We start from the raw sequence: 55,635 nt of genomic DNA, 5'->3' as shown, positions 1-55,635 counted from the left end.
TCGGCCGCGCCTTCGAGGGCCGCCGCACGATCTAATCGCTCGCTTCGCTCGCGCATCCCACGCGCTTGGGCACCCGCTGATCGCTTCGGCTCGCAAGCTCGCTCAGCAACCGTCGGGCCCGGTTATCGAGCGAGCGGAGCGAGTCGAGATGACGGCTCGCATTCGGGGGCGGCTTCGGTGCGGTCGCTTCGGCTCGCGGGCTCGCTCCGTCATCAGAGTTTCGCGATGCCTGGCCCCTTCGAGACGCGCCCCGACGGAGCGCCAGCGACGTCCATCGAGCGCGAGCGCCGGCGCGAAGCGTCGGCCGAGCGATCGATCCACGCGCGGCCGAAATGCGATGTCGGAGGCCCGTGCGAGGATCGGCGCGTGCCATCGTCTCGCTTCACCACCCGGGGATGGGTGCTCTTCGCCATCATGGCGATCCTGTGGGGAATCCCGTATCTGTTCATCCGCGAGGCGGTCGAGTCGTTCTCGCCCGCCGCGGTCGTCGCGGTGCGCACCGGCGGGGCCGCGCTCCTGCTGCTGCCCTTCGCGCTGCGCCAGGGCGCGCTGAAGCCGGCGCTGCGCAAGTGGCCGTGGGTGCTCGCCTTCGCGGCGATCGAGATGGCCGGGCCGTTCGTGCTGCTGGCGCACGCCGAGCAGACGATCCCCTCGGGCCTCACGGGTCTGCTCGTGGCGACCGTGCCGCTGTTCGCCACGGTGATCGCGGTGATCCGCGGCGACAGGGGAGCGCTGCGGCCGCTGCGCACGATCGGCCTCGTGCTCGGCTTCGCCGGGGTCGCGATCGTCGGCCTCGGCAGCTCCGGCGGCGCCGGCGCCGACCTCCTCGCCATGGGAGAGGTGCTGCTCGTCGCCGTCCTGTACGCGATCGCGCCGTTCATCGTGGCGAGCAAACTGAACGAGGTCCCCTCTCTCGGCACGATCACGCTCGCCCTCGGCGCCGTCGGGCTCGGCTACGCGCCGATCGCGCTGCTGACAAGCCCTCAGCCGCCCGCGCCGAACAGCGTCATCTCCCTGGCGCTGCTGACCGTGCTCTGCACCGCCGTGGCGTTCATCGTGTTCTTCGCTCTGATCGGCGAGGTCGGCCCGGTGCGGGCGCCGCTGTTCACCTACATGAACCCCGTCGTCGCCGTCGCGCTGGGCGCGCTCATCCTGAGCGAGCCGCTGACTCCCGCCCTGCTGCTCGGCTTCCCGGTCGTGATCGTCGGCTGCCTGCTGGCGGCGGGCGGCCTCCCGATCGGCGACAGGAAGCGCGCGGACGTGCCGATCCTGTCCGAACCGGATCCCGCGACCCCGCGGAACAGTCGCTGACAGCCGCGACGGCTCAGAACGAGCCGCCGCCGTCCCCGCCCGACGACCCGCCGTCGGACCCGCCGCCGACCCCACCGGTCGTCGGCACCGGTCGTCGGCACCGGGCGATCTGCACGCGTCGCAGCTCCCGGGCAGGGCACCCCGCGAAGTCGCGAGGTCGTCGGAGGAGCGGGTTGTCACATGGTGCGGAGCGGCTACGGCGCGTCTCTAAGATGTCTCAGATGGATGCCGCCCGGAGGCGTCCACTGCGAGGCGGCGCGCCCGGCGCCCTCACCCAGGAGTACCAGTGGCACTGATCGTGCAGAAGTTCGGCGGATCGTCGGTCGCCGACGCCGAGAGCATCAAGCGCGTCGCGAAGCGCATCGTCGACACCCGCCGTGCCGGCCACGACGTGGTCGTCGCCGTGAGCGCGATGGGCGACACCACCGACGAGCTGCTCGACCTCGCGGCGCAGGTCGCCCCGATCCCGGCCCCGCGCGAGCTCGACCTGCTGCTCTCGAGCGGCGAGCGCATCTCGATGGCGCTGCTCGCGATGGCGATCCACTCGATGGGCTATGAGGCGCGCTCGTTCACGGGCAGCCAGGCCGGCATGATCACGACGGCCGACCACGGCGCCGCCCGCATCGTCGACGTCACCCCCGTGCGCCTGCGCGAGGCGCTCGACGAGGGCGCGATCGTCATCGTCGCGGGCTTCCAGGGGGTCAACCCCGACAAGAACGACATCACCACCCTCGGCCGCGGCGGCTCCGACACGACGGCCGTGGCGCTCGCGGCGGCTCTCGGCGCCGACGTCTGCGAGATCTACAGCGACGTCGACGGCATCTTCACCGCCGACCCGCGGGTGATCCCGCGGGCCCGAAAGCTCGAGACGGTCACCGCCGAGGAGATGCTCGAACTCGCCGCCAACGGCGCCAAGGTCCTCTACATCCGCGCGGTCGAGTACGCGCGGCGTCACGGCGTGCTCATCCACGCCCGTTCCACGTTCACCGCGAATGAGGGAACCTATGTCCTGGGGGAGGGCATGGCCGATCCCCGTCAGAGCAGCAAGGAGTCAGCGATGGCCGATGTCATCGGCATGGAGGAGCCCGTCGTCACGGGCGTCGCGATCGATCAGAGCCAGGCGAAGATCACGGTCGTCGGCGTCCCGGATGTCCCGGGCTCGGCGGCGGCGATCTTCTCGCTCGTCAACAAGACCGGCGCGAACATCGACATGATCGTGCAGAACGTGCAGTCGGCGCAGCCCGGCCGCACCGACATCTCGTTCACGCTTCCCAAGCAGTCGGCCGTCGAGGTGCTGAAGGTCCTCACCGCCGAGCAGGAGGCGATCGGGTACGACAGCATCGTGCACGACGACCAGATCGGCAAGCTGTCGGTCGTCGGCGCCGGGATGCGCACCCACTCGGGCGTCTCGCTCACGCTGTTCGAGGCGCTGAGCGCGGCGGGCGTGAACATCGAGATGATCTCGACCAGCGAGATCCGGATCTCGGTGGTGCTGCGGGGCGACGAGCTGAACCAGGCGGCGCGCGCGGTGCACACCGCCTACGGTCTCGACAGCGAGATCGAGGCGACCGTGTACGCCGGCACCGGGCGGTGAGCGTGCTCGCCGCGCTCTCCCTTCCTGCCGAGCTCACGACGCCCGACGGCGACCTCCTCGTCCGTGGCGCCGAGCCGGCGGATCTGGATGCCCTCATCGCGCTGATCGCCGCCGACCCGGTGAGCGCCGCGCGGGGCGACACCGCCGATGACGACGACAAGGCCGTGTACGCGCAGGCGCTCGAGGCCCTGCAGGCCGACCCCTCGAACGTGCAGCTCGTCGCCGAGCGCGGCGGCGAGGTGGTCGCCACCCTGCAGCTCACGCTGATCCCGGGGCTGTCGCGCCGCGGCGCGACGCGGCTGCAGGTCGAGACGGTCCGCGTGCGCGACGACCTGCGCTCCGCCGGCATCGGCCGCACGCTGATGCGCTGGGTGGGGGAGGCAGCCCCGACGCTCGGTGCGCAGCTGATCCAGCTGACCTCCGACGCGGAGCGCGTCCACGCCCACCGCTTCTACGAGCGGCTCGGCTACGAGGCGTCGCACGTCGGCTACAAGCTCACCGTCTGATGGCGATCCGGATCCGTCCCGTCACGCCCGACGACCGTCTCGCCTGGGCCGAGCTGTTCCGCGGCTACCGGGACTTCTATGCGCTCGAGCCGGATGACGCGGTGGTCGAGACCGTGTGGGGCTGGCTGATGGACGACGACCACGAGCTCGGCGGACTGGTGGCCGAGTTCGACGGAGCACCGGTCGGCATCGCGCACTGGCGCCGGTTCGCGCGGCCCTCCCGCGGCGGCACGGCGATCTTCCTCGACGACCTGTTCACCGCTCCGCAGGCCCGCGGAGCCGGCGTGGGACGCGCGCTCATCGCCCACCTGCAGCAGCTCGCCGCGGACGAGGGGCTGCTCGAGGTGCGCTGGATCACCAGTGAGACGAACACCGACGCCCAGCGCCTCTACGACCGCGTGGCCGAGCGCGTGCCCTTCTTCACGTACATCGCGAAGCCCGCCTGACCCGTCGGACGGTCACGCACCGCGCGCTTCCTGCCACGGAGCGTCATCCCGGTCTTCGCGGGGGCGTGCCGCCGGTACAATCGACCAACCCCGCCACGCTCCATCCCGAGGATCAGCCATGACCCGCATCTCCGATTCAGGACTCTCTCTCGCCGTCGTCGGCGCCACCGGCCAGGTCGGCACCGTGATGCGCGAGATTCTCGCGGAGCGCGCGTTCCCGATCCGCGAGCTGCGCCTGTTCGCCACGGCACGCTCAGCCGGCACGACCATCCAGTTCCAGGGCGTCGACGTCGTGGTCGAGGACGTCGCCACGGCCGACCCGGCGGGCATCGACATCGCGCTGTTCTCGGCCGGTGCGACGGGCAGCCGCGCGCACGCCCCGCGCTTCGCGGAGGCCGGCGCGGTCGTGATCGACAACTCCAGCGCCTGGCGCATGGACCCCGAGGTGCCGCTTGTCGTCAGCGAGGTGAACCCGCACGCGATCGCCGAGGCCGTGAAGGGCATCATCGCCAACCCGAACTGCACGACGATGGCGGCGATGCCCGTCCTGAAGGTGCTCGACGCCGAGGCCGGCCTCGAGAGGCTCACCGTCAGCACGTACCAGGCGGTGTCCGGCTCCGGGCTCGCCGGCGCGAACGAGCTGCTGGGCCAGGTCGAGGCGGTCCTGGCGCAGGACGACGTCCTCGGTCTTGTGCACGACGGATCCGCGGTCGAGTTCCCGGCCCCCGAGAAGTACGTCGCCCCGATCGCGTTCGGCGTCATCCCGTTCGCCGGCAACCTCGTCGAGGACGGCCTGAACGAGACGGACGAGGAGAAGAAGCTCCGCAACGAGAGCCGCAAGATCCTCGAGCTGCCCGAGCTGCGCGTGTCGGGGACCTGCGTGCGCGTCCCGGTGTTCACGGGCCACTCGCTCTCGATCAACGCCGAGTTCGCGCGCGACATCACGCCCGTGCGTGCCCGCGAGCTGCTCGCCGACGCCCCGGGCGTCGCGCTGGACGAGGTGCCCACGCCCCTGAAGGCGGCCGGCAAGGACCCGAGCTTCGTCGGTCGCATCCGCCCCGACCTCGCCGCCGCGGAGGGCAAGGGGCTCGCGCTGTTCATCTCGAACGACAACCTGCGCAAGGGCGCGGCCCTCAACGCCGTGCAGATCGCCGAGCTCGTCGCCGCGGACATCCAGGCCCGCGCGACCGTCTGACCCCTCGCTCGCTTTCCCGGGCCGCAAGAACACCCGTTCTTGCGGCCCGCCGGCGTCCCGGCGGTCAGGTGGCGCTCAGGGCCGGAACTAGGATGGACGGGTGAGCGAAACCGTCGACGTCGTGCTCATCGGTGGCGGAATCATGAGCGCCACCCTGGGCACACTTCTCAAAGAACTTCAGCCCGACTGGAAGATCGTCGCCTTCGAGCGACAGGGCGAGGTGGCGCAGGAGAGCTCCAACGCCTGGAACAACGCGGGCACGGGCCACGCGGCGCTGTGCGAGCTGAACTACATGCCCGACGCCGAGGACCCGTCCAAGGCCGTGCAGATCAACGAGCAGTTCCAGCAGAGCCGCCAGCTGTGGGCGTCGCTCATCGCGAAGGGCGTGCTCGACGAGCCGTCGACCTTCATCAGCGCGACCCCGCACATGACATTCGTGCGCGGTGAGAAGGACGTGGCGTATCTGAAGCGCCGCTACGAGACGCTCAAGCAGCAGCCGCTGTTCGCGGGCATCGAGTACTCCGAGGACTCGCGCGTCATCAACCAGTGGGCGCCGCTGCTCATGCAGAAGCGCCGCAAGAGCGACGAGCCGTTCGCGGCGACCCGCACGCCGTCGGGCACCGATGTGGACTTCGGGGCCCTGACCCGCCAGCTGTTCGACCACCTCACCGGCAACGGCGCGGAGCTGCGCCTGAACCACGAGGTGAAGACGCTGAAGCGTCAGAAGGACGGCACCTGGCTCGTGAAGTACCGCGGCAAGGTCGGCCAGACGCCGGGCGAGGTCCGCGCGCGCTTTGTGTTCGTCGGCGCGGGCGGCTGGGCGATCAAGCTGCTGCAGGCATCGAAGATCAAGGAGATCCGCGGCTACGGCGTCTTCCCGATCGGCGGGCAGTTCCTCAAGACCACAAACCCCGAGCTCGTCGCCGCGCACCGCGCCAAGGTGTACTCGCAGGCCGCCGTGGGCGCGCCGCCGATGTCGGTGCCGCACCTCGACGCGCGCATGGTCGACGGCGAGGGCTCGCTGATGTTCGGCCCGTTCGCGACGTTCAGCCCGAAGTTCCTCAAGAACGGCTCGCTGCTCGACATCGTCACGCAGGTGCGCGCGCACAACCTCGGCTCGATGCTGAAGGTCGGCGCGACGAACCTCGACCTCGTGAAGTACCTGGTCAGCGAGCTGCTGAAGAGCCGCAAGAAGAAGCTCGACAGCCTGCGCGAGTTCATGCCCACCGCGAAGGACGAGGACTGGGAGCTGATCCAGGCCGGCCAGCGCGCGCAGGTCATGAAGGGCGGCAAGCTCCAGTTCGGCACCGAGGTCGTCTCCTCGGCAGACGGCTCGATCGCCGGCCTGCTCGGCGCCTCGCCGGGTGCCTCGACCGCGGCGACGATCATGCTGAACGTGCTGAAGAACTGCTTCGCCGACCGGATCGGCGAGTGGGAGCCGAAGCTGCGTGAACTGATCCCGACGTACGGCGACTTCCTGAACGACGACGCCGCCAAGGCCGAGGCATCGACCGCGGTGACCGCCGAGGCGCTGCGCATCACCGCGTGACCCTCATCACGGTCTCGGCGATCGCGTTCGTGCGCGACGACGGGCGCGTCCTGACCGTCCGCAAGCGCGGCACGTCCCGCTGGATGCTGCCGGGCGGCAAGCCGGAGCCCGGGGAGCGGGCGATCGACACGGCGGTCCGCGAGGTGCGCGAGGAGCTGGGCGTCGACATCCTGCCCGACGAGCTCGAGCTGCTCGGCGCGTTCGACTCGCACGCCGCGAACGAGGCGGATCACGCGCTGCGCGCCACCGTCTTCCTGACGCGCAGGACGGTGGATCCGGTCGTGCAGGCCGAGATCGACGACCTGCGCTGGGTGGATCCGGCGGATCCGGATGACGCCGAGGCCCCGCTCAACCGCGACATCGTCTTCCCGCTGCTGACCCGACGGGCCTGAGCCGGCCGCTGCCCGGAGGGGGCGAATCGGATCCGGATCTCCCTGCCGGGCGTCGGCGAGCGCTCGTATGCTGGCAGGACCCCCCTCCCGGAGCACTGGCGGACCGATGAGCACACCTCAGAGACATCCCTCGAGCACCGACGCGCGCCGCGCCGTGTTCGAGTTCGACCAGGCCGTCGACCGCATCGCGGAGGAAGCGGGCTTCCTCGCGCTCGGACCGCACCAGCAGGCGGCGCGATTCCTCGCGGAGGCGCACCGGATGCTCGACGACGTGCGCGTCGTGATGCACCGCATCGACGCCGGGTCGCACGACCCGATCCTGCGCCCGAGCGCCCAGCGCCGCATGCATGCCACGGCCGTCCAGCTCGCCCAGGCGGGTCTCGTCGATGCCGAGCGCGTGACGGTGACGGCCCAGCGGCTGAAGACGCAGGTCATCGCCCCGGAGGCGATCCGCGGCGGATCGATGAAGGGCGTGCTCGTGGGGCCGCTGCGCGACGGCGCGGCGAAGGTCACCGCCTGGAGCGTCGAGAAGTGGACGGGATCGCCCCTCATCCCGGGTCAGCTGCAGAGCACGGCGGCCGTCGCCGCCGCGACGACGGCGGCCGAGCGGATCGCCCAGCGCGGCCGGGTGCCCGCGCGGCGCGCAGGGAGCGCGCCGGCGCGTGCCTGGCGTCGCGCGGGCATCATCTCGGCGGTCACCGGCGGCGGCGCCCTCGCGGCGTACGGCGGCTGGACGCTTCTCGCCCAGCTGCTCGGCCTGCTCTAGGGGCGAGGCTCCGAAGCGCGCACGCACCACGGCCTAGGCTGGGGACGTGGCCAAACTGTACTTCCGCTACGGCGCGATGAACTCGGGGAAGTCGACGTCCCTGCTGCAGGCGGCCTACAACTACGAGGAGCGCGGGCAGCGGGTGCTGCTGGCGAAGCCCGCCATCGACACCAAGGGCGCCGGCCAGATCGAGTCGCGCCTCGGCGTCACGCGCGATGTCGACTTCCTGATCGGCCCCGACGACTCGGTGCGCGAGCTGTTCCGCGCCCAGCGCGAGCGCGTCCAGGCGGCGGATGACGCGCTGATCCCGGGCGACGCGACCCCGGATGTCGCGTGCCTGCTTGTCGACGAGGCGCAGTTCCTCACCGGGCCGCAGGTCGACGATCTCTTCCGGATCGCAGTCGAGGACGGCATTCCCGTGATGGCATACGGCATCCGCACCGATTTCCGCACCGAGGCGTTCCCCGGGTCGCGCCGGCTGCTCGAGATCGCGCACTCTCTCGAGGAGCTGAAGACGATCTGCCGCTGCGGCCGCAAGGCCCTGTTCAACGGCCGCGTGATCGGCGGCAGGTTCGTGTTCGACGGCGACCAGGTGGCGATCGACGCCGCCACGGCCGCGATCAAGGACGAGCACTTCGTCACCTACGAATCGCTCTGCGGCGCCTGCTATCTCGAGGAGTCCGGCGGAGTGCTCGCGCCGCGGTGAGCGCTCGTGATCATTCGGTCGAGCGAGCCAGCCGCGTCTGAAAAGATGAACGCATGAAGGTTCTTCTCGCCGGCGGTGCCGGATACATCGGCGCCCACACGGCCGTCGCCCTCCTCGATGCCGGTCACGAGGTCGTGCTGCTCGACAACCTCGGCAACACGAGCGCCGTGGTCGAGCAGCGGATCGAGCAGATCACCGGCAAGAAGACGCCGCTCGTCGTCGGCGACGCCGCGGACGACGAGATCGTGGAGGGCGCGTTCACCGCCCACGGTCCGTTCGACGCGATCATCCACTTCGCGGCGCACAAGGCGGTGGGGGAGTCGACGCAGAAGCCCCTCGACTACTACGCCAACAACCTCGACTCGACGTTCGCGCTGCTGCGCGTCGGCCTCGCGAACGGCATCCGCTCGTTCGTCTTCTCGAGCACCGGTACGGTCTACTCCGACCCGGCCGACCTGCCGTTCACGGAGGACGCGACGCGCAACCTCGTCGAGCTGTCGAACCCGTACTCGAAGACGAAGCTGATGAACGAGGTCGTCCTTCAGGACGTCCAGAGCGTCAACCCCGAGGTCAGCATCACCTCGCTGCGGTACTTCAACCCGGTCGGCGCGCACGAGTCCGGCCTTATCGGCGAGGACCCGCAGGGCATCCCGAACAACCTCATGCCCTTCGTCGCGCGGGTCGCAGTGGGCCGACTCGAGAAGATCGGCATCTTCGGCGACGACTACGACACCCCGGACGGCACCGGCCAGCGCGACTACATCCACGTTGTCGACCTCGCCGAGGGCCACGTCGCGGCGCTGGAGAAGGCGCAGCCGGGCTTCGCCGTCTACAACCTCGGCACCGGGCAGCCGGTGAGCGTGCTCGAGCTGATCGCGTCGTTCGAGAAGGCGATCGGCCGCGAGCTGCCCAAGGAGTTCCAGCCGCGCCGGCCCGGCGACCTCGCCGTCACCTACTGCGACCCCGCGAAGGCCGAGCGCGAGCTCGGCTGGAAGGCGCGCCTGACGATCGACGACATGACCCGCGACGTCTGGAACTGGCAGCAGAAGAACCCCGGCGGCTATGAGGGCTGAGCCGGCCCTTCCTCGTTCGTTGAGCGAGCGGAGCGAGTCGAAACGCCGCTGATCCTGCGTGCTCGCACTACCCGACCCGACGCGACGCGTTGCGTGGTCTGACCACAGGGGTTACTGTGGTCAGACCATAGGTCGTCCGGTCCGGGAGGTGGCGCGATGCCGCAGGGTGAGTCGTCGCCGCGCGCCTGGCGCACCGTACTCGAGCGGATCGAGGCCGATCTGCTCGAGGGACGGCTCGGCCCCGGCGACCGCCTCCCGGGCGAGCGCGAGCTCGCCGCGAACCTCGGCGTCGGACGCTCGAGCGTGCGCGAGGCGCTGCGGGTGCTGGAGTCGATGGGGCTCGTGCGCACGGCATCCGGATCCGGCCCGTCCGCCGGCGCGATGATCGTCGCCACGCCACAGGGCGGGATCGCCACCTTGCTGCGGCTGCAGCTCGCGGCGCAGGGTTTCCCCTTCTCGGATGTCGTCGCGAGCCGCGCGGTGCTCGAGGGCTCGGTCGTCGAGTCGCTCGCTGCGGCGATCCGCGACGGGCAGGATCCGGATCTCGCGGAGTCAGAGCGACTGCTGCTGGCCATGGCCGACGACGACCTCGAGCCCGAGGACTTCCTCGCGCTCGACGCGAGGTTCCATCTGTCGCTCGCCGAGGCATCCGGCAACGTCGTCATCGCGGCCGTCATGGCAGGCCTGCGCACGGCGATCGAGGCCTACGCGCGCCAGGGCGCCGCCGCGGTGGCCGACTGGCCCGCGCTCGTCGCCGACCTGCGCGACGAGCACGCGGCCGTCCTCGACGCCGTCCGCACGGGCGACCCCGAACTCGCGCGCGAGCGCGTGCGATCCCACATCACCGGCTTCTACGCGCGGACGCACCTCACCGGTTCCGCGCCCCGACAGAAAGGCTCCTGATGGTCAAGCGGCAGTTCCCGAACCCCAAGGACGTCTTCGAGTACGTCCAGCTCAAGAAGCCGTCGTTCGGCGGCAAGGAGCGCCGGCTGCAGGATGCGCTCACGATCGCCGACCTGCGGCTGATCGCGAAGCGCCGCACGCCGAAGGCCGCGTTCGACTACACGGACGGCGCCGCCGAGGGAGAGCTGTCGATCCTGCGCGCGCGCCAGGCGTTCGAGGACATCGAGTTCCACCCCGACATCCTGCGCCCGGCCGAGGACGTCGACACATCCACGCAGATCCTCGGCGGGCCGAGCGCGATGCCGTTCGGCATCGCGCCGACCGGCTTCACCCGCCTGATGCAGACCGAGGGTGAGACCGCGGGCGCGGGGGCGGCAGGCGCGGCGGGCATCCCGTTCACGCTGTCGACCCTCGGCACGACGTCGATCGAGGACGTGAAGGCCGCGAACCCGCACGGCCGCAACTGGTTCCAGCTGTACGTGCTGCGTGATCGCGAGGTGTCGTACGGCCTCGTGAAGCGCGCGGCCGAGGCCGGATTCGACACGCTTCACTTCACGGTCGACACCCCCGTCGCCGGAAACCGGATGCGCGACTACCGCAACGGGTTCTCCATCCCGCCCCAGCTGACGATCAAGACCGTCCTCGACACGCTGCCGCGGCCGTGGTGGTGGTTCGACTTCCTGACGACGCCGAAGCTCGAGTTCGCGTCGCTGAAGTCGACCGGCGGCACGGTCGGCGACCTCATCGGCCAGGCGATGGATCCGACGATCAGCTACGAGGACCTCGCCACGATCCGCGAGATGTGGCCGGGCAAGATCGTGATCAAGGGCGTGCAGAACGTGCCCGACGCGGTGAAGCTCATCGACCTGGGCGTCGACGGAATCGTGCTGTCGAACCACGGCGGGCGCCAGCTCGACCGGGCGCCGATCCCGTTCCACCTGCTGCCGAAGGTCGTGCGCGAGGTCGGCAAGGACGCCACGGTGATGATCGACACGGGCATCATGAACGGCGCGGACATCGTCGCGTCGGTGGCGCTGGGAGCGAAGTTCACCCTCATCGGCCGCGCCTACCTCTACGGCCTCATGGCCGGCGGCCGGGCGGGTGTGGACCGCACCATCGCCATCCTGCGCAGCGAGATCGAGCGCACGATGAAGCTGCTCGGGGTGAGCTCGCTCGAGGAGCTCGAGCCCCGCCACGTCACGCAGCTCACGCGCGTCGCGCCGGTCTCCGTTGCCTACGGCGAGGCGGCCGAGGCGCTCGCGCCGAAGGCGCAGCCGGTGCGCACCCCGCGCGCGGCCGCATCCAAGCCCGCCGCGACCAAGGCACCCGCGAAGCCCCGCGCGAAGAGCGCCGCGGCGAAGACTGCCGCGAAGCCCGGCACCACCCCGCTCGAGGCGGCCGAGCAGACCTCCGACACGGTCGGCGCGGCGGAGGAGGGCCTCACGCCTGGTCGCTGACCACCGGTCGTTGAGCGGAGCGCAGCCTTCGGCGAGGTGCGGACGGTTTCGACTCGCTCGTTCCTCGCTCGCTCAACCCGTTTCGACGTGCGTTCGCTGGCGCTCACTCCCGCTCAACGACCGGAACGGGGTGAATCGCCCCACCGGTCGTTGAGCGGAGCGAAGCGGAGTCGAAACGGGCTGAGCGAGCGCCAGCGAGTCGAAGCCGGGCTTGCAGCTCTCGGCATCGTCCGGGCGGTTTCGACTCGCTCGTTCCTCGCTCGCTCAACCCGTTTCGACGTGCGTTCGCTGGCGCTCACTCCCGCTCAACGACCGGGACGGGCTGAACCCCACCGATGCTCAACGACCGGGACGGGGTGAACCCCCACCGGTGCTCAACGACCGGGACGGGGTGAATCGCCCCACCGGTCGTTGAGCGGAGCGAAGCGGAGTCGAAACGGGCTGAGCGAGCGCCAGCGAGTCGAAGCCGACCGCAGCCCGCCTCAGCCCCGTTCGGGCAGTGTCTCGAGTAGCGCGTCGAGCTTCTCGGCCGTGTCTTCCCATCCCGTGACCGAGATGCATTCGATGTCGCCCATGGCGAGGACGGGGTAGTCGTTGCCGTCGGGGTCGAGCCGGTCGCCGTAGAACAGCATCGCGGCCAGCGGGACGCCGGTCTCTTCGGCGAGGCGGCGCATGCCGTAGGCCTTGTCGATGCCCTTGCGGGTGATGTCCACCGACGTCGATCCGCCCGAGCGCACCTCGAGGTCGGGCACGCGGGCGGCGACGGCGTCGCGCAGCAGGGACTTGCGCTCCCCGGTCGGGTCCCACGCCTTCTTCGCGTCCACCGGGGCGGCCTGCCCGAGGGCGGAGAAGGTGATCTGCGATCCGCGGTCTTCGAGGATGGGCCCCCAGGTCTCGGTCTCCCACAGTCCGAGGCGTCGGGCTTCTTCTTCGACGGCGGTGAGGGCGCGGTGCTTCTCGTCGTCGGTGAGGTCCTGGGCGTAGAGCATCACGAGCTCGTCCCCGGAGAAGCGGTAGTACTGGGTGCCGCAGGTGGGAAGCAGGTGCAGGTGCGACAGCGTCTCAGCGGGAGCGTGGGGGAGCCGATCGACGACCTGGGCACGGAACTGGGCGATCTGCCCGCCGGAGATGATGGCGACCTCGACCCGCTCCGCAAGCCGGATCAGCAGGTCGCCGATGCGAGGGTCGATGGGGCTCTTCGAGGGGGCGAGCGTGTCATCCAGATCGAACGACACGACCCGGGGCGCGAGGGTCATGCGTTCAAGCCTAAGCGCGGCGCCGCAGCGCCCATACGCTGGGAGGCATGACGGCGCTCCTCCCTGACCACTCGTCGGATCCCGCCCAGAAGGCGAAGCACGCCGCCTCGTTCGGCGCGGCCGCCGAGCTGTACGAGCGGGCCCGACCGGGGTACCCGGATGACGCGGTCGCGTGGCTCGTCGGGCCCGACGCCCGCGATGTGGTCGACGTGGGCGCCGGCACGGGAAAGCTCACCCGGCAGCTGATGGCACCCGGTCGGCGGGTGACGGCAGTGGACCACGACGCCGGGATGATCGCGGAGCTCTCGCGCCGGGTGCCGGAGGTCGAGGCGCGGCTCGGCCGAGCCGAGGCGCTGCCGCTTGCGGACGCGTCCGCAGACGCGCTCGTGTTCGGGCAGGCATGGCACTGGGTGGACGTGGCGGAGGCCTCGCGCGAGGCGGGCCGCGTGCTGCGACCGGGCGGTGTGCTGGGCCTCGTGTGGAACCTGCGCGACGACTCGGTGCCGTGGGTCGCGGAGTTCGGCGAGGTCATGCGCGGCTCGGACGCCGCCGGCATGTTCGCGAAGGGCGGCCCCGCCGTGGCCGCGCCGTTCGGGCCGATCGAGGAGCGCGTGTTCTCGTGGAGCACAACGCACACGCCCGAAAGCCTCGTCGAACTCGCCGCGTCGCGCAGCTACCTGCTCACGGCAGGGGACGACGAGCGCGCGGCCGTGCTCGCCGGCGTGCGCCGCCTGGGCGAGCGTGTCGCCGGACCCGACGGCACGATCGAGCTGCCGTACGTCACCCACGCGTTCCGCGCGATCCGGCCCTGATCACCCGCGGTCCGTCGCACCCCTTCCGATCAGGTAGACTTGCAGGGTTGCAAAACGGGGTGTGGCGCAGCTTGGTAGCGCGCGTCGTTCGGGACGACGAGGCCGCAGGTTCAAATCCTGTCACCCCGACCAAATGACAGAGGGACCAGCCGTATCGGCCGGTCCCTCTGTCGTTTCTCCCGCCGAAGTCAGACGGTCAGCGCCTTGCGCCATTCGGCGGCGAGGTACTCGAGGTCGTGATGCTCCACGGCGTGCCGGGTGACGCGCTCGAGCGTGTAGCCCGACTCGGCCCAGGCCCGCGCCTGCGGATCCCGCGGCACGGACTCATCCCCGGAGGCGGCGGGGATCGCGTCCCCATCCGGATCCGGGCGGTGAAGGCTGACCGCGCGCAGGGCCGTCCGCCAGCGCGACCGGGCCTGGTCTTCGGCGGCTTTGATCAGCATGGTCTCCAGGATGCCCGTGTCACGCCGGGGGACGAACACGCTGAGGTTGGCGAGCACGCTGCCGTCGGCCGGGGCCATGAGCTGTGCGGCGCCGGCTGCGCGTCCGGCGATGCGGGCGAGCAGCGGCACCCACGTCGCGGAGGACGTGTCCCGCAGGCGGGCGAGCACCTCGGCCGGATCCTGCGCGAGCGCGCTGGATCCGCTCTGCTCGCGCGTGACGGTCCCCGCGATCGTGACGTAGTCGAGGAAGTCGCGCGCATCGCGCGCATCGACGCTGTCCGGCAGCGCGACGGGCACGATCTCGACGGCGATCATCCACGCCATCCTGCCAGGCGGCATCCGGATCGCCCGGCTCACGCGCCCGCGGTGGGCGACGCCGGGCGCGAGGTCAGGTCAGCGCGGCGCGCACGAGCCCGGTCACGCGCTTCTCGACCTCGGGGGTCCACTTCAGCACCGCGAAGGCCGTCGGCCACATGTCGCCGTCGTCGAGGGCGGCCCGGTCCTCGAAGCCGATGGTGGAGTAGCGGGTCTTGAACTTGCCGGCCGGCTGCATGAACACGAAGATCTTTCCCTCGGCGTTCGCGAAGCCCGGCATCCCGTAGTACGTCTTGGGAACGAGCTCGGGCGCGACCTCCGACACCGACCGGTAGAACCCCTCCGCGAGGGCCTTGTCGTCGGCGTCGAGCTTCGCGATCGCCTCGAGCACCGCCTTCTCACCCGCGGCGCGGCTCTTGCCGGCCTTCTCCTGCTCGCGCAGCTCCTTCGCGCGCTGCTTGACCGCGTCGCGCTCTTCCTTGCTGAGCCCCTCGCTCATCCCATTCCTCCTGTCCAGACGCCCGGAGCGGGCGATGACCTCAGGCTAGGAGGCGGCAGGCGCGGGGCGCTTCTCGAATCCTGATCGATCAGGCGCGCGGGGCGAGCGTGATCAGCGACGCCTCGGGCCGGCACGCGAAGCGCACGGGCGCGTAGATCGAGTGGCCGAGGCCGGCGCTGACGTTCAAGGGCACCACGCGGCCGCGGTGGGTCCACGTCGACAGGCCGCGGGCCTGGCGCAGCGGGATGTCGCAGTTGGCCACGAGCGCGCCGTAGAACGGCACCCGCACCTGGCCGCCGTGGGTGTGCCCGGCGAACAGCACGTCGGCGCCGCGGTCGCTGAAGCCGTCGAGCACCCGCCGGTAGGGCGCGTGCGCGACCCCGAGGGTGAGCGGGGCGTCGGCCTGCTCGGCCAGCGCGGACGCCGCGGCGTCCATGTCGTCGAGGCCGTGGTGGGCGTCGCCCACGCCGAACAGGCGGATGCGCTGGCCGCGCACCGTCACCGTCGCGGCGCCGTTGTCGACGCTGTGCCACCCCAGCTCATCGGTCATGAACGCGTCGAGCGACGCCGTGTCGAGGCGCACCGCCTTCGGCGGGCGCTTCGAGGGCCCCGTGAAGTACAGGAACGGGTTACGCGGGCCGGGCCCGTACATGTCGTTCGAGCCGTGCACGAAGACCCCCGGCACGCCCGCGAGCGGCGAGAGCGCCTCGCGGACGCCGTCGAGGCCGTCGACGTGCCCGAGGTTGTCACCCGTGTTGATGACGAGGTCGGGGCGCAGGGAGACGAGCCCGGCCATCCACCGCTGCTTGCGGTGCTGCCAGGGCGCCATGTGCGCATCGGAGATGTGCAGGATGCGGATCGGCGCGGAGCCCGGTTCGAGCATCCGGATCACGTGGCGACGCACGGTGAACAGGTAGCGCTCGATCCCGACACCCCAGACGGCTGCGGCCGCGCCGGCCGCCGCAACGGCACCCAGCGCGGCCGCACCGCGAACGAGAGAACCCACTAGTCGTCGTCGCCGCACTTGCGGGCTTCGTAGTTCACGGTCACCGTGGCGCCCTGCGTGAGCACCTCGTCAGCCGCGGGGGAGGTGCCGGTGACCCGGCCCGCTCCGGCGTCCTTCGACTTCTCGCACTCGCCCTGCTGCGGCGTGAAGCCGGCGCTCGCGAGCGACGCGAAGGCGCTCTCCATCGACTGGCCCTTCACGTCCGGAACCGCGCTTCCCTTGCCGTTGCTCGGGTGGATCGTGACGGTCGTGCCGCCCGCGACGCGCCCGGCGCCCGGGTTCTGCGTCTCGATCACGCCCTCCGGCTGGGTGCCGGGCACCGGCTCGCCGACCGAGGGGATGAATCCCGCGGCCCAGAGAGTGTTCTCGGCGTCCTTGGTCGACATCCCGACCACGTTGGGAAGGTCGGACAGGATGAGCCGGCTCAGGTTCGGGTCCGGCGGCGGGAACTGGCTGCCCGCGTAGTGGGCGTTCGCGGCCCCCTGGATCGCCCGGGAGATCGGGTAGCGCAGGTCGGATACCGCACCGGCGTTCGTATACGTGCGGAACACGTCCGCCTCACCGCTGGCGTTGCCGACCCACACGAAGGTGGCGACCTTCGTCGATGCCTGCACCATCGAGGTCTGGATCTCCTCGTGCGTACCGGTCTTGCCGAGCACGGGGGTGCCGTCGTAGGCGTTCGCCTGGTTGCCGGTGCCGCCGTTCATCACGCCGGCGAGCGCGGATGCCGCCGTGGCCGCCACCTCGGGAGCGATCTTCTGCTCGCAGCTGGCCGACTCCGGCAGCGGCTGCTCCTCGCCGGCGGCGTTGGTGATCCGGTCGATCGCCTTCGGCGGGCACTGGATGCCGTTGTTCGCGATCGTCGCGTACACCGACGCCATCGTCATCGGGGCGATGTTGAACGAGCCCAGGATGTCGAACGGCACCGGGCCGCGCCCGATGTTCGGCTCCTTCTCCGTGGTGAGGTGCAGGCCGTCGCCCGTCGTCACGTCGAGGCGGTCCGCGACGCGCATGATGTCGCAGAGGTTCAGGCGCGACGCCATGGCGAAGTAGCCCGAGTTCAGCGAGTCCCTCGTGAACCGCGCCACCGAGCCGGTGTAGCCGCCCGTGTTGCGGAAATTCTCGACCTTGCTGGTCTGGGGGATGGGCGAGCCGTCGCAGTTGAAGCCCTGGAACGCCTGTCGGTTCACACCGTTGAGCGTCTCGTTGATCGAGTGGCCCTTCTCGAGCCAGTCGAGCAGCGTGAACACCTTGAAGGTCGAGCCGACCATGAAGCCCTGCGAGCTTCCGTGATCCTTGTCGGCGGCGTACACGATCGAGGTGCTGCCGGGCGGAGCCTCGGCGCTCTCGTTGAAGGTCGTGTTCTGCGCCATGGCGAGGATGCGCCCGGTGTTGGCCTCGAGCGAGACCGCCGTCGATCCGAAGTCCATGCCCGGGATGGTGGCCGGCGCGTAGTCCTTCATCGCCTGCTCGGCCGGGCCCTGGACGTTCGTGTCGAGCGTCGTGTAGATCTTCAGGCCACCGCGGCGCAGCGCGTCGGGACCGTAGTTCGGGTCTTTCTCGATGACCGTCTTGACGTACTGGCAGAAGTACGCCGATCCACCGGCCGCGGTGCAGCCCTTGGTACGCGGGTGGATGTTCGGCTCGATGGGGGAGGCGTGCGCCTCCTTGTACTCGGCCTCGGTGATCTTGCCGTCCTCGTACATGCGCGTGAGCACGTAGTTGCGGCGATCCTTCGTCTCGGCGTAGCCGCTCTCCTCCGTGTTGAGGACGGTGCCATCGCTTGTCGTGTACGTGCCCTCGGGACGGTCGATGCGGTACAGGTTCGGGTTCTGCACGATGCCGGCCAGGGTCGCCGCCTGCACGATGTTGAGGTCCTTCGACGAGACGCCGAAGTAGTACTGCGCGGCAGCCTCGATTCCGTACGTGATGCCGCCGAAGTTGGCGATGTTCAGGTACCCGAGGAGGATGTCGTTCTTCGAGTACTCCTTCTCGATGGCGATCGCGTAGCGCATCTCCTGCAGCTTGCGCTGGATGCCCTCGGGGCCTTCTGCCTGGATCGCCTGGGCATAGCAGGCCTGGCGCTCGTCCTCGTTGCCGGCATCCTTCTCGCACCGCTGGATCAGGACGTTCTTGACGTACTGCTGGCTGATCGACGAGCCACCGCGGGTCTGACCGCTGCCCTCGAGGTTGCTCGCCACGGCCTTCGCCGTGCCGAGCAGGTCGACGCCGCCGTGCTCGTAGTAGCGGGGGTCCTCACTGGACAGGATCGCGTCGTACATGACCGTCGACACCTCGTCGTACTCGACGGGCGTGCGGTTCTGGTCGTAGAACGAGGCGAGCTCATACGGCTTGTCGCTGTTCGGGTCATCGATGTAGATGGTGGTCGGCAGCATCGGCTGGTCGACTTTGAGGTCGCCCGGGAGCTTCTCGAACAGCGTGATCGCACTCGACGCCGCGTAGCCGGAGACGGCGATCGCGGGCGTGACCGTCGCGGTGATGAGCAGACCGGCGACCGCGCTCAGGCCGACGAGGCCGAGCAGGCCGCCGAGCACACCGCTGGCCGTCCTTTTTCCATGAGGCATAGGGTGATCGTAAGCCGTCAGCCTGAGCGATTTCCGGATCCCGGGCGCGTCGCGGCGCTCGCCCTGCCACCTGCCCGGCCCTCGCGCGCCGGCGCCGTACCCGGAAGGACCGCTCCATGACCACGTGGGAGTACCTCACCACGCCGCTGCTGATCCACAACACCGCGGCCATCCTGAACAACTGGGGCAAGCAGGGCTGGGAGCTCGTGCAGGTCGTCCCGAACAACGAGGGCGGCCTCGTCGCCTACCTGAAGCGCCCCGTCGGCGGGGGCGCCGCCAACGCCGGTCTCGGCCACGCTGCCGAGGCGGCCAAGCAGTTCGAGGGCGAGCAGTGACCGTCTCCGAGCGCCTGGCCGAGCTCGGCATCGAGCTGCCGTCGGTCGTGCCGCCCGTCGCGGCGTACATCCCCGCGAAGGTGCACGGCGACGTCGTGCAGACCTCGGGCCAGCTGCCGATGCTCGACGGATCGCTTCCCGCCACCGGCAAGGTCGGCGCGGAGGTCGCGGCCGAGGACGCGAAGGGCCTTGCCCGCCAGAGCGCGCTGAACGCCCTCGCGGCGGCAGCGGACGCCGTCGGCGGCGTCGACCGCCTCACGGGTGTGCTGAAGGTCACGGGCTTCGTCGCCTCGGTGCCGACGTTCACCGGCCAGCCCGGCGTCATCAACGGCGCGAGCGAGGTGCTGGGCGAGATCTTCGGCGACGCCGGGCGTCACTCCCGCTCGGCCGTGGGCGTGCCCGTGCTGCCCCTCGACTCGCCCGTCGAGGTCGAGGTCGCCTTCACGTTTTCTTGAGACGCGGCTCGCACGCTTCGGGGCCGCAAGCGGCGCCCTTGCGAGCGAGGCACCGTCGCTTCGCTCCGTTGCGGCAGCGCTTCGCGCTGCATTGGTCGCTCCGCTCCACGCTCGCTTCGCTCGCACGGGGTCGGGGTACGCCACTCTTGGTGTGATGCGCCTGCGGGGGCCGATGCCTCCGCCTCCGCTGGGCCCCGGTGTGCTTCGTGCGCCGGGCGTCAGGCAGCATCCGGCGGCTGACACAGCGATGCCCCGCCGAGACTGCAGTTCTCACATGCAGTTTCGGCGGGGCAGTGCTGTTTCGACGGGCGGCGCCGCCGCGGGCGGTTACTTCACCTGGGCGGAGATGACGCTCATCACCGCGGTGTCGGCGAGCGTCGTGGTGTCGCCGACCTCGCGGCCCTCGGCGACGTCGCGCAGCAGGCGGCGCATGATCTTGCCCGAGCGCGTCTTGGGCAGCTCGCCGACGATGTAGATGTCGCGCGGACGGGCGATCGCCCCGATCTGCTCGCTGACCCACTGGCGCAGCTGCTGGGCGAGGCCCTCGGCGCTGTGCTTCTTGAGGTAGCTCTCCTTCAGGATGACGAACGCGACGACCGCCTGACCGGTGGTTTCATCCGACGCCCCGACCACGGCCGCCTCGGCGGTCGCCTCGTGGGCGACCAGGGCCGACTCGATCTCGGCGGTCGACAGGCGGTGGCCCGAGACGTTCATCACGTCGTCGACCCGGCCGAGCAGCCAGATGTCGCCGTCCTCGTCGAGGCGGGCGCCGTCACCGGCGAAGTAGTAGCCCTGGTCGGCGAACTTGTCCCAGTACGTCTCCTTGAAGCGCTCCGGGTCGCCCCAGATGCCGCGCAGCATGCTGGGCCACGGCTCGGTGATCACCAGCAGCCCGCCCGCGTCGTTGCCGACGGGCTTGCCGTCATCCGTCACGACGTCGATCGAGATGCCGGGGAGCGGAACCTGGGCCGATCCGGGCTTCGTCTCGGTCACGCCGGGAAGGGCGGACACCATGATGGCGCCCGTCTCGGTCTGCCACCACGTGTCGACGACCGGGGTCTTGCCGGCCCCGATCACCTCGCGGTACCAGACCCACGCCTCGGGGTTGATCGGCTCGCCCACCGAGCCGAGCACGCGCAGCGACGAGAGGTCGCGCGCCTGCGGGATCTGCCGGCCCTGCTTCATGAACCCGCGGATCGCGGTGGGCGCGGTGTAGAAGATCGTCACGCCGTACTTCTCGATGACGTCCCACCAGCGTCCGGGCTCCGGGTGATCCGGCGTTCCCTCGTAGAGCACCTGGGTCGCGCCGTTGGCGAGCGGGCCGTACACGACATACGAGTGCCCGGTGATCCATCCGATGTCCGCCGTGCACCAGTACACGTCGCTCTCGGGGTGCAGGTCGAACACGTTGCGGTGCGTGAACGCCGCCTGGGTCAGATAGCCCCCGGACGTGTGCAGGATGCCCTTGGGCTTTCCGGTCGTGCCCGACGTGTACAGGATGAACAGCGGGTTCTCGGCCTCGAAGGCCTGCGCCTCGTGCTCCGCCGAGGCCTGCGGCACCACATCGTGGTACCAGAGGTCGCGGCCCTCGAACCAGTCGACCTCGTTCTCGCCGCGCTTGACGACGAGCACGTGCTCGACCGTCTCCTGCTCGCCGAGGCCGTTGCGGGCGGCGAGGGCCTGGTCGACCGCGGGCTTGAGCGGCGAGACCTTGCCCTTGCGCCAGCCGCCGTCGGCGGTGATGACGAGCTTCGCGCCGGCGTCGTCGATGCGGGCGCGCAGGCTGTCGGCGCTGAACCCGCCGAACACGACGGAGTGCACGGCGCCGAGTCGCGCGACGGCGAGCATCGACGCCACTGCCTCGGGGATCATCGGCAGGTAGATCGCCACGCGGTCGCCCTGGCCGACGCCGAGGTCGGCGAGCACGTTCGCGAGGCGCTTGACCTCGTCGGTGAGCTCGGCGTAGGTGAGGCGGCGCTCGTCGCCCGGCTCGCCCTCCCACAGCAGCGCGACGCGGTCTCCGTTGCCGGCTTCCACGTGCCGGTCGAGGCAGTTGTAGGCGACGTTCAGCGCGCCGTCGGCGAACCATTTCGCGAACGGCGGGTTTGACCAGTCGAGCACCTGCGTGAACGGGGTGCTCCAGTGGAGCAGCTCCCGCGACTGGTCGGCCCAGAAGCCCTCGCGGTCGGTCTCGGCCTTCTCGTAGAGCTCGGCCCCCGCGACCGCGTCCGCGGCGAACTCGGCGGACGGAGCGAACCTCCGGTTCTCGGTGAGCAGGTGGTCGATGCTGGTGTTCTCAGCGCTCATCTGGCTGTGCGCTCCTTTGCGACGTCCGTTCGATGTGTGCTGCCGCGCGATCGCGGCGTACGGGGCCGGCAGTGCCGGACACCCGCGCGGGCCGTGCCCGCGCTTCGAACGTACGCCGCTCGCCGCGCGGGCGTATACCGACGAAAGGGAGTATCGGTCGTCCACAGGCGGCAGGTCGCCGGCGGTTGTGGTGGTTGGGACAGGATCGCGCCGCGCAGGCGCCCGGCGCTTTCTAGCGTCGGGATATGGCCGAACCGTTCGTCGTGCAGCCCCGGGCGCGCAGGGACCCTGATCCCGCAGCGCCGGGGGACCGAGGGGACCCGGCCGCGCCCGCCGGGCAGCTCGGGGCGCTGACGCCGTACCTGGCGGATCCGGGCGTCACCGACCTGTTCGTCAACGGCGCCACGGGCCTGTTCGTCGACCGCGGCGACGGGCCGCGTCCGGATCCGGCGTGGCGCGCGTCCGAGCGCGAGGTGCGGGAACTGGCCACAGCGCTGATCGCGCGCGGCGGGCGGCACATCGACGACGCCACGCCCTGCGTCGACGTCCGGCTGCAGGACGGCGTCCGCGTCCACGCGGTGCTGCCGCCGGTGGCGACATCCGGCACGGCGCTGTCCATCCGCATCCCGCGCCTGCGTGGCGCCGACCTCGACGCGCTCTGTCGTGGCGGATCCTTCGGTGACGACGCCCGCCGCTGGCTCGTGCAGATCGTCCGCGAGCGGGAGAACCTGCTCGTGACCGGCGCTGCCGGCACCGGCAAGACGACGCTGCTGGGGGCCCTGCTCGCCCACGCGCCGGCGCACGAGCGCATCGTGACGATCGAGGATGTCGCCGAGCTGCGCATCGCGCATCCGCATCACGTCTCGCTCGAGGCGCGGCAGGCGAACCTCGAGGGCGCCGGTGCGATCGACCTCGCGCGGCTGGTTCGGGAGTCGCTGCGCATGCGCCCGGACCGCATCGTGGTCGGCGAGTGCCGCGGCGAGGAGGTGCGCGAACTGCTCACGGCGCTCAACACGGGGCACGACGGGGGAGCAGGAACGCTTCACGCCAGCGGCCTCGCCGAGGTGCCCGCGCGGCTCGAGGCGCTAGGAGCCCTCGCCGGGATGGACGACCACGCCGTCGCCCGCCAGGTCTGCAGCGCCATCGGATACGTGCTGCACCTCGAGCGGAGCCCGGATGGATCGCGCCGCCTGGCGAGCGTCGGCCGGTTCACCGACACGGGCGGGCGGCTCGGCATCCAGCCGGTTGCGCCCTGGCGGGAGGCGGCGTGATGCGCGAGCGGACCGAGGTGAGCTGCCCCGGTGTGGGGCGGGATGGCGTGGGGCGGGTGGGTTCCGATGGCGCGGGCCCGGATCGGGCGCGCGAGGAGCGGAGATCGCGCGAGCCGAGGACGAATCGGCGCGGATCCTCCTCTGTTCGCCGGATCTCCTCGCCCCGTCGCGGACGGAGCGGGGACGAGGCCGCGGCGATCGCCGGTCGGGTGCTGAAACTGGCGGTGCTGCTGCAGGCGGGGGCGAGCCCCGATGCCGCGTGGCGCCACCTCGCAGGCACCGGCGATGCCGACGCCGAGCGCATCGCACGCCGCGGCGCGGCGGGAACGCCCCTGCCGGAGTCGATCGAAGCCGAGGCCGCGCGTCCGGGCGGTGACCCCTGGCGCGATGTGGCAGCGGCGTGGGACATCGCCGCCACCGTCGGCGCGCCGCTTGCCGACTGCCTCCGGTCGATCGCCGCGGCGCTGCGCGATGCGCGCGAGGCGCAGGACGACGTCCGGATCGCCCTTGCCGAGCCCGCCGGCACCGCGCGTCTCATGACGTGGCTGCCGCTCGCAGGCCTGCTGCTCGGCGCGGCGCTCGGCTTCGACGTGCTGGGCGTCCTCTTCACCCATCCCATCGGGGTCGCCTGCCTCCTCGTCGGCGTCGGGCTGCTGCTGCTCGCGCGCGGATGGACGCGGCGGCTCGTGCGGACGGCGCAGCCGCCGCCGGGGACACCCGGGATGCACGCAGAGCTCACCGCCATCGCGCTGAGCGGCGGGGCGTCGATCGAGCGAGCGCAGCGGCTTGTCGCGGAGGCGCCGGGAGGACCGCGGACCGGAGCGGAGGAGACGGCCGCGGTGCTCGCGCTCTCGCGCGACGCCGGAGTGCCGGGCGTCGAGCTGCTTCGCGCCACCGCCGCGCACGAGCGCCAGAGCGCCCGCACCGAGGGGCGCCTTCGCGCGGCGAAGCTCGGCTCCCGCCTGCTGCTGCCGCTCGGCGTGTGCACGCTGCCGGCGTTCCTGTGCCTCGGCGTCGCGCCGATGCTGCTCGCCGTGCTGTCGGCCACCCCTCTCCCGGAACTTCCCGGGTGATCCACCGGCCCCAGGGCCATCCCTACAGAAAGAAGGAGTCATGACGACATTCGAATCCGACACCACGACCCCGTCCCTCGGCGACCTGATCGCCGACGACACGGGAGCATCCACCGCCGAGTACGCGATCGTCACGATGGCGGCCGTCGCCTTCGCGGGCGTCCTCGTCGTCATCATGCGCTCGGGCGAGGTGCGCGAGATCCTGACGGATCTCGTCCGCCGGGCGCTCAGCGTGGCGTGAGTCGCTGCCGCGTGCGTCCGACGCGTCGCAGACAGGATCTGCGCGGCGAACGCGGTTCGGTGGCCGCCGAGCTCGCGGTGGCGCTTCCCGCGGTTGTCGTGGTGATCGCCCTGGGAATCGGCGGCCTGCTCGCCGCCTCGACCCACGTCCGTCTGCAGGATGCGGCGGCCGACGCGGCGCGGCTGCTCGCCCGCGGCGAGCCGGGGGAGCGCGCCGCGGGCGTGGTCGCCTCGGCCGTCGCGGGCGCCCGCAGCGCCTCGTCCCACTCGGGCGACCTCGTCTGCGTCACCGCGACGGCCGACGTGCCGATCGCCGGCATCCCCGTCACGCTCACGTCGTCGAGCTGCGCGCTGGCCGGGGGCCTGTGATCCGACGTCGCGGCGAGCGGCGCCCTATAGAGAGGAACGACATGGCCGGATCCGCGCTCGCCGCGGGCGTCGTCGCGGCGTCCGCGGTGCTGATGCTCGGCCTCGCCGCGGCCGGATCCGCCGCGGTCGAGAGCCAGCGGATGGCGTCGGTCGCCGACGCGGCGGCACTCGCGGCGGCGGATGCCGCATCGGGTGCGGTCACGGGAGACCCGTGCGCGCGTGCCGCGGAGGTGGCGGGCGCCCAGCGCGCATCCGTCTCGGCGTGCGCGGTCGACGGGCTGATCGCCACCGTGACCGTCGGCGGACTGTTCGCCGGGATGCCGACGACCGCGACCGCGCGGGCCGGCCCGCCTCCTCCCGGCGGACCCGGCTGAGCCCGCCGCACGCGCCGCGTCGCCTTTCGGCTCACTGCATCTCACGCCAGTGCACAGTCGCCGGTGTGTATGGTTTGCAACGACGAAAGGATACCCGTTGTCAACAGGCAAGAAGCTCGTCATCGTCGAGTCCCCGACGAAGATGAGGTCGATTCAGGGCTACCTCGGCGATCAGTACGAGGTGCTGAGCTCGGTGGGTCACATCCGTGACCTCGCCGGCAAGCGCGACATCCCCGAGAAGGACCGCGCCGCGTACGGCAAGTACTCGATCGACATCGACAACGGCTTCGACCCCTATTACGTCGTCAGCGAACGCAAGACGAAGACCGTCTCCGAGTTGAAGCGGGCGGTGAAGGGCGCCTCCGAGGTCCTGCTCGCCACCGATGAAGACCGCGAGGGCGAGGCCATCGCCTGGCACCTGCTCGAGACGCTCAAGCCCAAGGTGCCGGTCAAGCGCATGGTGTTCCACGAGATCACCAAGGACGCCATCCGTGCCGCCGTCGAGCGCACGCGCGACCTCGACCTCGCGCTCGTCGACGCGCAGGAGACCCGGCGCATCCTCGACCGCCTGTACGGCTGGGACGTCTCTCCCGTGCTGTGGCGCAAGATCGGCAGCGGCGCGGGCGGGCAGGCGCTGAGCGCCGGCCGCGTGCAGTCGGCCGCGACGCGCCTGATCGTCGACCGCGAGCGCGAGCGCATGGCGTTCGTGGCGGCCGACTACTGGGGCATCCAGGCGACCGCCGCCCGCTCCGACGAGGGCTTCTCGGTGCGCCTCGTGCGCCTCGACGGCGCTTCGCTCGCCGTGGGCCGCGACTTCGACGACCGCGGACAGCTCAAGCGCGCCGTCGTCGTTCTCGACGAGAAGGCCGCCCGCGCGCTCGCGACGGCGCTCGACGCCACCGGCGAGGCGACCGTCACCAAGGTCGAGGCGAAGCCCGGCAAGCGCCGGCCCTACGCGCCGTTCACCACGTCGACGCTGCAGCAGGAGGCCGGCCGAAAGCTCGGCCTGTCGGCCAAGAACGCCATGTCCGTCGCGCAGAGCCTCTACGAGCGCGGCTACATCACCTACATGCGCACCGACTCGACCAACCTCAGCGCGCAGGCGATCAACGCCGCCCGCGAGCAGGCCGTCGCGCTGTACGGCGAGCGGGCGGTGCCGCTGAAGCCGCGCGTCTACGCCTCCAAGAGCAAGAACGCGCAGGAGGCGCACGAGGCCATCCGCCCGTCCGGCGAGCAGTTCCGCACCCCGAAGCAGGTCGCGGGCGAGCTGGGCCGCGACGAGCAGCGGATGTACGAGCTGATCTGGATGCGCACGGTCGCGAGTCAGATGTCCGACGCCGAGTTCGAGACCACCACGGTCACGCTCGAGACGCAGGCCGACGGCAAGACCGCTGAGCTGACCGCATCCGGCACCGTCTACACCTTCAAGGGCTTCCTGGAGGCGTACGAGGAGGGCCGCGACGAGCGGCGCCGCGACGCCGACGAGGAGGCGAACCAGTCGCTGCCGCAGGTCGCCACGGGCGATCGCGTCTCGCTGTCCGACGCCCAGGCGAAGGGCCACTCGACGACCCCGCCGCCGCGCTACACCGAGGCGAGCCTGGTCAAGGCGCTCGAGGAGAAGGGGATCGGCCGCCCGTCGACCTTCGCGAGCATCATCGGCGTGATCCTCGACCGCGGCTACGCGTCGAAGCGCGGGCAGGCGCTCGTGCCGTCGTGGCTCGCCTTCAGCGTCGTCCGCCTGCTCGAGCAGCACTTCGCCGCGCTCGTCGACTACGACTTCACGGCCGAGCTCGAGGACGACCTCGACGCGATCGCGCGCGGCGAGCAGAAGCGCGTCGAATGGCTGCGCTCGTTCTACTTCGGGTCGGGCGAGCACCCCGGCCTGCGCGGCATCGTCGACAACCTCGGCGAGATCGACGCCCGCGCCCTGAACGCGACACCGCTGACCGATACGGCGACGCTGCGCTTCGGCAAGTACGGCCCGTACATCGACGTCATCGACCCGGCCGACCCCGAGGGCAAGTCGCGCATCGTCAACGTTCCCGAGGACCTCGCGCCCGACGAGCTCACCGCCGAGAAGGTTCAGGAGCTCATCGACGCCCCCATCGCGGGCGACCGGGTGCTCGGCGAGAACCCCGAGAACGGCAAGCTCGTCGTCGTCAAGGACGGCCGCTTCGGACCGTACGTTCAGGAGCAGGATCCGGTCGATCCGGATGCCGTCGACGAGGCGACCGGGGAGGTCGCCGAGGAAGCGCCGAAGAAGCGCACGACCAAGAAGGCCGCCGCTCCCAAGCCGCGCACCGCCTCGCTGTTCAAGTCGATGTCGCCCGAGACGATCGACCTCGACACCGCCCTGCAGCTGCTGTCGCTGCCCCGCGTGGTGGGCACTGATCCCGCCACGGGCGAGGAGATCACGGCGCAGAACGGCCGGTTCGGCCCGTATCTGAAGAAGGGCACCGACTCGCGCTCGCTCGAGAGCGAGAGCCAGATCTTCGACATCACGCTGGAGAAGGCCCTCGAGCTGTACGCCCAGCCGAAGTACGGCGCCCGCCGCGCCTCCAGCGCCCTCAAGGAGTTCGAGGCCGATCCGGTCAGCGGCAAGCCGATCCGGATCCGCGACGGCCGCTTCGGCGCGTACGTCACGGACGGCGAGACGAACGTCACGATCCCGCGCGGCACCACGCCCGACGAGATCACGTTCGAGCGCGCCGTGGAGATGCTGGCCGAGAAGCGCGCGAAGGGCCCGGCCCCGAAGCGCGGCCGCGCGGCCGCCAAGCCCGCCGCGAGCAAGACGACTGCGGCGAAGAAGGCCCCCGCGAAGGCGACGACCGCGAAGAAGACGACGAAGGCCGCGTCCACGTCGCGCTCGGAGGCGGCGAAGAAGGCCGCGGCCACCCGGGCCGCCAACAAGGCGAAGAAGGACGCGGAAGAGCAGTGAGCGCAAGCCGCGGCCTCTGGATCACCCTCGAGGGCGGCGACGGGTCGGGCAAGACCACCCAGGCGCGCCTGCTTCACGAGTGGCTCGAGGGCACCGGTCGCACCGTCGTCCGCACGCGCGAGCCGGGCGGCACCGAGGTGGGCGTGCTCATCCGCGACATCGTCCTTCATCATCGGGGTGACATCGCTCCCCGCGCGGAGGCGCTGCTGTATGCGGCGGATCGCGCCCATCATGTCGAGACGCTGGTGCGCCCGGCGCTCGCCCGGGGCGAGGTGGTGATCCAGGATCGCTACCTCGACTCGTCCGTCGCGTACCAGGGCGCGGGCCGCGTGCTCGATGCGACCGAGGTGCGCGGGCTCTCGCTCTGGGCGGCCGACGGTGCGCTTCCGGACGTGACGGTGCTGCTCGACCTGGATCCGGCGACGGCACGCGCGCGCCTCGACGCGGCCGACAAGCCGTTCGACCGGCTGGAGGCAGAGAAGGACGAGTTCCATGCCCGCGTCCGCGCCGCCTTCCTGGCGCTCGCGGCCGAGGAGTCGGAGCGCTTCCTGGTGCTCGACGCCTCCCGCCCGGTCGCCGACCTCGCGGCCGACATCCGCGCCCGCGTCCAACCGCTCCTCTGACCCTCGGGCGGCCCTGCGCCGTCGTCTCGACTCGCTGGCGCTCGCTCGACAACCGGGGGCTGACGACCCGCGCGAAACGGGCTGTGCCCCGCCCCCCTGTGCCCCCGTGCGAGCGCAGCGAGCGTGGAGCGAAGCGACTGCCAACCATCTCCAGAACGTGACGTCCTCACCCCGGATGGAGCGAAGCGACAGCCCGAGATCGCGAGCGCCGGCGCGAAGCGTCGGCCGAGCGATCGAGCACGTTCCATCCACTACCCCGCGAAGCGGAAAAGCACACCCGACCTGTGCCCCTGTGCGAGCGAAGCGAGCGTGGAGCGAAGCGACTGCCAACCATCTCCGAACGTGACACTCCCGCCCCGGATGGAGCGAAGCGACAGCCCGAGATCGCGAGCGCCGGCGCGAAGCGCTGGCCGAGCGATCGAGCACGTTCGATCCACTACCCGCGAAGCGGAAAAGAAAACAGCGATCGAGCACGTTCGCTGCACTACCCGCGAAGCGGAAAAGAAAACAGCGATCGAGCACGTTCACTGCACTACCCGCGAAGCGGAAAAGGGAACGTCAGACCCCCGGGATAGGGTGGACGCCATGACCTCCGTGGCCGCGCCGACCCTGCCGTGGGGCGAGGTGTGGGGGCAGGATGACGCCGTCGAGACGCTGCGCGCTGCGGCATCCGACCCGGCCGCCCTCTCCCACGCGTGGCTGATCACGGGGCCTCCCGGCTCGGGCCGGGCGCCTCTTGCGCGGGCGTTCGCGGCGGCGCTGATCGCCGAGCGACCGGACGACGAGCACACGATGCGTCAGGTCATCGCTGGCACGCATCCCGACCTCACCGCGCTGCGCACCGAGGGCGTCATCATCTCCATCAAGGACGCGCGCGCCATGGCGTCGCGGTCGTACCTCGCTCCGTCGGCCGGGCGGTACCGGGTCATGGTCATGGAGGATGCCGACCGGATGACCGAGCGCACGTCGAACGTGCTGCTGAAGGCGCTCGAGGAGCCGCCGGAGCGCACCGTCTGGATCCTGTGCGCGCCGAGCGATGCCGACCTGCTGCCGACCATTCGCTCCCGCGTGCGGGTGCTGCGGCTGCGCGAGCCCGAGGTCGAGCAGGTCGCCGCTCTCATCACGGCCCGCACGGGCGTCGACCCCGTGATCGCCGAGCAGGCGGCGCGTCACGCGCAGCGGCACATCGGCATGGCGCAGCGCCTGGCCACGGATGAGGCGTCCCGCATCCGGCGCGATGAGACCCTGCGCGGCGTCCTGCGGGTGCGCGGCATCGCCGATGTGGTCGAGGTCGCGGGGCAGATCGTGCAGGCCGCGACCGACGACGCCAAGGCCCTGACCGCGGAGCGCGACGACGCCGAGCGCTCGTCGCTGCTGCGCACGGTCGGCATCGCCGACGGCGCCCGGATCCCGCCGGCGGTGCGCAGTCAGCTGAGCGCCCTCGAGGACGAGCAGAAGAAGCGCGCGACGCGCAGCCTGCGCGACGGCCTCGACCGGGTGCTCACCGACCTGCAGTCGCTGTTCCGCGACATCGTGATGCTGCAGTTCCGCGAGGACGCCGACATCATCAACCTCGAGCTGATCGACGATCTGCGCGAGCGCGCCGCGGCCTGGCCCGCGGAGCGCACCCTCACCGTGCTCGACCACATCGCCGAGACCCGCGAGGCGCTGGAGCAGAACGTGCAGCCGACACTCGCTCTCGAATCGCTGCTCGTCACCGTGGTCAGCGGACGACGTCCCCTTGGAGGAAGACCGGCGTGACCTCTCACATCCGTCGCATGCTCGCCGCAGTCGCCATCCTGCTCACGGGCGCGCTCGCGCTCTCCGGATGCCTCTACGCGCAGATCCCGCCGACCGAGGAGGGAGGGCCCTGCGTCACGCAGCCCGAGGTGGGCGCCGACGTCAGCTCCGAGCTCCGGCCGTTCTACGAGCAGGAGCTCGAGTGGGCCGACTGCGGCAACGGCATGGAGACGGCGACCGTGACGGCGCCGCTCGATTGGAACGACCCGAGCGCGGGCGAGATCGAGCTCGAGCTCGTGCGGCAGCCGGCGACGGGCGGCGACTCGCTCGGATCGCTGCTGATCAACCCCGGCGGTCCCGGCGCGAGCGGCTACGACTTCGTCGCCGAGTCGGTCGACTTCGCCGTGAGCGAGCAGCTGCAGGAGCGGTACGACATCATCGGCTTCGACCCGCGCGGTGTGGGCCGCTCGACGCCCGTGAAGTGCCTCGACACGGCGGGGATGGACGACTTCCTCTACGACCTTCCGCAGCACCCGCGCGGAACACCGGAGTGGGAGGAGGAGCTCGTCGCCGAGAACCAGGGCTTCGCCGACGCGTGCGAGCAGAACAGCGGCGGCATCCTCGAGTTCATCACCACAGACCAGGCCGCGCGCGACATGGACCTCATCCGCGGCGTGCTCGGCGACGAGAAGCTCACGTACCTCGGCTACTCGTACGGCACGTTCCTCGGGGCGACGTACGCAAAGCTGTTCCCCGACCGCGTCGGCCGTCTCGTGCTCGACGGCGCGATCGACCCGTCGGTGTCGGGGACGGATGTCGGCATCACCCAGGGGATCGGCTTCGAGCGGGCGCTGCGCACCTACATGCAGTCGTGCCTCGACGGCGAGGGCTGCCCCTTCGACGGCACCGTGGATCAGGCGATGGGCGATCTGTCCGCCCTGCTCGCCGCGGTCGACCGCTCGCCGCTGCCCGCCCCGGATGACCGGCAGCTCGGCGCCGACACCCTCGTCACGGCGATCGTCGCCGCGCTGTACGCGCCCGAGAACTGGACGTACCTCACGCAGGCGCTGAGCGAGGCCCTGCAGGGCGACCCGACGACCGCGTTCATGCTCGCCGACTTCTACAACGGGCGCGAGAACGGCGAGTACGCCGACAACTCGAGCGAGGCGTTCCAGGCCTACAACTGCATGGACTACCCGGTCGCGCAGTCGCAGGAGGCCGAGGATGCGGCATCCGCGCTCCTGGAGAAGGAGGCGCCAACGATCGCTCCCTACTGGGAGGGGCCGGGCGTGTGCGAGGTCTGGCCGCACGAGCCGACCGGCGTCCGCGAGAAGATCGCGGCATCCGGGGCCGCGCCCATCGTCGTGATCGGCACCACCGGCGATCCGGCCACTCCCTACGACTGGGCGGTGTCGCTCGCCGACCAGCTCTCGAGCGGCGTGCTCGTGACGTACGAGGGCGAGGGTCACACCGCGTACAACGGTCAGAGCGACTGCGTCGACGAGGCCGTGGACACCTACTTCCTCGAGGGAACGGTGCCGGAAGACGGCCTGCGCTGCTCGCCCTGAGGCGACCCTCCCGGGCGGTCGCCCCGGTTCGGAGCACGGTTTCGGATCGGGTATGATTGATCTTCGTGCCGCGCGAGCGGCGCGAATCGCCACCTTAGCTCAGGGGTAGAGCAGCTCACTCGTAATGAGCAGGTCGTCAGTTCAAATCTGACAGGTGGCTCGATAAGGCCCTCGGACTCCACTCCGGGGGTCTTTTCATGTCCCCGCGCGGTCTCCGGCAGCGGCCGACGGCGGACGACCGCAGTTCTGCGAAGGATTTCTGCCGGTTCCGGCGTTCGGCGTCCGGTCGTGCCTTCGGGCGTGGCGCAATTGACGCATGACCGACCTCGCCCCGTCGCCCGCTGACACCTCCGACGCCGTCTCCTGGTTCGAGCGGAAGCTGCGCCACGAGACCGACCCCTCGGATGTCGCGGCCGCGCGCGCCGCCCGTGAGCCGATCACCGTCATCGACGTGCGCAACAAGGCCTCCTTCGACCAGGGTCACGTGCCGGGCGCGATCCACCTGCCGCGGCCGGAGATCGCCGCACGCCACGAGGAGCTCGCGGGCCTGCCGGGCCTCGTTGTGTACTGCTGGGGGCCCGCCTGCAACGGCGCCACGCGCGCGGCGCTCGAGCTGAGCCGCTTCGGCTACACGGTCAAGGAGATGATCGGCGGCTTCGAGTACTGGGCACGCGAGGGCCTCGCGATCCAGACCGCCGAGGGCCGCAGCCGTCGACCCGTCGATCCGCTCACCGCGCCGCTCGCCTGAACGCGGGCGCTCACCTGAGAGACTGAGACGGTGAGCCCGCTTTCGCCCCCGTCGCCGTGCCCATGAGCGCCGGTGGCGCGCTCGGAGCGATCACCGAGATCCTCAGCTGGGTCGGCATCGGCGCGGCGGTGCTGTTCGGCGCCGCGGCGCTGATCGTCCGGCTCGCCGACGGCGCCTGGCAGCCGATCCGCGGGCTCGTGATCGACGATGTCGTCCGCTGGTTCGGCGACGACGGCGTGCACGAGGCCCCGCTCACGCCGGAACTGCGGGCGGCGGCCACGCGCGACGAGCTCGACCTGTTCCACCGCATCGGCAGCCGCGACGTCGTGCGCCTCCACCGGCATTCGCCGTGGCCCCGTCTGCTCGGGGGTGTCGCGCTCGCCTGCGGCACCGTCGGCGTCATCGCGGTGATCGTGCAGATCGCGGCGATGATCCTCGCGGGCTGAAGGCTCAGGCAGGCCCCACGGGCTGGCGCAGAATGGTGCGCCGCCGCTCGGGAGGGACGCGGCGGAAATCGCTGAGATAGATCTCGTGGTGCCGCCCGGTCGGCACCAGGCCCTCGGCCGGGATCACCTCGTCGTGCATGCGGGCGAGCACCGGCCCCTCGTCGTCGAACGCGCCGATGTGCAGCGTCTGCAGGCACCGGCCCTCCGCGAGGGGCTCGAGGCGCACCGCCGCGGGCGCGTCGACGCCGGCGAACAGGGAGTCCTCGACCCACTCGGGCACGAGGATCATCAGCGTCCAGTGCCACAGCGACTTGTCGCGCGCGCTGGTGAACACCGCCATGTCGTCGGCCCACCACAGCCCCTCGAGCGGCGGCACGACGTAGTCGCGGTCGAGCTCGCGCCGGCTCGCGAACTTGAGCCGATACGCCACGGGGTAGAGGGCCTCGATCGCCTCCGCGAACGACCCGGTGTTGGGATCGCCGTGACCGTCGATCATCAGGTACCGCGCGTCGGGGACGTCGAGGAAACGGAACTCGCCCCGCTTCGCGCGGTACCCGTCCAGCGTCTTCTTGAGGTCGACCTTCTCGGACATCCGGATCTCCTCGGCATGGCCATCTGCAAGGGGTCTCGGTTCGCGAGCGGATGCGCCGTTCTCCCCGCCGAGGCGGCGGCGTACGCTCGGAACATGACCAGGGCACTGCTGATCGTAGACGTGCAGAACGACTTCACCGAGGGCGGGGCGCTCGGCGTCACCGGCGGCGACGCGGTCGCGGTCGGCATCACCCGCCACCTGACCGAGCACGCGGGCGATTACGCGGTGATCGTGGCGTCGCGCGACTGGCACGACCCCGACAGCGACAACGGCGGGCACATCGTGCCGGCCGGCAGCGATGGCGCGCCCGACTTCGTCGACTCGTGGCCGCCGCACTGCATCGCCGGGACCGAAGGCGCCGAGTACGACCCCGGCCTCGACACCGCCGCGGTGACGCATCACGTCAAGAAGGGGCAGGGTAAGCCCGCGTACTCGATGTTCGAGGGAGTGACCGACGACGGCGACACTGTCGCGGCCGTTCTCGCCGCGCGCGGCATCGAGACCGTGGATGTCGTCGGCATCGCGACGGATCACTGCGTGCGGGCGACCGCGCTGGATGCGCTCGAGCACGGTCAGCACGTGCGCGTGCTCACCGACCTGATCGCCGGGGTCGCCGCCGAGCCGAGCGAGGCAGCCCTCGCCGAGCTCGCGCACGCCGGCGCCGAGCTCGCCTCGAGCGGGCGGGCATGACCGCCCGCGACATCCGCGTGACCCTGGACATCGAGGTCCAGACCCCGAGCGAGCTGGAGATGCAGATCGCCGTCGCCCACGTCCCGGGCATCGAGGTGGACGAGACGCTCGACGTGACCCTCGACGGCGCGCGCGTCGACGTGGAGGAGCTCGTCGACGCCCTGGGCGGCCGGATCCACCGGATGCAGCTGGGCACGGGCGAGCTGAGGGTCGCGTATCGCGCCGCCGTCGAGGATCCGGGAACACCCGTCGCCGTCGCGCCGCACGACCGATCCGTCTACCTGCGGCCGAGCCGCTACGCCGAGTCCGACCGGTTCCTCGCGCTCGTCGGCTCGCAGTTCGACCGGGGCCGGACGCCCGCCGAGCTGGTGGACGACGTGGTCGCGTTCGTGGCGTCGCGGCTGAGGTACGTCCCCGGCGTGAGCGACGTGAACGACAGCGCGATCGACACGCTGCTGGACGGCGCCGGCGTCTGCCGCGACTACGCCCATCTGACAATCGCGATCCTGCGGGCACTCGGCATCCCCGCGCGTCTTGCCGCGGTCTACGCGCCCGGTCTCAGCCCCATGGACTTCCATGCGGTCGTCGAGGCGATCGTCGACGACGAGTGGATCGTGGTGGATGCGACGCGGCTGGCTCCCCGGCAGACGCTCGTCCGGATCGCGACGGGTCGGGATGCGGCCGACACGGCGTTCCTCGACAATCACGGCGGATCGATCCTGTTGCGCTCGTACGGCATCCTCGCGACCGCGCGGGGTTCCCTTCCCGTCGACGACGGCACTCAGCGGCTGCGGCTCGCCTGATCCGCGGCCGGAGATCCGCTCAGTCCAGCGCGCGCAGCTTGCGCTCGAACACGGTCCGCTCGGCGGCGCTGCCCGTCAGGCGCGCCGCGGTCTGGAGCTCGTGGCGGGCCTCGTCCGTCCGGCCGAGGCGGATGAGCAGCTCGGCGCGGACGCCCGGCAGCTGCGCGTAGCCGGGAAGCTTCCCGGCGAGGTCGTCGACGATCCGGAGGGCGGTCGCGGGCCCCTCCGACATCGAGACGGCCACCGCGCGGTTGAGCTCGACCACGGGTGACGGCGCGATCCGGCCGAGCGCCTCGTAGAGCACGGCGATCCGCTCCCAGTCGGTCGCCTCGACCGATGACGCCACGTCGTGGCACTCCGCGATCGCCGCCTGCAGCGCGTAGGGGCCGCGTCCGCGGCCGAGGGCGTCGCATTGCGCGAGTGCGTCCCGGCCCAGCGCGATCAGCCCGCGGTCCCAGCGGGTGCGGTCCTGATCCGCCAGCAGGATGGGCTCTCCCGCGGCGTCGAGACGTGCGGGGAACCGGGCGGCCGTGAGTGCCATGAGCGCGACGAGCCCGTGCGCCTCGGGCTCCCGCGGCACGAGCCCCGCGAGCACGCGCGCGAGGCGCAGGGCCTCGCGGCCGAGGTCGATCCGCATCCAGCGCTCGCCGCCGGATGCCGAGTACCCCTCGTTGAAGATCAGGTACAGCACGCTCAGCACGGCCGACAGCCGCGCGGGATACGCGTCGGGAGAGGGCACCTCGAACGGCACGGCGGCCGCGGCGAGGGTCTTCTTCGCGCGCACGATCCGCTGCTGCACGGTGGCCATGGGAACCAGGAACGCCCGGGCGATCTCCTCGGACGTGAGGCCCCCGACGACGCGCAGCGTCAGCGCGATGCTCGCCTCGCGCGAGAGCACCGGATGGCACGCGACGAAGATCAGGCGCAGGACGTCGTCCTCGATCGCGTCCGGATCCCATCCGGGCTCGGTCGTCTCGTCGAGGTCGCGGGCGAGCTCCGCGTAGCGGTCGTCCTGCGTTGCGCGGCGGCGCCAGTGGTCGATCGCGCGGCGCTTGCCGACGGCCACCAGCCAGGCGCCCGGACTGGAGGGGACGCCCGAGGCCGGCCACGACGTGAGCGCATCCGCGAGCGCCTCCTGCGCGACGTCCTCCGCCAGCGCGAAGTCGCCGGTCATGCGCGTCAGCGTCGCGACGATGCGCGCCGACTCGATGCGCCACACCGCCTCGACCGCTCGTCGCGCGGACGCGGCGGCGGCCGAGGTCGGGTGCGTGCTCATCTCAGTCCTGCTCGGCCTTGCGCGCGAGCTCCTCGCGCCACTCGTCTTCCTTCTGGATCCACTCGTTGTCGGCCGGGAAGTCCTCCGGGCCGGTGACGCGGCGGACCTCGAGCTTGCTTCCCGGGCCGAGCGGTGCGCGCTTGGCCCACTCCGCGGCCTCTTCGATCGTCGGCACCTCGAGCATCCAGAAGCCGTTGAACAGCTCCTTGGTCTCGCCGTAGGGGCCGTCGGTGACGACGGGCGGGGTCTGGCTGAAGTCGACGACCACGCCGGCCTCCGGGGCCAGGCCGTCGCCGCCGACCATCACGCCGGCCTTCATCATCGACTCGTTGTAGGCACCCATCTCGGCGATGACCTCCTCGAACGGCTTCTGCTCGTAGGTGGCGACCGCCTCGTCCGTCGCGCGCATGATCAGCATGTACTTGGCCATCTCGAACTCCTTCGTCGGTTGCGGGCCGTCTCTCGACCCTTCACTCAGGCGTCGGATGGGAACAGCCCGGATCGACACCCGCAGAAGAAATCTTTCATCGGATGTCGATCCGGGGACAGCTCAGTTCAGCGCGGGAGTGTCCTGCGGGATGACGCCGTCGCCGTAGAGGTCGGTCGCGAGGTCGCGCAGGGCGCGCAGCGCGACGCGCTGAGGCAGCGGCCCGTACGAGATGCGCGCGACGCCGAGCGCCTCGTACTCGGCCGCGGGGAGCGCGCCGGGCAAGCCGATGACGCTGAGCTTGCGGTCGCCGATGCCGGCGACGAGACGCTCGGTCAGGCCGCGGTCGAGCGGGCCGGGGACGAACACGAGCGACGCGCCGGCATCGAGGTAGGCGCGCCCGCGCTCGATCGCGTCGGCGACGATCTCGTCGATCGGACGTCCGCGTCCCAGCACGAACGAGTCCGCGCGGGCATTGAGCTGGAAGGGCACGCCCTCCGCCTCGGCCGCCTTGACCGACGCCTCCACCCGCGCCACCGCCTCCGACAGCGGCACGAGCCGGTCCTCGATGTTGGCGCCGACAACGCCGACGCCGATCGCGCGACGGGTCGTCTCGCCCGGATCGTCGTAGCCGTTGTCGAGGTCGGCGGTGACCGGCAGGTCGGTGGCGGCGACGATCTCGGCGACCGCGGCGATCATCGCCTCCATCGGGATCTGGCCGTCGGCGAAGCCGTGGCTCGCGGCGATCGAATGGCCGGCGGTCGCGATGGCCTTCGTGCCGGGAAGGTCGCTCACGACCTTCGTGCTGATCGCGTCCCAGACGTTGACGACGCGGAGGATCTCCGGCGCCTCGTACAGCGACCTGAGGGTGAGGGCCTTCTCAGTGGTGGTGGTCATGAGGACGACGCTACGCCTGCGAGGGACACAGGCCCATCTCGCGCCGGTGAACGGTTCCGGCACGTGCGGCACCGCTCCCTGGGCATTAGTGTGCGCGGCATGGGAACTCTCGTCTACGACAGCGTCGTGCCGCCGATCGAGATCGAGGATCGCGCCCTGGCGCACCTGAAGGTGGTGGTCATCGCCAAGCTGCGGCGAGGCGAGAGCTTCGCGGTGTCGTGGGCCCACCCGCCGGGGAAGGAGGGCGGCCGCTCCACCATCTGGCTGCACCCGGGAATCCCGCTGCGGTTCATCTTCGAGGAGACCGAACAGCCCGAACTCAACCAGCGCTGGCTCGCGACGATGGCCGAATCGGCCAATGCACTGGGCGGCATCACGCTGACGGCCGAGGAGGTCGAAGGCTGACACGCCGCGGGTGGGTGCTCGCGGTGCAGACTGGGGGGTGCCGGCCGGCGCCGGATGAGTGCCGCGCGGCTCGAGAGGAGCGCTCATGGCTGATGTCGTGATCATCGGAGGCCACGGGAAGGTCGCGCTGCTGGCGCTGCCGCTGCTGGCGGAGGCGGGGCATTCCGCCACCGCCGTCATCCGGAACCCGGCGCACGCCGCCGATGTGGAGGCCGCAGCCGGCACCCCGCTCGTGCTCGACGTCGAGAACGCGACGGAGGACGAACTCGCCGCGGCGTTCACGGGGCGCGACGCGATCGTGTGGTTGGCCGGTGCCGGCGGGGGAGACCCTCGCCGCACCTACGCCGTCGACCGGGACGCGGCCATCCGCAGCATGGACGCCGCCGCGCGCGCGGGAGTGCGCCGGTACGTGATGGTGTCGTACCTCGGCGCGGGGCCGGATCACGGCGTGCCCGAGGACAACTCCTTCCACGCGTACGCGGAGGCGAAGGCCGCGGCCGACGCGCACCTGCGGGCGTCGGGCCTCGACTGGACGGTGCTCGGTCCCGCAGGGCTGACCCTCGAAGAGCCCACCGGCCTCATCGACGTGGCGCCGCTGCCGGAGGACGCCGAGCGCAAGGTGTCGCGCGCGAACGTCGCCCGCACCATCGTGGCGGCCCTCGACCTGGATGCGACGATCCGCCGGACGATCGAGTACGTCGACGGCGCGACGCCCATCCCGGAGGCGTTCGCCCGGGTCTGAGGGGGATGGTGGGCCCCGTGGGGCTCGAACCCACGACCCTCGGATTAAAAGTCCGGTGCTCTGCCAACTGAGCTAGAGGCCCCGCACCTACTTTACGGGCCGGATGAGCCGACGATGCGCGGCGCGGTTAGCCTGGATCGATGACCGACGACTTCCACAAGCCGGTGCGGCGTCCGTCCGAGACCTTCGACCGGCTCTTCGCCGCGGAGGATCCTGCGGAGGTGTCGCGCGCCGCGCACTCGACCGCCGCCGCTCTGCTCTCGCGCGTGCGGCACGAGCAGGATCCGGATGCCGTCGACCGCCTCGTCGCGTTCACGTCTCGACACGGGATCGACGACATCGCCGAGCTGTGGTCGCGCTCGCCGGCGAAGACGCTGCCCGGTTCGCTCTGGCGTCTGTACCTCGTGCAGCTGTCGATCCATGACGATCCCGCCACCGCGGCGCTGCTCTACGACCGCGGCCGCGTCGAGCTGCACTCGTCGGATGCCGTGGTGGCGGGCGCACCGGTTCCCGCGGGCCCGACGGAGCTCGTCGCCCTGATCGACACGATCCTGCGCGGCGCGTTCCAGGGCGACTTCGCCGTGGCGCTCGACCGGGCGGCCGCGTTCTGCCGGGTGCAGGCCTCGGGCGCGACGCACCTCGCCGACGACTACGAGCTCACCGAGTCGCACCGCGCAAGCGAGCTCACCACCCGCGCGCTGCGCCTGTCGACCTACGCCGACGACCTCGCCGCCTCGGCGAAGCTCTGGCGCCGCGACTCCCTCACCTGACCCGCGCGAAGGACGTCGCCAGAGAAAAGAAATACCGGGCCGCAGAAACGCCTCTCGGCGCGAGGCCGCTCGCGGCGGCGAAAGTTGGAGCCCGGGGTTTGCTGCGGCCCGGCTGTTCAAGTCTAACGGAGGCCTCCGGCAGGGTATTCCCGGGGCCGTCATGCTCACCGGATGCCCAGGCCATGCATAGGCTCATCCCATGACCTGGCGCTTCGCCCTGCTCGTCGCCCCCGTGGCGGCCGACGACCCCCGCACCGACTTCGCCGACACGCTCGCCGTGATCGATCCGGATGCTCCCGCGCTCAGCGTGGGCGAGCTCAGCACGCAGCGCGGCGACGGCATCTTCGAGACGATCGGCGTCGTCGACGGGCACCCGCAGGAGGTGCAGGCGCACCTCGAGCGGCTCGCCCACTCCGCGCGGCTGTGCGACCTCCCCGCCCCGCACCTCGGGCAGTGGCGCGCGGCGGTCGAGCGCGCGGCCGCCGAGTGCCCCGCCGGTGAGAGCGCGATCAAGCTGATCCTGAGCCGAGGCGTCGAGCGCGCGGCGACCGGGCTCGAGGGCCCGACGGCCTGGGTCACGGCGTCGCCCGTCGCCGACCACACCGCCGCCCGCACGGACGGCATCAAGGTCGCCACGCTCGACCGCGGACTCGACAGCGGGGCCGCGACGCGCGCACCCTGGCTGCTGCTCGGCGCGAAGACCCTCTCCTACGCCGTGAACATGGCGGCGCTCCGCGAGGCCCATCGCCGGGGCGCCGACGACGCGATCTTCCTCACCAGCGACGGCTACGTCCTCGAGGCGCCCACGGCGTCGGTCATCCTGCGCCGCGGCGACACGTTCGTCACCCCGGAGCCGACCGGCGGCATCCTGCAGGGGACGACGCAGTTGAGCGTCTTCGACTGGCTCGAGGAGCACGGGCATTCCACCGGCTACGAGCACGTCCCGGCGGCCGCCCTCGCCGACGCCGACGCGATGTGGCTCGTCTCGAGCGTGCGCCTCGCCGCCCCGGTCACCCACCTCGACGGCGTCGAGCTTCCCGTCGACCGCGAGCTCACCGCCGCGATGAATGCGTATCTGCTGAGCCCGCGCGACTGAAAGCCGCTCTACAGCACCTCGACGCGACCGCCGGTCACGGCCACCGCCAGCGGCGGCAGGTTGATGCCGAGGGCGCGGGACGGCGTGACCGAGGTGAGCTCCGCGATGAGCGCCGGGTCCGCGCCGCGGGCGAGAAGGCGCTGGACGGCATCCGACACGGATGACGTGCTCCCCGCGAGCGCGGACGTGCCGGCGACCGTGGCGACGCCGTCGCGCACGACCACCTCGGAGCCTGCGAGCACATACTCGCCGTCGCCGAGGCCGGCAGCCGCCATGGCGTCCGAGACGAGCATCGCCCGCCCGGCGCAGTCACGCAGCGCGAGGTCGAGCACGCGGTCGTCGAGGTGGTCGCCGTCGCCGATGAGCTCCACGGTGATCCGCTCGTCCGAAAGTCCGACGCCGACGGGCCCGGGGGAGCGGTGATGAAGCGGGGGCATGCCGTTGAACAGGTGGGTCATCACCGAGGCGCCCCGGTCGATCGCGCGGCTCACAGTGTCGGCGTCCGCCTCGGTGTGGCCGACGGCGACGCGCACCCCGGCGTAAACAAGCAGCGGGATCGCGTCGAGCGCGCCCGGCAGCTCGGGGGCGAGCGTGATCATCCGGATGGCGCCGTCGCCGGCCGCCAGCAGGGCCTCGATCTCGGCGGGTGCGGGATCGCGGAGCAGGTCGCGGCTGTGCGCGCCTCGCCGGCCGTGGCACAGGAACGGGCCCTCGAGGTGGAGCCCCGCCAGAGCGCCCGACCGGACGAGCGGGGCGAGCTCGGCAAGGCGCATGCGGGTGTCGTCGAGCGTCCCGGTGGCGAGCGACGCAACGAGCGCGACGGAGCCGCGACCGGCATGCCACGCGATCGCCGCGGCCGGGTCGGCGCCGGGGGTCGCGAAGTCGACGCCGCACGCGCCGTGCACGTGCGCGTCGACGAAGCCCGGCAGCAGCGCGTCGACCTCGCGGTCAGGGCGGCGCGGCGCCTCGCCGGTCCCGCTGTCCGCCAGACGGCCATCCTCGATGAGCGCCCAGCCCGGTCCATCCGATCCGTTCCCGTCGATCAGGCGGCGGGCGGAGACGAGGGAGGCGGTCATGGATCCATCAAAGCAGGACGGCCCCGCCCGAAGGCGAGGCCGTCCTGGCGAACGATCAGTGGATCAGCCGAAGCGGCCCGAGACGTAGTCCTCGGTCGCCTGCACCGACGGGGTCGTGAAGATCGTGGCGGTGTCGTCGTACTCGATGAGCTTGCCCGGCTTGCCGGTGCCCGCGATGTTGAAGAACGCCGTCTTGTCGCTCACGCGCGAGGCCTGCTGCATATTGTGCGTGACGATCACGACCGTGTAGTCGTTCTTGAGCTCGGAGATGAGCTCCTCGATCGCGAAGGTCGAGATCGGGTCGAGGGCCGAGCAGGGCTCGTCCATCAGGATGACCTGGGGCGACACGGCGATCGTGCGGGCGATGCAGAGACGCTGCTGCTGACCACCCGACAGGCCCGAGCCCGGGCGGTCGAGGCGGTCCTTGACCTCGTTCCACAGGTTGGCGCCGCGCAGCGACTTCTCGACGAGGTCGTCGGCGTCGCTGCGGGAGATGCGCTTGTTGTTCAGGGTCACGCCGGCAAGGACGTTCTCGCGGATCGACATGGTCGGGAACGGGTTGGGACGCTGGAACACCATTCCCACCTGCCGGCGCACCATCACGGGGTCGACGCCGTTTCCGTACAGGTCCTCGCCGTCGAGCAGCACCTCGCCCTTCACGTACGCGCCGGGGATGACCTCGTGCATGCGGTTCAGGGTGCGAAGGAAGGTGGACTTGCCGCAGCCCGACGGGCCGATGAAGGCCGTCACGGAGCGGGGCTGGATGTCGATCGAAACGCCCTCCACGGCGAGGAAGTCGCCGTAGTACACGTTCAGGTCGTTGACTTCGATGCTCTTTGACACCTGGGTCTCTTTCTGTTTATCGCAGTCGGGAAAGTCTGAGTCGGGTGGGGGTCAGCGGCCGGTCATCTTCGGCGCGAAGAACTTCGCGACCACGCGCGCGCCGAGGTTGAGCACCATGACGATCAGGATGAGCGTCAGCGCGGCGGCCCACGCGCGGTCGAGGTAGGCCTGCACGTCGGTGCCCGGGGTGTCGTAGCTGTAGAACGCGAACACCGGCAGCGTCATCATCGGGTCGTCGAGCAGGTCCATGTTCAGGTTCGGCGTGATGCCCGCCGTCAGCACGAGCGGGGCGGTCTCGCCGATGACGCGCGAGATCGCGAGCATGACGGTGGTGGTGATGCCCGTGATCGCCGTGGGGAGCACGACCTTCACGATCGTCAGCCACTTCGGCACGCCGAGCGCGAACGACGCCTCGCGCAGCTCGTTGGGGACGATCCGCAACATCTCCTCGGTGCCGCGCACCACGACCGGGATCATCAGCACGCTGAGCGCCAGGGCGCCCATCATGCCGAACGAGATGCCGGGGCGGATGAACAGCGAGAACACGGCGTAGATGAACAGACCCGCGACGATCGACGGGATGCCCGTCATGACGTCGACGAGGAACGTGATCGTGCGGGCGATCCGGCCGCGGCCGTACTCGACGAGGTAGATCGCCGTCATGATGCCGATCGGCACCGAGATGACGGTCGCCGTCAGGGTGATCAGCACCGTGCCCCAGATGGCGTGAACGGCACCGCCGCCCTCGCCGACGACGTTGCGCATCGACCAGCTGAAGAACGTGCCGTCGAAGCGCGCGAGTCCCTCGGCGACAACGGTGAACAGCAGCGACACGAGCGGCAGCAGCGCGAGCACGAACGCGGTCGCAACGAGGGCGGTCATCAGGCGGTCGACCGCGTGGCGGCGGCTCTCGGCGATGCTCGAGAACACCGTGATGGCGATCAGGTAGATGATCATGCCCACGAGCAGGGCACCCACGATGTTGAACTGCGCGAGGTCTCCGCCGATGTTCAGCACGACGAACAGGGCGATCGAGACGAACATCGAGAAGCCGAGCAGGATCCACGGCATCCCCTTGGGCATGCGGCCCGAGGTGAGCGAGGACGTGCTGACCTTCGGCGCGTCAGGGGCGGTGGCGGTGGCGGTCGACATCAGTTCGCTCCAGAGAACTCGGCCCGGCGCGAGACGATCCAGCGCGCGAGGAAGTTGACGCCGAACGTCACGACGAAGAGGATCAGGCCCGCCGCGACGAGGGTCGCGGTGCCGTCGCCGTGCGCCTCAGGGAAGCGCAGCGCGATGGTGGCCGGGATCGTCGAGGGGTTGACGGTGCTGAGCAGCTGGAAGGTCACGAGCGACGACGGGGCGAGCACCATGGCCACGGCCATGGTCTCGCCGAGCGCGCGGCCGAGCGCGAGCATCGCGGCCGAAACCATTCCACTGCGGGCGAACGGAAGCACGGCCATCCGGATCATCTCCCAGCGGGTCGCGCCGAGAGCCAGCGCGGCCTCCTCGTGCAGCTTGGGCGTCTGCAGGAAGATCTCGCGGCAGATGGCGGTCATGATCGGCAGGATCATGACCGCGAGCACGAGACCGGCGGTGAGGATGGTCTTTCCCGAGCCGGAGGGCGCCGCGTTCTCCGGCACCGCGAACAGCGGGATCCAGCCGAGGTTCTCGTTCAGCCACCGGTAGATCGGCACGAGCATGGGGCCGAAGGTCAGGGCGCCCCAGAGGCCGAACACGACGGAGGGGACGGCCGCGAGCAGGTCGATCACGTAGCCGATCGCGCTGGCGAGCCGCCGCGGCGCGTAGTGCGAGATGAACAGCGCGATGCCGAGGGCGATGGGCGAGGCGATGACGAGGGCGATGAGCGCGGCCCAGAGCGTGCCGAACACGAGCGGCCACACCCACTCGAGGAACGGCTGGCCCCTGAGGATGTTGTTGTCCGTCGTGTCGGGCTTGAAGGCAGGCAGCGACTGGACGATCAGGAACAGGGCGACCGCGGCCAGGACGACCAGGATGATCAGGCCGGAGCCGAGCGCGGTGCCCGAGAAGATGAGGTCGCCGGGGCGCTTGACGGCCTTCGGCGGCGTGCCGGGCGCCGAGGTGGGCGCCTCGGGCTCCGTCGTGGTGGTGGTCATGGAGTTCCCGCTCCTCAGGGTTTCGGGTTCGTGCTGGGCGCTTCGTGAAGCCGGGGATTCGTCAGTCGGAAATGCGGCCGGTGCCCTCGCGCTCCTCGGAACCGAGGATCCCACAGGGGGAGGGGCGCGAGGGCACCGGCGGTGCTGATGAGCTGATCAGGCGGTCAGGGTCACTCCGTGACGATGGCGTCGATCGCGGCGGTGGCCTTCTCGATCAGGCCGGTCGACAGCGGGGCGGCGCCGGCGGCCTCGGCGCCGATGGCCTGGCCCTCCTCGGAGGTGACGAACTGGAAGTACGCCTTGACCAGGTTGGCGACCTCCGGGTCCTCGTACTCGACGCAGCCGATGAGGTACGAGACAAGGGCGATCGGGTACGAGCCGGCGGGGGCGGCGGCGGCGTCGACGGCGAACGCGAGGTCGTGGTCCGAACGGCCGTCCTCGAGCGGCGAGGCCTCGACGAGCGCCGCGGCGGCGTCGGCCGAGTATGCGATGAACTCGTCACCGTTCTGCACGGCGACCTGACCCAGCTCCGAGGTGCGCGACGCGTCGGCGAAGCCGATGTAGCCCTCACCCGCGGCGATGGCGTCGACGACGCCCGAGGTGCCGTCGGCACCCTCACCGCTCTGCAGCGGCCAGGTGTCCTCGGGCTCCCAGGTCCAGACGTCGGGCGCGGTGGCGGACAGGTAGCTCTGGAAGGTCTCCTGCGTGCCCGACGCGTCCGAGCGGTGCACGGGGGTGATCGTCGTGGCGGGCAGCTCGACGCCCTCGTTCAGCGCGGCGATCGCGGGGTCGTCCCACGAGGTGATCTCGCCGGCGAAGATCTTCGCGATCGTGTCGGCGTCCATGTTCAGCGTGTCGACGCCGGGCAGGTTGAAGGCGACGGCCACGGGCGAGATGTAGTTCGGGACCTCGACGATCTCGTCGGTCGCGCAGGAGCCGAAGCCGCCCTCCTCGATCTCCTCGATCGTGAAGGCGCGGTCGGAGCCGATGAAGTTCGACGCACCGGCCTTGAAGTTGTCGCGGCCGACGCCCGAGCCCGTGGACTCGTAGAGGACGTTCGCCTCGGGGTTGGCCATCTGGAACTCGGCGACCCAGGCCTCCTGAGCGGAACCCTGCGACGATGCGCCGGTGGCCTCGATCGTGCCGCTGATGCTGGTCGAGGGCTCGGTGCCTTCGGAGGGAGCCGAGGAGCCGCCGTTGCCGGCCGGGGCCTCGTTGGAGGCGCAGCCGGCGAGGGTGAGTGCAGCGACCGCGCCAAGGGCCGCGATGCTGGAGAGACGGGTGATCTTCACTGTGTATCCGTTTCGATCAGGGATTCAGGGACGTCCCCCACCGGGTTGCAGGGCACGTCGTGACGCTAGGAGAGGGCGGTGACGAGACTGCGGTGCGCGGGTGAACGGATGGTGAACGACCCCCATCGATCCCGGATCAGAGGCGGAATCCACGGCGTTCTCACACGATTCGAGATCGAATCGTGAGACGTGGATATCGGTCAGGCCTTCGGCGCGTGCGTCTCGATCGCGACGATGCCGGATCCGGGATTGGTCGCCGAGATGTGCACGACGCTGAACGCGCCGGTCTCGAGCGCCGCGGCGTCCGAGAGGTACGAGCCGCGCATGGTCCCCGTCGCGAGCGCGAGCTCGGTCAGGATCTCGGGCAGCACCGGGCCATGGCTGCACAGCACCGCGGGCTTGCCGGAGCGCACGCGGCGCCCGACGACCTCGCGCACTCCCGCGGTGCCGTCCTCCCAGGCATCCTGACTGATCAGGTCGGTCTCGTGGATCCGGCGACCCGTCGCCTTCGACAGCGGAGCCACTGTCGACATGCAGCGCACCGCCGTGCTGGAGACGATGCGACGGACGCCGAACGCCTGAAGGGGCCCGCTGATCGCCTTCGCCTGCGCACGCCCGCGAGGGGCCAGCGGGCGCAGCGCGTCGCGGCCATCCCATTCGTCGCGCGACAGCGCCTTCCCGTGCCGCAGTGCGACGATCGGGAAGGTGTGGAGCACGCCGTCGTCGAGCAGCCGCTCGAAGTGCTCGAGGATCTCGATGTCGACGGGATAGCTGAGACGCGCGTGGGCCTTCTTCAGGCTCACCCACTCGACACCCGAGACCTCGTCGTTCGGGACGAACGTGCTCGCGCGGATCGCCTCGTCGGTGGCGGCGGCCGACCAGTAGTGGACGATCTTCTGCTTGCCGCTGGGAAGCGTGTAGCGGGAGACGCCCAGCGGGCAGCCGAGCGTCGTCCGGATCCCCGTCTCCTCGTGGATCTCGCGCACCGCCGTCTCCACGAGCATCTCGCCCGGATCGACCTTCCCCTTCGGCAGGGTGAGGTCCCGGTACTTCGTCCGGTGGATGAGCAGCACGCGCAGCTTGCCGTCGACGAGCCGCCAGACGACGCCCCCCGCGGCGTAGACCGCGAGATCGGCGGTCATCGGATCGCGCGCGCCTGACGGCGACGCTTCACGGAGGACATCCGGCGGTCCTGCAGGTCGAGCAGCGGCTTCCCGTCGGCGTCCACGCTGCGACGCGTCCACACGCCGTCCTCGCCGAGATGCCACGAGCTGATCCGCTCGTCCATCGCGAGATCGAACAGGTTCAGCAGCTCGGTGACGTGCGCGGGAGCCGTGACGCGCACGAGCGCCTCGACGCGGCGGTCGAGGTTGCGGTGCATCATGTCGGCGCTGCCGATGAACACCTCGGGAGAGCCGTTGTTCTCGAATGCGAAGATGCGCGAGTGCTCGAGGTAGCGACCGAGGATCGAGCGCACGGTGATGTTGTCCGTCACGCCGGGAAGGTCCGTGCGCAGCGAGCAGATGCCGCGCACCCACACGTCGACCTTCACGCCCGCGATGCTCGCCCGGTACAGCGCGTCGATGATCTGCTCGTCGACCATCGAATTGACCTTGATGCGCACGCGGGCGGGCTTGCCGGCGAGCGCATTGCGGCGCTCGCGGTCGATCAGGCGCAGCAGCCCCTTGCGCAGGTGCAGCGGCGCGACGAGGAGGCGCTTGAACTTCTTCTCGATCGCGTAGCCGCTCAGCTCGTTGAAGAGGCGCGTCAGGTCGCGGCCGACCTGCGGGTCGGTGGTGAACAGGCCGAAGTCCTCGTACAGGCGGCTCGTCTTTGGGTTGTAGTTGCCCGTGCCGACGTGGCTGTAGTGCCGCAGCTCGCCCTTCTCCTCGCGGATCACGAGCGCGAGCTTGCAGTGGGTCTTGAGGCCGACGAGGCCGTAGACCACGTGCACGCCGGCCTTCTCGAGCTTGCGCGCCCAGACGATGTTGTTCGCCTCATCGAAGCGCGCCTTCACCTCGACGAGCGCGAGCACCTGCTTGCCGGCCTCGGCCGCGTCGATGAGGGCCTGCACGATGGGGCTGTCGCCGGACGTGCGGTACAGCGTCTGCTTGATGGCGAGCACGTGCGGATCCCGCGCGGCCTGCTCGAGGAACGCCTGCACGCTCGTCGCGAACGACTCGTACGGGTGGTGGACGAGCACATCCGACTTGCGGATGGCCGCGAAGATGTCGGGGCGCGTCTCCTGGTCGACGGGCTGGAACGGCACCGCCGTCGTCGGCACGTGCGGCGGGTAGTGGAGGTCGGGGCGCTTGATCGCCGACAGGGCGAACAGGGCGCGCAGGTCGAGCGGCCCGGGGAGGCGATAGACCTCCTGCTCGGTGATGTCGAGCTCCTTGATGAGGAGGTCGAGCGTCAGGTCATCCATGTCGTCGTTGATCTCGAGGCGGATCGGCGGGCCGAAGCGGCGCCGCAGCAGCTCGGCCTCGAGCGCCTGGATGAGGTTCTCGGTCTCGTCCTCCTCGATCACCACGTCCTCGTTGCGGGTGAGGCGGAACGCGTGGTGGTCGAGGATCTCCATGCCGGGGAACAGGTCCTCGAGGTGCTGCGCGATGAGCTCCTCGAGCGGCAGGAACCGCATGCTCTGGCCCTCGGAGTGGGGCACCGCGACGTAGCGCGGCATCATCGGCGGGACCTTGAGGCGCGCGAACTCCTGGCGGCCCGTCCGCGCGTTCCGGATCCGGATGGCGAGGTTGAGCGAGAGACCCGAGATGTACGGGAACGGATGCGCCGGGTCGACGGCCAGCGGCATCAGGACCGGGAAGACCTTCGCGTGGAAGTAGTCGTACAGCGCGGTGCGCTCGTCGACGCTCAGCGCGTCCCATCCGACCACCTCGATGCCGGTCTCCGCGAGCGCGGGACGCACCGCGTCGTTCCACGCCCTCGCGTGACGCAGCTGCAGGCGGTGGGCCTCGGCGGAGATCGCCGCGAGCGCATCCGCGGGCGCGACGCCCACGTTCGTGGGAACGGCCAGGCCGGTCACGATGCGCCGCTTCAGACCGGCGATGCGCACCATGAAGAACTCGTCGAGGTTGCTCGCGAAGATCGCGAGGAAGTTCGCGCGCTCGAGCAGCGGCAGCGTCGGGTCCTCCGCCAGTTCCAGCACCCGCTGGTTGAACGCCAGCCAGCTCAGCTCGCGGTCAAGATAGCGGTTCTCGGGGAGCTGGGCGTCGGGAGCCTCTACGGCGGCGTCGAAGTCGTCGTCCTCGGCGTCGCCGATGCCGGTGTCCACGATTGCGGAGTCGATCATGCGGCCATCCTGCCACCGTCGCGTGACGCGTGGATGAACGGGGCTCAGGTCTGCGCGGGCGTCGCGGGCAGCTGGTCGTCCTCGTAGACGTTGAAGCGGTAGCCGACGTTGCGGACGGTGCCGATCAGCTGCTCGAGGTCGCCGAGCTTGGCGCGCAGGCGCCGCACGTGCACGTCGACCGTGCGCGTGCCGCCGAAGTAGTCGTAGCCCCAGACCTCGCTCAGCAGCTGCTCGCGCGTGAACACCCGCGACGGGTGCGTGGCGAAGAAGTGAAGCAGCTGGAACTCCTTGTAGGTGAGATCGAGCGGCTTGCCGTGCACCTTCGCCGAGTACGACGACTCGTCGATCGTGATGCCGGAGGTCTGGATCCGGGTGCTGACCTGCTCGGTGGCCTGCCGTCCGATCGCGAGACGGATGCGCGCATCCACCTCGGCGGGACCGGCGGACACCAGGATGACGTCGTCGACGCCCCAGTCGGGGGAGACGGCGGTGAGCCCGCCCTCCGTGACGATCAGCAGCAGCGGTGCATCGAGCCCCGTGGTGTTCAGGATCTTGCACAGCGACTTGGCGCCCACGAGGTCGGTGCGCGCATCCACGAAGATGACGTCGGCGCTCGGCGCGTTGACGAGTTGCGCCGGCTCGGCGGGGATCTGCCGCACCCGGTGGCTCAGCAGCTCGAGCGAGGGCAGCGCAGCGCTTCCTCCGGGGGCGGAGCTCAAGACAAGCAGCTGGGCCAAGCGATGTCCTTCCGGCACGGTGGGGATTCGCGCCTTGGCATCGATGCGGAAGGGGCGCCGCATCGTGACCCCATCATAGAGCGCTCGTCGCGCGTGCCCGCGCCGGGCCGGTACCACTCCCAGGGGAGGGGTTTGCCGCCATGGGGCGTCGTCGCCGACAATGGGGCGATGACCATCCCCGAGCTCGCTCCCCGCCGCCGCTACGGCGCAATCGCGGCGACGTGGGCGTTTGCGCTGGTTGTGGCGGTGGTGATCGCGGTGGTCGTGCCGCTCGACTCCCACTTCCGCTGGTTCGGCCTCGTCGGGGGAGCGACGCTGATCTTCGCGTTCGCCGCCCAGCTGGTCGACGGCCGGCCGAGCGGTTTCATCTTCCGGGTGAGCGTCGCGGCCCTCGGCGGCATGACCCTGATCGGCATCGTCGCGCTCGTCGCCGTGCTCGCCGCCGTCAGCCCCGCGTGACGGACTAGACTGGCCACATGGATCTCGTCGCGCTCGAACTGTTCTTCGTCGGGCTGCTGGGCCTCGCCAGCCTGGCGATCGCCTTCGTCTCCGGTGCTGTGGTCTGGAACCTGTTCCGCGGCCAGCGCTGAGGGAGGGCGGCATGATCGAGCTGCCTGAAGACCTCCCCGCCGACCTCGTGCCGCTGTCGTGGCTCCTCGGCGTGTGGGAGGGCACCGGCGTCATCGACTACCGCGTCGGCGACACCCACTTCGAGGGCGAGTTCTCGCACCGCGTCAGCTTCAGCCATGACGGCGGTCCGTTCCTGAACTACTCCGCCTCCGCCACGCTCGCCTCCGCCGACGGCACACCGTCGCGTGCCCTGAACTCGGAGACCGGGTTCTGGCGCCTCGCGCGACCGTCGACCGCCGCCGAACCGGGCCCCGGCCTGCTGCCGCCGCGCGAATCCGAGGTCGCGCGGACCGCCGACGACGTCGAGAAGCTGCGCAACGCCGCCGGCGGGTTCGACATCGAGGTCTCGCTCGTCCACTCCGACGGCGTGAGCGAGCTGTATCTCGGCCAGGCGAAGGGCCCTCGCATCGACCTCGCGACGGATGCGGTCGTGCGCACGGCGAACGCCCGGCACTACGCGGCGGCGACGCGGATGTACGGCCTCGTCGAGAATCACCTGCTGTGGGCCTGGGACATCGCCGCCCTCGGCCGCGAGCTCGGCTCGCACGCCTCGGCCCGTCTCGCGAAGGTCTCCTGATGACGGCCGGCGACGTGCCGTTCTTCGCCGATCGACCGGGTGCCGTGGCGTCGGACGACGGCATCGCGCACTTCGGCGACCCGGTGCGCGAGCAGCGCCGCCTCGCCGCGGGTGAGGCGGTCGTCCCGCGGGATGACCGTGCCGTCATCGAGGTGGAAGGGCCGGATCGGCTGACCTGGCTCGACTCCATCACGTCGCAGGCCCTGCGCACCCTGGCACCGGGGACGCCGACCGAGCTGCTCGTCCTCGACCCGAACGGCCGCGTCGAGCACGCCGCCGGGGTGCTCGACGACGGCAGCTCGACCTGGCTGATCGCCGATGCGGGCGACGTCGCGGGACTTGCCAAGTGGCTCACGATGATGCGGTTCCGCTCGAGGGTCGAGGTGCGCGTGCGGGACGACCTCGCCGTGCTCGGCTACACCGAGCTCGGCACCGCCGAGAAGACCGTCGCGCTGATCGCGCACCGGCCCCACGACATGCCGCTCGTGTGGGGCGACCCGTGGCGCGAGGTGGCGACCGGCGGCTGGCAGTACGCCGCCGCTCCCGCGCACCCCGGCGCCGACTACACCTGGATCGAGGCCATCGTCGAGCGCGACGCCCTCGCGACGCTCGAGGACGTGGAGCTCGCCGGCCTGCTGGCGGCGGAGGCGCTGCGGATCGCCGCGTGGCGCCCGCGCTGGGGGCGCGAGGTCGACGAGCGCGCCATCCCGCACGAGTACGACTGGCTGCGCACGGCCGTGCACCTCGACAAGGGCTGCTACCGCGGCCAGGAGACCGTGGCGAAGGTGCACAACCTGGGCCACCCGCCCCGCCGTCTGACCCTGCTGCATCTCGACGGCAGCGACAGCGTGCTGCCCGAGCCGGGAACTCCCGTCCTGCTGGCGTCCTCCGGCGACGATGCGAGTGAGGTCGGCCACATCACAAGCAGCGCGCGGCACCACGAGCTCGGACCCATCGCGCTGGCGGTGCTCGCGCGGCGAGTGCCCGCCGACGCGACGCTGGAGATCCGCACCGACGGATCGCGCATCGCCGCCGCGCAGGAGATCATCGTCCCCGCCGACGCCGGAGCGACCGCCGAGGTGCCGCGCCTGACGCGCCTGTCACGGCGCCCGCTCGCGCAGCAGCCGCCGACGACATAGGCGACGGGCCGGATGTCCGACCCGCAGCGGGACCAGCCCTCGACCGACACGGTCGCCGTGCCGGTCACGTGGCGCACGCGCTTCTCGCCGCGCCCCGGGCTCGCGCGCGTGCGCGGATCCTGGATCGCCGTGGCGCAGATCGTCGTCGCCGCGACGGGCGCATTCCTGATCGGCCGATACCTGCTCGGGCACGAGACGCCGATGATCGCCGCGACCGTGTCGATCTCGAGCCTCGGCCTCGCGCGCGATGCCCGCCCACGCCAGGTCGCCGAGACGGTCGTGGGGATGCTGACGGGAATCCTGCTGTCCGAGGCGCTGCGCCTCGGCGTCGGCAGCGGCTGGTGGCAGCTCGCGATCACGCTGAGCGTGACCATGCTGGTGGCGCGGTTCCTGTCTCCGTCGCCGGCCTTCGCGATCGCCGCGGCGATCCAGGCGGCGATCGCGATGATCCTGCCGGTGGCGCCGGTGCCGTTCACACGGCTGCTCGACGGGGTCATCGGCGGAGTCCTGGCGGTCGTCGTGACCGCGCTGCTGCCGCGGAACCCGGCCGCCGCCGCCCTCCGCGACGCGCGGGCGTTCTTCGCCGGCTTCGATGCGGCCGCGGCCCGGCTCGTCACAGGCGCGCGACGCGGCGACCGCCTGCGCGCCGAGCGCGGGCTCGAGAAGGCGCGCGGGCTGCAGCCGGCGCTGGATGCGTGGCGCACCTCGCTCGAGTCGGGACTGTCGATCGCGCGCATCTCGCCCTTCCTGCGCGGGCGGCGCGCGGAGCTCGACCGGCAGGCGCGCATCCTCCACGCGATGGATCTCGCCATGCGCAACCTCCGCGTCGTCGGCCGCCGCATCGTGTACGTCGTCGAGGACCGGCAGCCGCGCACGGTGCCCGGCGAGGTGCTCGCCGAGATCGCGCGCGCGGCGACGCTCGTCGGCGCCTCGCTCGACGACATCGCGCATGAGCCGATCGCGCGCGAGAGCCTGCTCGCCATCGCGCGCCGGCTCGACCCGGCCGCCATGCTCCCCGGGGAGTCGCTCGGCGAGCAGGCGCTGCTGTCGTCCCTGCGACCGCTCGTGGTGGATCTGCTCGTCGCGACGGGAATGCCGCCGGCCGAGGCGCGCGCCGCGATCCCGCGGATCTGACCCGGGCCTGGTCAGGCCGGCCGCACCACGTCCCACGGGACCGTGAGCTCGCCGAGGCGCCATCGGCTGCGGGAACCGAGCACGGGCGTTCCGGATGCGCGCAGCGCGGCGACCGCCGCCATCCAACGCTGCGTCGGTCCGAAGGGGGCGAGGGCCGCGGCGCGCTCCCACTCCCTGTCGAGCGCGGCGAGGAGGTCATGGATGCGCTCGCCGGGCACGTTGCGATGGATGAGCGCCTTCGGCAGCCGCTCGGCGACGATGCTCGGCCGCTCGAGATCGGCGAGGCGCAGCGAGATCGTGAGCCGCGCGGGGGAGCCGTCGGCGGACACGTCGATCCAGCTGCACACGCGGCCGATCTCGTCGCACGTACCCTCCACGAGGACGCCGCCGGGTGCGAGGCGGGCGGTCATCCGGTTCCAGGCTCCCGGCACATCCTGCTCGTCGTACTGGCGCAGCACGTTGAACGCGCGGATCACCGCGGGACGCCGTCCGCCGGGAACGGGCACCTCGAAGCCGCCCCGCGCGAAGGAGACGCGGGCGTCGGCGGCGAACGCCGTGTCGCCGCGCCGGGTCGCATCGAGCTGCTCGGTGGCGCGCGCGACGCGCTCCGGGTCGATCTCGAGCCCGAGCAGCTCGACGTCGCCGCGCACGCGGCGAAGGCGCGCCTCCAGTTCGAGCGTCGTGACCCCGTTCGCGCCGTAGCCGAGGTCGACGACGAGCGGATCCGACGCCCGTCGGAGCTCCGCGAGGTGCGCGATCCAGCGGTCGACGCGTCGCAGCCGGTTTGTTCCCGTCGTGCCGCGCGTCGGGCGACCCTCGGGCTTCGGCATGACTCCATTCTCGCCTGCCCGGCACAGGCGAGGCGGAAGCCGCCGAGGCGGGGCGTGCCTCCCGCTCGCTAGGCTGGAGCCATGGCACACACCCTGATCCTGCTGCGACACGGCCAGAGCGAGTGGAACGAGCTCAACCTCTTCACCGGATGGGTCGACGTCCGGCTCACCGAACTGGGCCGCGCCGAGGCACAGCGCGGCGGCGAGCTGATGAAGGAGCAGGGAGTGCTCCCCGACATCGTCCACACGTCGGTGCTCAGCCGCGCCATCCAGACGGCGAACATCGCGCTCGACCACGCCGACCGGCTGTGGATCCCCGTCAAGCGCTCGTGGCGCCTCAACGAGCGTCACTACGGCGCCCTGCAGGGCAAGGACAAGGCCCAGACCCTGGCCGAGTTCGGCGAGGAGAAGTTCATGGAGTGGCGTCGCTCGTTCGACGTGCCGCCGCCCGTGATCGACCCCGCCGACGAGTACGCGCAGACGGACGACCCCCGTTACGTCGGCATCGACGGCGAGATCCCCGGCAGCGAGTCGCTGAAGATCGTGATCGACCGGATGCTTCCGTACTGGGAGGGGGAGATCGTCCCCGACCTGAAGGCGGGAAAGACCGTGATCGTCGTCGCGCACGGAAACTCGCTGCGCGGTCTGGTCAAGCACCTCGAGGGGATCAGCGACGAGGACATCGCCGCGCTGAACATCCCGACCGGCATCCCGCTCGTCTACGAGCTCGACGACGACATGAAGCCGACCGGCGCCAGCCGCTACCTCGACCCCGAGGCCGCTGCCGCCGGCGCCGCCGCGGTCGCCTCCCAGGGCAAGAAGTAACGCCGCCGCCCTCGCTCGCAAGGGCGCCGCTTGCGGCCCCGTGTGATGTATCAGGACTTCGGTGACGATTCTGCATCAGGACATCGGTGACAGTTGGTGCATCAG

The 55,635-nt window shown here is 71.0% G+C and carries 56 protein-coding genes, 3 tRNA genes and 1 pseudogene (1 of these 60 only partly in view); 40 read left to right on the top strand and 20 right to left on the bottom strand.

All coding sequences use genetic code 11. The features are described from left to right. The 13 genes and pseudogenes from recR to ABD161_RS13595 form a co-directional block, all read left to right on the top strand. Window positions 1-35 carry the 3' end of a recombination mediator RecR gene (gene recR / locus ABD161_RS13655; protein WP_135115366.1) on the top strand. It extends 559 nt beyond the left edge of the window, so only the last 35 of its 594 coding nucleotides appear in the window; the start codon falls outside the window, past its left edge; it ends in the stop codon at window positions 33-35. Window positions 36-366: 331 nt separating this feature from the next. After that, window positions 367-1,311: a DMT family transporter gene (locus ABD161_RS13650; RefSeq protein ID WP_344004029.1), complete on the top strand. Its 945-nt coding sequence runs from the start codon at window positions 367-369 to the stop codon at window positions 1,309-1,311. A gap of 286 nt (window positions 1,312-1,597) precedes the next feature. Then, on the top strand, window positions 1,598-2,905 hold the full coding sequence (locus ABD161_RS13645; protein WP_344004026.1) for an aspartate kinase: 1,308 nt from the start codon (window positions 1,598-1,600) through the stop codon (window positions 2,903-2,905). Further along, on the top strand, window positions 2,902-3,411 hold the full coding sequence (locus ABD161_RS13640) for a GNAT family N-acetyltransferase (RefSeq protein WP_344004023.1): 510 nt from the start codon (window positions 2,902-2,904) through the stop codon (window positions 3,409-3,411). The genes ABD161_RS13645 and ABD161_RS13640 overlap by 4 nt, the downstream gene beginning before the upstream one ends. Continuing rightward, a complete protein-coding gene (locus tag ABD161_RS13635; protein ID WP_344004020.1) occupies window positions 3,411-3,857 on the top strand; it encodes a GNAT family N-acetyltransferase in 447 nt (148 codons plus the stop codon). Before ABD161_RS13640 ends, ABD161_RS13635 begins: the two co-directional genes overlap by 1 nt. Window positions 3,858-3,975: 118 nt before the next feature. Next, complete coding sequence (locus tag ABD161_RS13630) at window positions 3,976-5,052, top strand: aspartate-semialdehyde dehydrogenase (protein WP_344004017.1); 1,077 nt, start codon at window positions 3,976-3,978, stop codon at window positions 5,050-5,052. A 100-nt stretch (window positions 5,053-5,152) separates the two neighbouring features. Beyond that, window positions 5,153-6,601 carry a malate dehydrogenase (quinone) gene (mqo, locus tag ABD161_RS13625; protein WP_344004014.1) on the top strand — a complete coding sequence of 483 codons (1,449 nt, stop codon included), beginning with the start codon at window positions 5,153-5,155 and terminating at the stop codon, window positions 6,599-6,601. After that, window positions 6,598-6,993 carry an NUDIX hydrolase gene (locus ABD161_RS13620; RefSeq protein WP_344004011.1) on the top strand — a complete coding sequence of 132 codons (396 nt, stop codon included), beginning with the start codon at window positions 6,598-6,600 and terminating at the stop codon, window positions 6,991-6,993. The genes mqo and ABD161_RS13620 overlap by 4 nt, the downstream gene beginning before the upstream one ends. A gap of 106 nt (window positions 6,994-7,099) precedes the next feature. Next, window positions 7,100-7,759, top strand: coding sequence for a hypothetical protein (locus ABD161_RS13615; RefSeq protein ID WP_344004008.1), 660 nt, complete (start codon window positions 7,100-7,102; stop codon window positions 7,757-7,759). A gap of 46 nt (window positions 7,760-7,805) precedes the next feature. Then, on the top strand, window positions 7,806-8,465 hold the full coding sequence (locus tag ABD161_RS13610) for a thymidine kinase (protein WP_344004004.1): 660 nt from the start codon (window positions 7,806-7,808) through the stop codon (window positions 8,463-8,465). Between the two features lie 53 nt (window positions 8,466-8,518). After that, window positions 8,519-9,538, top strand: coding sequence for a UDP-glucose 4-epimerase GalE (galE, locus tag ABD161_RS13605; RefSeq protein WP_344004001.1), 1,020 nt, complete (start codon window positions 8,519-8,521; stop codon window positions 9,536-9,538). Between the two features lie 156 nt (window positions 9,539-9,694). Next, a complete protein-coding gene (locus ABD161_RS13600) occupies window positions 9,695-10,441 on the top strand; it encodes a FadR/GntR family transcriptional regulator (protein WP_344003998.1) in 747 nt (248 codons plus the stop codon). Beyond that, window positions 10,441-11,667, top strand: a pseudogene (locus tag ABD161_RS13595) (alpha-hydroxy acid oxidase); the annotation flags it as partial. The gene ABD161_RS13600 and the pseudogene ABD161_RS13595, both read left to right, overlap by 1 nt. Before the next feature lie 713 nt (window positions 11,668-12,380). Here the strand turns inward: ABD161_RS13595 and ABD161_RS13590 are convergent. Beyond that, window positions 12,381-13,154, bottom strand: a complete 774-nt coding sequence (locus ABD161_RS13590; protein ID WP_344003992.1) for an HAD-IIB family hydrolase — start codon at window positions 13,152-13,154, stop codon at window positions 12,381-12,383. A gap of 47 nt (window positions 13,155-13,201) precedes the next feature. On the opposite strand from ABD161_RS13590, the gene ABD161_RS13585 reads away from it, so the two are divergent. Both ABD161_RS13585 and ABD161_RS13580 read left to right on the top strand, forming a co-directional pair. Then, window positions 13,202-13,966, top strand: coding sequence for a class I SAM-dependent methyltransferase (locus ABD161_RS13585; RefSeq protein ID WP_344003989.1), 765 nt, complete (start codon window positions 13,202-13,204; stop codon window positions 13,964-13,966). A 55-nt stretch (window positions 13,967-14,021) separates the two neighbouring features. After that, a tRNA-Pro gene (locus tag ABD161_RS13580) sits at window positions 14,022-14,098 on the top strand. Window positions 14,099-14,154: 56 nt separating this feature from the next. Here ABD161_RS13580 and ABD161_RS13575 read toward each other — a convergent pair. The 4 genes from ABD161_RS13575 to ABD161_RS13560 form a co-directional block, all read right to left on the bottom strand. Then, on the bottom strand, window positions 14,155-14,724 hold the full coding sequence (locus tag ABD161_RS13575; RefSeq protein WP_344003986.1) for a hypothetical protein: 570 nt from the start codon (window positions 14,722-14,724) through the stop codon (window positions 14,155-14,157). Between the two features lie 73 nt (window positions 14,725-14,797). Then, a complete protein-coding gene (locus tag ABD161_RS13570) occupies window positions 14,798-15,223 on the bottom strand; it encodes a hypothetical protein (RefSeq protein WP_344003984.1) in 426 nt (141 codons plus the stop codon). Window positions 15,224-15,311: 88 nt separating this feature from the next. Beyond that, window positions 15,312-16,229, bottom strand: a complete 918-nt coding sequence (locus ABD161_RS13565; RefSeq protein WP_344003979.1) for a metallophosphoesterase — start codon at window positions 16,227-16,229, stop codon at window positions 15,312-15,314. Then, complete coding sequence (locus tag ABD161_RS13560; protein ID WP_344003976.1) at window positions 16,229-18,814, bottom strand: transglycosylase domain-containing protein; 2,586 nt, start codon at window positions 18,812-18,814, stop codon at window positions 16,229-16,231. The genes ABD161_RS13565 and ABD161_RS13560 overlap by 1 nt, the downstream gene beginning before the upstream one ends. A gap of 116 nt (window positions 18,815-18,930) precedes the next feature. Between ABD161_RS13560 and sp36 the strand changes: the two genes are divergently transcribed. Beyond that, window positions 18,931-19,149 (top strand): Sp36 family protein, encoded by a 219-nt coding sequence (gene sp36, locus ABD161_RS13555; RefSeq protein ID WP_135115548.1) that lies wholly within the window; start codon window positions 18,931-18,933, stop codon window positions 19,147-19,149. Next, window positions 19,146-19,604, top strand: a complete 459-nt coding sequence (locus tag ABD161_RS13550; protein WP_344003970.1) for a RidA family protein — start codon at window positions 19,146-19,148, stop codon at window positions 19,602-19,604. The genes sp36 and ABD161_RS13550 overlap by 4 nt, the downstream gene beginning before the upstream one ends. A 327-nt stretch (window positions 19,605-19,931) precedes the next feature. On the opposite strand, the gene acs is transcribed toward ABD161_RS13550, so the two are convergent. Then, window positions 19,932-21,911 (bottom strand): acetate--CoA ligase, encoded by a 1,980-nt coding sequence (gene acs / locus ABD161_RS13545; RefSeq protein ID WP_344003967.1) that lies wholly within the window; start codon window positions 21,909-21,911, stop codon window positions 19,932-19,934. A 245-nt stretch (window positions 21,912-22,156) separates the two neighbouring features. On the opposite strand from acs, the gene ABD161_RS13540 reads away from it, so the two are divergent. From ABD161_RS13540 to ABD161_RS13485, 12 genes are all read left to right on the top strand, one after another. Next, window positions 22,157-23,182: a TadA family conjugal transfer-associated ATPase gene (locus ABD161_RS13540; RefSeq protein WP_344003964.1), complete on the top strand. Its 1,026-nt coding sequence runs from the start codon at window positions 22,157-22,159 to the stop codon at window positions 23,180-23,182. Window positions 23,183-23,391: 209 nt separating this feature from the next. After that, the gene (locus ABD161_RS13535; protein ID WP_344003961.1) at window positions 23,392-24,255 is read left to right on the top strand and encodes a type II secretion system F family protein; all 864 of its coding nucleotides are present in this window, start codon (window positions 23,392-23,394) and stop codon (window positions 24,253-24,255) included. A 40-nt stretch (window positions 24,256-24,295) separates the two neighbouring features. Further along, the gene (locus ABD161_RS13530; protein WP_135112336.1) at window positions 24,296-24,496 is read left to right on the top strand and encodes a DUF4244 domain-containing protein; all 201 of its coding nucleotides are present in this window, start codon (window positions 24,296-24,298) and stop codon (window positions 24,494-24,496) included. A 59-nt stretch (window positions 24,497-24,555) separates the two neighbouring features. Then, on the top strand, window positions 24,556-24,864 hold the full coding sequence (locus tag ABD161_RS13525; RefSeq protein WP_233441059.1) for a TadE family type IV pilus minor pilin: 309 nt from the start codon (window positions 24,556-24,558) through the stop codon (window positions 24,862-24,864). A gap of 41 nt (window positions 24,865-24,905) precedes the next feature. Continuing rightward, window positions 24,906-25,238, top strand: coding sequence for an Rv3654c family TadE-like protein (locus tag ABD161_RS13520; RefSeq protein WP_135112338.1), 333 nt, complete (start codon window positions 24,906-24,908; stop codon window positions 25,236-25,238). Window positions 25,239-25,335: 97 nt separating this feature from the next. Continuing rightward, a complete protein-coding gene (gene topA / locus ABD161_RS13515; RefSeq protein WP_344003950.1) occupies window positions 25,336-28,176 on the top strand; it encodes a type I DNA topoisomerase in 2,841 nt (946 codons plus the stop codon). After that, complete coding sequence (tmk, locus tag ABD161_RS13510) at window positions 28,173-28,799, top strand: dTMP kinase (RefSeq protein ID WP_344003947.1); 627 nt, start codon at window positions 28,173-28,175, stop codon at window positions 28,797-28,799. The genes topA and tmk overlap by 4 nt, the downstream gene beginning before the upstream one ends. A 585-nt stretch (window positions 28,800-29,384) precedes the next feature. Beyond that, window positions 29,385-30,560 (top strand): DNA polymerase III subunit delta', encoded by a 1,176-nt coding sequence (locus ABD161_RS13505; RefSeq protein WP_344003945.1) that lies wholly within the window; start codon window positions 29,385-29,387, stop codon window positions 30,558-30,560. Between the two features lie 17 nt (window positions 30,561-30,577). Next, window positions 30,578-32,107 (top strand): alpha/beta hydrolase, encoded by a 1,530-nt coding sequence (locus ABD161_RS13500; RefSeq protein WP_425560910.1) that lies wholly within the window; start codon window positions 30,578-30,580, stop codon window positions 32,105-32,107. 88 nt (window positions 32,108-32,195) lie between these two features. Further along, window positions 32,196-32,267 (top strand) — tRNA-Thr (locus ABD161_RS13495). Window positions 32,268-32,423: 156 nt separating this feature from the next. Then, entirely contained in the window at window positions 32,424-32,855 is a 432-nt protein-coding gene (locus ABD161_RS13490; RefSeq protein WP_344003939.1) for a rhodanese-like domain-containing protein, read from the top strand. A 62-nt stretch (window positions 32,856-32,917) separates the two neighbouring features. Beyond that, window positions 32,918-33,301: a hypothetical protein gene (locus tag ABD161_RS13485; RefSeq protein ID WP_344003936.1), complete on the top strand. Its 384-nt coding sequence runs from the start codon at window positions 32,918-32,920 to the stop codon at window positions 33,299-33,301. 4 nt (window positions 33,302-33,305) lie between these two features. Here the strand turns inward: ABD161_RS13485 and ABD161_RS13480 are convergent, their stop codons facing one another. Further along, a complete protein-coding gene (locus ABD161_RS13480) occupies window positions 33,306-33,893 on the bottom strand; it encodes a GyrI-like domain-containing protein (protein WP_344003933.1) in 588 nt (195 codons plus the stop codon). 93 nt (window positions 33,894-33,986) lie between these two features. Between ABD161_RS13480 and ABD161_RS13475 the strand changes: the two genes are divergently transcribed. After that, window positions 33,987-34,583: an isochorismatase family protein gene (locus tag ABD161_RS13475; protein ID WP_344003930.1), complete on the top strand. Its 597-nt coding sequence runs from the start codon at window positions 33,987-33,989 to the stop codon at window positions 34,581-34,583. Next, entirely contained in the window at window positions 34,580-35,386 is an 807-nt protein-coding gene (locus ABD161_RS13470; protein ID WP_344003928.1) for a transglutaminase-like domain-containing protein, read from the top strand. The genes ABD161_RS13475 and ABD161_RS13470 overlap by 4 nt, the downstream gene beginning before the upstream one ends. 19 nt (window positions 35,387-35,405) lie before the next feature. Here ABD161_RS13470 and ABD161_RS13465 read toward each other — a convergent pair whose 3' ends face one another. From ABD161_RS13465 to ABD161_RS13455, 3 genes are all read right to left on the bottom strand, one after another. Continuing rightward, on the bottom strand, window positions 35,406-36,662 hold the full coding sequence (locus ABD161_RS13465) for an RNA polymerase sigma factor (protein WP_344003925.1): 1,257 nt from the start codon (window positions 36,660-36,662) through the stop codon (window positions 35,406-35,408). Window position 36,663: 1 nt separating this feature from the next. After that, complete coding sequence (locus ABD161_RS13460) at window positions 36,664-37,092, bottom strand: YciI family protein (protein WP_344003922.1); 429 nt, start codon at window positions 37,090-37,092, stop codon at window positions 36,664-36,666. A gap of 120 nt (window positions 37,093-37,212) precedes the next feature. Beyond that, complete coding sequence (locus tag ABD161_RS13455; protein WP_344003919.1) at window positions 37,213-37,986, bottom strand: isocitrate lyase/PEP mutase family protein; 774 nt, start codon at window positions 37,984-37,986, stop codon at window positions 37,213-37,215. Between the two features lie 99 nt (window positions 37,987-38,085). Here ABD161_RS13455 and ABD161_RS13450 point away from each other — a divergent pair, with 99 nt between their 5' ends. Both ABD161_RS13450 and ABD161_RS13445 read left to right on the top strand, forming a co-directional pair. Next, window positions 38,086-38,391 (top strand): DUF7882 family protein, encoded by a 306-nt coding sequence (locus ABD161_RS13450; RefSeq protein WP_135112359.1) that lies wholly within the window; start codon window positions 38,086-38,088, stop codon window positions 38,389-38,391. A gap of 85 nt (window positions 38,392-38,476) precedes the next feature. Next, window positions 38,477-39,133, top strand: a complete 657-nt coding sequence (locus ABD161_RS13445; protein WP_344003913.1) for an NAD(P)H-binding protein — start codon at window positions 38,477-38,479, stop codon at window positions 39,131-39,133. Window positions 39,134-39,139: 6 nt separating this feature from the next. On the opposite strand, the gene ABD161_RS13440 is transcribed toward ABD161_RS13445, so the two are convergent. After that, window positions 39,140-39,215, bottom strand: a tRNA-Lys gene (locus tag ABD161_RS13440). Window positions 39,216-39,273: 58 nt separating this feature from the next. Here ABD161_RS13440 and ABD161_RS13435 point away from each other — a divergent pair. Continuing rightward, window positions 39,274-39,903, top strand: a complete 630-nt coding sequence (locus tag ABD161_RS13435) for a DNA-directed RNA polymerase subunit beta (protein ID WP_344003910.1) — start codon at window positions 39,274-39,276, stop codon at window positions 39,901-39,903. Between the two features lie 199 nt (window positions 39,904-40,102). Further along, complete coding sequence (locus ABD161_RS13430; RefSeq protein WP_344003907.1) at window positions 40,103-40,999, top strand: aminodeoxychorismate lyase; 897 nt, start codon at window positions 40,103-40,105, stop codon at window positions 40,997-40,999. An 8-nt stretch (window positions 41,000-41,007) separates the two neighbouring features. Here the strand turns inward: ABD161_RS13430 and ABD161_RS13425 are convergent, their stop codons facing one another. The 8 genes from ABD161_RS13425 to ABD161_RS13390 form a co-directional block, all read right to left on the bottom strand. After that, complete coding sequence (locus ABD161_RS13425) at window positions 41,008-42,075, bottom strand: N-acetylglucosamine-6-phosphate deacetylase (protein WP_344003904.1); 1,068 nt, start codon at window positions 42,073-42,075, stop codon at window positions 41,008-41,010. A gap of 63 nt (window positions 42,076-42,138) precedes the next feature. Further along, the gene (gene pstB / locus ABD161_RS13420; RefSeq protein ID WP_135112369.1) at window positions 42,139-42,918 is read right to left on the bottom strand and encodes a phosphate ABC transporter ATP-binding protein PstB; all 780 of its coding nucleotides are present in this window, start codon (window positions 42,916-42,918) and stop codon (window positions 42,139-42,141) included. Between the two features lie 51 nt (window positions 42,919-42,969). Further along, window positions 42,970-44,070: a phosphate ABC transporter permease PstA gene (gene pstA, locus ABD161_RS13415; protein ID WP_344003899.1), complete on the bottom strand. Its 1,101-nt coding sequence runs from the start codon at window positions 44,068-44,070 to the stop codon at window positions 42,970-42,972. Then, entirely contained in the window at window positions 44,070-45,056 is a 987-nt protein-coding gene (gene pstC, locus ABD161_RS13410; RefSeq protein WP_344003896.1) for a phosphate ABC transporter permease subunit PstC, read from the bottom strand. The genes pstA and pstC overlap by 1 nt, the downstream gene beginning before the upstream one ends. 170 nt (window positions 45,057-45,226) lie before the next feature. After that, on the bottom strand, window positions 45,227-46,348 hold the full coding sequence (locus tag ABD161_RS13405) for a phosphate ABC transporter substrate-binding protein PstS (RefSeq protein WP_344003894.1): 1,122 nt from the start codon (window positions 46,346-46,348) through the stop codon (window positions 45,227-45,229). A gap of 200 nt (window positions 46,349-46,548) precedes the next feature. After that, on the bottom strand, window positions 46,549-47,490 hold the full coding sequence (locus ABD161_RS13400) for an NUDIX hydrolase (RefSeq protein WP_344003891.1): 942 nt from the start codon (window positions 47,488-47,490) through the stop codon (window positions 46,549-46,551). Then, entirely contained in the window at window positions 47,487-49,658 is a 2,172-nt protein-coding gene (locus ABD161_RS13395) for an RNA degradosome polyphosphate kinase (protein WP_344003888.1), read from the bottom strand. Before ABD161_RS13395 ends, ABD161_RS13400 begins: the two co-directional genes overlap by 4 nt. A 44-nt stretch (window positions 49,659-49,702) precedes the next feature. Continuing rightward, on the bottom strand, window positions 49,703-50,395 hold the full coding sequence (locus ABD161_RS13390; RefSeq protein WP_344003886.1) for a response regulator transcription factor: 693 nt from the start codon (window positions 50,393-50,395) through the stop codon (window positions 49,703-49,705). A gap of 168 nt (window positions 50,396-50,563) precedes the next feature. On the opposite strand from ABD161_RS13390, the gene ABD161_RS13385 reads away from it, so the two are divergent. The 4 genes from ABD161_RS13385 (at window position 50,564) to ABD161_RS13370 (ending at window position 53,875) form a co-directional block, all read left to right on the top strand. Next, window positions 50,564-50,854 carry a hypothetical protein gene (locus ABD161_RS13385; RefSeq protein ID WP_344003883.1) on the top strand — a complete coding sequence of 97 codons (291 nt, stop codon included), beginning with the start codon at window positions 50,564-50,566 and terminating at the stop codon, window positions 50,852-50,854. Window positions 50,855-50,996: 142 nt separating this feature from the next. Further along, window positions 50,997-51,602, top strand: a complete 606-nt coding sequence (locus ABD161_RS13380) for a nitrobindin family protein (protein WP_344003880.1) — start codon at window positions 50,997-50,999, stop codon at window positions 51,600-51,602. Continuing rightward, window positions 51,602-52,741, top strand: a complete 1,140-nt coding sequence (gene ygfZ, locus ABD161_RS13375; protein ID WP_344003877.1) for a CAF17-like 4Fe-4S cluster assembly/insertion protein YgfZ — start codon at window positions 51,602-51,604, stop codon at window positions 52,739-52,741. The genes ABD161_RS13380 and ygfZ overlap by 1 nt, the downstream gene beginning before the upstream one ends. Window positions 52,742-52,753: 12 nt before the next feature. Further along, window positions 52,754-53,875: an FUSC family protein gene (locus ABD161_RS13370; protein ID WP_344003874.1), complete on the top strand. Its 1,122-nt coding sequence runs from the start codon at window positions 52,754-52,756 to the stop codon at window positions 53,873-53,875. 11 nt (window positions 53,876-53,886) lie between these two features. On the opposite strand, the gene ABD161_RS13365 is transcribed toward ABD161_RS13370, so the two are convergent. Beyond that, window positions 53,887-54,705, bottom strand: a complete 819-nt coding sequence (locus ABD161_RS13365) for a class I SAM-dependent methyltransferase (RefSeq protein ID WP_344003871.1) — start codon at window positions 54,703-54,705, stop codon at window positions 53,887-53,889. An 81-nt stretch (window positions 54,706-54,786) separates the two neighbouring features. On the opposite strand from ABD161_RS13365, the gene ABD161_RS13360 reads away from it, so the two are divergent. Further along, window positions 54,787-55,530, top strand: a complete 744-nt coding sequence (locus tag ABD161_RS13360) for a phosphoglyceromutase (RefSeq protein WP_344003868.1) — start codon at window positions 54,787-54,789, stop codon at window positions 55,528-55,530. Window positions 55,531-55,635: the final 105 nt, after the last annotated feature.

Source organism: Microbacterium paludicola (assembly GCF_039529675.1).
GTDB classification, from domain to species: Bacteria; Actinomycetota; Actinomycetes; order Actinomycetales; family Microbacteriaceae; genus Microbacterium; species Microbacterium paludicola.
This window is presented reverse-complemented; position numbering and strand designations above follow the sequence as displayed.

Excerpts from the sequence above, each read along its gene's own strand:
- ygfZ (WP_344003877.1), top strand. The coding sequence starts at position 51,602 with ATGACGGCCGGCGACGTGCCGTTCTTCGCCGATCGACCGGGTGCCGTG.
- ABD161_RS13500 (WP_425560910.1), top strand. The coding sequence starts at position 30,578 with ATGCTCGCCGCAGTCGCCATCCTGCTCACGGGCGCGCTCGCGCTCTCC.
- ABD161_RS13460 (WP_344003922.1), bottom strand. The coding sequence starts at position 37,092 with ATGGCCAAGTACATGCTGATCATGCGCGCGACGGACGAGGCGGTCGCC.
- ABD161_RS13475 (WP_344003930.1), top strand. The coding sequence starts at position 33,987 with ATGACCAGGGCACTGCTGATCGTAGACGTGCAGAACGACTTCACCGAG.
- ABD161_RS13470 (WP_344003928.1), top strand. The coding sequence starts at position 34,580 with ATGACCGCCCGCGACATCCGCGTGACCCTGGACATCGAGGTCCAGACC.
- ABD161_RS13370 (WP_344003874.1), top strand. The coding sequence starts at position 52,754 with ATGTCCGACCCGCAGCGGGACCAGCCCTCGACCGACACGGTCGCCGTG.
- ABD161_RS13480 (WP_344003933.1), bottom strand. The coding sequence starts at position 33,893 with ATGTCCGAGAAGGTCGACCTCAAGAAGACGCTGGACGGGTACCGCGCG.
- ABD161_RS13630 (WP_344004017.1), top strand. The coding sequence starts at position 3,976 with ATGACCCGCATCTCCGATTCAGGACTCTCTCTCGCCGTCGTCGGCGCC.
- acs (WP_344003967.1), bottom strand. The coding sequence starts at position 21,911 with ATGAGCGCTGAGAACACCAGCATCGACCACCTGCTCACCGAGAACCGG.
- ABD161_RS13490 (WP_344003939.1), top strand. The coding sequence starts at position 32,424 with ATGACCGACCTCGCCCCGTCGCCCGCTGACACCTCCGACGCCGTCTCC.
- sp36 (WP_135115548.1), top strand. The coding sequence starts at position 18,931 with ATGACCACGTGGGAGTACCTCACCACGCCGCTGCTGATCCACAACACC.
- ABD161_RS13600 (WP_344003998.1), top strand. The coding sequence starts at position 9,695 with ATGCCGCAGGGTGAGTCGTCGCCGCGCGCCTGGCGCACCGTACTCGAG.
- pstA (WP_344003899.1), bottom strand. The coding sequence starts at position 44,070 with ATGTCGACCGCCACCGCCACCGCCCCTGACGCGCCGAAGGTCAGCACG.
- ABD161_RS13360 (WP_344003868.1), top strand. The coding sequence starts at position 54,787 with ATGGCACACACCCTGATCCTGCTGCGACACGGCCAGAGCGAGTGGAAC.
- ABD161_RS13530 (WP_135112336.1), top strand. The coding sequence starts at position 24,296 with ATGACGACATTCGAATCCGACACCACGACCCCGTCCCTCGGCGACCTG.
- ABD161_RS13520 (WP_135112338.1), top strand. The coding sequence starts at position 24,906 with ATGGCCGGATCCGCGCTCGCCGCGGGCGTCGTCGCGGCGTCCGCGGTG.
- ABD161_RS13380 (WP_344003880.1), top strand. The coding sequence starts at position 50,997 with ATGATCGAGCTGCCTGAAGACCTCCCCGCCGACCTCGTGCCGCTGTCG.
- ABD161_RS13365 (WP_344003871.1), bottom strand. The coding sequence starts at position 54,705 with ATGCCGAAGCCCGAGGGTCGCCCGACGCGCGGCACGACGGGAACAAAC.
- ABD161_RS13465 (WP_344003925.1), bottom strand. The coding sequence starts at position 36,662 with ATGAGCACGCACCCGACCTCGGCCGCCGCCGCGTCCGCGCGACGAGCG.
- ABD161_RS13585 (WP_344003989.1), top strand. The coding sequence starts at position 13,202 with ATGACGGCGCTCCTCCCTGACCACTCGTCGGATCCCGCCCAGAAGGCG.
- ABD161_RS13540 (WP_344003964.1), top strand. The coding sequence starts at position 22,157 with ATGGCCGAACCGTTCGTCGTGCAGCCCCGGGCGCGCAGGGACCCTGAT.
- ABD161_RS13505 (WP_344003945.1), top strand. The coding sequence starts at position 29,385 with ATGACCTCCGTGGCCGCGCCGACCCTGCCGTGGGGCGAGGTGTGGGGG.
- ABD161_RS13615 (WP_344004008.1), top strand. The coding sequence starts at position 7,100 with ATGAGCACACCTCAGAGACATCCCTCGAGCACCGACGCGCGCCGCGCC.
- pstC (WP_344003896.1), bottom strand. The coding sequence starts at position 45,056 with ATGACCACCACCACGACGGAGCCCGAGGCGCCCACCTCGGCGCCCGGC.
- ABD161_RS13590 (WP_344003992.1), bottom strand. The coding sequence starts at position 13,154 with ATGACCCTCGCGCCCCGGGTCGTGTCGTTCGATCTGGATGACACGCTC.
- ABD161_RS13635 (WP_344004020.1), top strand. The coding sequence starts at position 3,411 with ATGGCGATCCGGATCCGTCCCGTCACGCCCGACGACCGTCTCGCCTGG.
- galE (WP_344004001.1), top strand. The coding sequence starts at position 8,519 with ATGAAGGTTCTTCTCGCCGGCGGTGCCGGATACATCGGCGCCCACACG.
- ABD161_RS13445 (WP_344003913.1), top strand. The coding sequence starts at position 38,477 with ATGGCTGATGTCGTGATCATCGGAGGCCACGGGAAGGTCGCGCTGCTG.
- ABD161_RS13560 (WP_344003976.1), bottom strand. The coding sequence starts at position 18,814 with ATGCCTCATGGAAAAAGGACGGCCAGCGGTGTGCTCGGCGGCCTGCTC.
- ABD161_RS13485 (WP_344003936.1), top strand. The coding sequence starts at position 32,918 with ATGAGCGCCGGTGGCGCGCTCGGAGCGATCACCGAGATCCTCAGCTGG.
- ABD161_RS13400 (WP_344003891.1), bottom strand. The coding sequence starts at position 47,490 with ATGACCGCCGATCTCGCGGTCTACGCCGCGGGGGGCGTCGTCTGGCGG.
- ABD161_RS13430 (WP_344003907.1), top strand. The coding sequence starts at position 40,103 with ATGACCTGGCGCTTCGCCCTGCTCGTCGCCCCCGTGGCGGCCGACGAC.
- ABD161_RS13385 (WP_344003883.1), top strand. The coding sequence starts at position 50,564 with ATGACCATCCCCGAGCTCGCTCCCCGCCGCCGCTACGGCGCAATCGCG.
- ABD161_RS13575 (WP_344003986.1), bottom strand. The coding sequence starts at position 14,724 with ATGATCGCCGTCGAGATCGTGCCCGTCGCGCTGCCGGACAGCGTCGAT.
- ABD161_RS13395 (WP_344003888.1), bottom strand. The coding sequence starts at position 49,658 with ATGATCGACTCCGCAATCGTGGACACCGGCATCGGCGACGCCGAGGAC.
- ABD161_RS13570 (WP_344003984.1), bottom strand. The coding sequence starts at position 15,223 with ATGAGCGAGGGGCTCAGCAAGGAAGAGCGCGACGCGGTCAAGCAGCGC.
- ABD161_RS13450 (WP_135112359.1), top strand. The coding sequence starts at position 38,086 with ATGGGAACTCTCGTCTACGACAGCGTCGTGCCGCCGATCGAGATCGAG.
- ABD161_RS13425 (WP_344003904.1), bottom strand. The coding sequence starts at position 42,075 with ATGACCGCCTCCCTCGTCTCCGCCCGCCGCCTGATCGACGGGAACGGA.
- ABD161_RS13455 (WP_344003919.1), bottom strand. The coding sequence starts at position 37,986 with ATGACCACCACCACTGAGAAGGCCCTCACCCTCAGGTCGCTGTACGAG.
- ABD161_RS13435 (WP_344003910.1), top strand. The coding sequence starts at position 39,274 with ATGACCGACGACTTCCACAAGCCGGTGCGGCGTCCGTCCGAGACCTTC.